At 33.2% G+C, this 57,671-nt stretch carries 46 protein-coding genes and 1 rRNA gene (1 of these 47 running past the window's edge); 32 read left to right on the top strand and 15 right to left on the bottom strand.

Going from position 1 to position 57,671, the window contains the following annotated elements:
• Positions 1-34 carry the start of a catalase gene (locus ACYSNX_RS00980; protein ID WP_461752823.1) on the bottom strand. It extends 1,490 nt beyond the left edge of the window, so only the first 34 of its 1,524 coding nucleotides appear in the window; the start codon lies at positions 32-34; its stop codon lies beyond the left edge, outside the window.
• 743 nt (positions 35-777) lie between these two features.
• Between ACYSNX_RS00980 and ACYSNX_RS00975 the strand changes: the two genes are divergently transcribed.
• Positions 778-1,062, top strand: a complete 285-nt coding sequence (locus ACYSNX_RS00975) for a DUF6922 domain-containing protein (RefSeq protein WP_461752822.1) — start codon at positions 778-780, stop codon at positions 1,060-1,062.
• Positions 1,063-1,071: 9 nt separating this feature from the next.
• Entirely contained in the window at positions 1,072-1,791 is a 720-nt protein-coding gene (locus ACYSNX_RS00970) for a nucleotidyl transferase AbiEii/AbiGii toxin family protein (protein ID WP_461752821.1), read from the top strand.
• A 632-nt stretch (positions 1,792-2,423) separates the two neighbouring features.
• Here the strand turns inward: ACYSNX_RS00970 and ACYSNX_RS00965 are convergent.
• Complete coding sequence (locus ACYSNX_RS00965) at positions 2,424-3,821, bottom strand: SLC13 family permease (protein WP_461752820.1); 1,398 nt, start codon at positions 3,819-3,821, stop codon at positions 2,424-2,426.
• A 412-nt stretch (positions 3,822-4,233) separates the two neighbouring features.
• Entirely contained in the window at positions 4,234-4,356 is a 123-nt protein-coding gene (locus tag ACYSNX_RS00960; RefSeq protein WP_461752819.1) for a hypothetical protein, read from the bottom strand.
• A 951-nt stretch (positions 4,357-5,307) separates the two neighbouring features.
• Here ACYSNX_RS00960 and ACYSNX_RS00955 point away from each other — a divergent pair.
• On the top strand, positions 5,308-5,754 hold the full coding sequence (locus tag ACYSNX_RS00955; protein WP_461752818.1) for a GNAT family N-acetyltransferase: 447 nt from the start codon (positions 5,308-5,310) through the stop codon (positions 5,752-5,754).
• A gap of 2 nt (positions 5,755-5,756) precedes the next feature.
• The gene (locus tag ACYSNX_RS00950) at positions 5,757-6,827 is read left to right on the top strand and encodes an alanine racemase (protein WP_461752817.1); all 1,071 of its coding nucleotides are present in this window, start codon (positions 5,757-5,759) and stop codon (positions 6,825-6,827) included.
• A 100-nt stretch (positions 6,828-6,927) separates the two neighbouring features.
• On the opposite strand, the gene ACYSNX_RS00945 is transcribed toward ACYSNX_RS00950, so the two are convergent.
• The gene (locus ACYSNX_RS00945; RefSeq protein WP_461752816.1) at positions 6,928-8,112 is read right to left on the bottom strand and encodes a LuxR C-terminal-related transcriptional regulator; all 1,185 of its coding nucleotides are present in this window, start codon (positions 8,110-8,112) and stop codon (positions 6,928-6,930) included.
• 520 nt (positions 8,113-8,632) lie between these two features.
• Here ACYSNX_RS00945 and ACYSNX_RS00940 point away from each other — a divergent pair.
• Positions 8,633-10,030, top strand: a complete 1,398-nt coding sequence (locus ACYSNX_RS00940; protein ID WP_461752815.1) for a DUF1254 domain-containing protein — start codon at positions 8,633-8,635, stop codon at positions 10,028-10,030.
• Between the two features lie 196 nt (positions 10,031-10,226).
• Here ACYSNX_RS00940 and ACYSNX_RS00935 read toward each other — a convergent pair whose 3' ends face one another.
• The gene (locus tag ACYSNX_RS00935; RefSeq protein WP_461752814.1) at positions 10,227-10,865 is read right to left on the bottom strand and encodes a VTT domain-containing protein; all 639 of its coding nucleotides are present in this window, start codon (positions 10,863-10,865) and stop codon (positions 10,227-10,229) included.
• Between the two features lie 266 nt (positions 10,866-11,131).
• Positions 11,132-12,748, bottom strand: coding sequence for an ABC-F family ATP-binding cassette domain-containing protein (locus ACYSNX_RS00930; RefSeq protein ID WP_461752813.1), 1,617 nt, complete (start codon positions 12,746-12,748; stop codon positions 11,132-11,134).
• A gap of 184 nt (positions 12,749-12,932) precedes the next feature.
• On the opposite strand from ACYSNX_RS00930, the gene ACYSNX_RS00925 reads away from it, so the two are divergent.
• Positions 12,933-14,348, top strand: a complete 1,416-nt coding sequence (locus ACYSNX_RS00925) for a TlpA family protein disulfide reductase (RefSeq protein ID WP_461752812.1) — start codon at positions 12,933-12,935, stop codon at positions 14,346-14,348.
• A gap of 83 nt (positions 14,349-14,431) precedes the next feature.
• Here the strand turns inward: ACYSNX_RS00925 and ACYSNX_RS00920 are convergent, their stop codons facing one another.
• Positions 14,432-14,821, bottom strand: a complete 390-nt coding sequence (locus ACYSNX_RS00920; RefSeq protein ID WP_461752811.1) for a group III truncated hemoglobin — start codon at positions 14,819-14,821, stop codon at positions 14,432-14,434.
• Positions 14,822-14,880: 59 nt separating this feature from the next.
• Between ACYSNX_RS00920 and ACYSNX_RS00915 the strand changes: the two genes are divergently transcribed.
• The 7 genes from ACYSNX_RS00915 to ACYSNX_RS00885 all read left to right on the top strand — a co-directional run bounded on the left by ACYSNX_RS00915 (position 14,881) and on the right by ACYSNX_RS00885 (position 21,809).
• On the top strand, positions 14,881-15,630 hold the full coding sequence (locus ACYSNX_RS00915) for a Rossmann-like and DUF2520 domain-containing protein (RefSeq protein WP_461752810.1): 750 nt from the start codon (positions 14,881-14,883) through the stop codon (positions 15,628-15,630).
• Positions 15,630-16,157, top strand: coding sequence for a KdsC family phosphatase (locus ACYSNX_RS00910; protein WP_461752809.1), 528 nt, complete (start codon positions 15,630-15,632; stop codon positions 16,155-16,157). Before ACYSNX_RS00915 ends, ACYSNX_RS00910 begins: the two co-directional genes overlap by 1 nt.
• A 4-nt stretch (positions 16,158-16,161) precedes the next feature.
• Positions 16,162-16,746 carry a Maf family nucleotide pyrophosphatase gene (locus ACYSNX_RS00905; protein WP_461752808.1) on the top strand — a complete coding sequence of 195 codons (585 nt, stop codon included), beginning with the start codon at positions 16,162-16,164 and terminating at the stop codon, positions 16,744-16,746.
• A 10-nt stretch (positions 16,747-16,756) separates the two neighbouring features.
• The gene (locus ACYSNX_RS00900; RefSeq protein ID WP_461752807.1) at positions 16,757-17,293 is read left to right on the top strand and encodes a mechanosensitive ion channel family protein; all 537 of its coding nucleotides are present in this window, start codon (positions 16,757-16,759) and stop codon (positions 17,291-17,293) included.
• Positions 17,294-17,516: 223 nt separating this feature from the next.
• A complete protein-coding gene (locus tag ACYSNX_RS00895) occupies positions 17,517-18,278 on the top strand; it encodes a glycosyltransferase family 2 protein (RefSeq protein ID WP_461752806.1) in 762 nt (253 codons plus the stop codon).
• A 203-nt stretch (positions 18,279-18,481) separates the two neighbouring features.
• Positions 18,482-19,162 (top strand): glycosyltransferase family 32 protein, encoded by a 681-nt coding sequence (locus tag ACYSNX_RS00890; RefSeq protein WP_461752805.1) that lies wholly within the window; start codon positions 18,482-18,484, stop codon positions 19,160-19,162.
• Positions 19,163-19,949: 787 nt separating this feature from the next.
• Complete coding sequence (locus ACYSNX_RS00885; RefSeq protein WP_461752804.1) at positions 19,950-21,809, top strand: LTA synthase family protein; 1,860 nt, start codon at positions 19,950-19,952, stop codon at positions 21,807-21,809.
• A gap of 83 nt (positions 21,810-21,892) precedes the next feature.
• Here ACYSNX_RS00885 and ACYSNX_RS00880 read toward each other — a convergent pair whose 3' ends face one another.
• Positions 21,893-22,498, bottom strand: a complete 606-nt coding sequence (locus ACYSNX_RS00880) for a trimeric intracellular cation channel family protein (protein ID WP_461752803.1) — start codon at positions 22,496-22,498, stop codon at positions 21,893-21,895.
• A gap of 24 nt (positions 22,499-22,522) precedes the next feature.
• A complete protein-coding gene (locus ACYSNX_RS00875; RefSeq protein WP_461752802.1) occupies positions 22,523-23,260 on the bottom strand; it encodes an RDD family protein in 738 nt (245 codons plus the stop codon).
• Between the two features lie 23 nt (positions 23,261-23,283).
• Between ACYSNX_RS00875 and ACYSNX_RS00870 the strand changes: the two genes are divergently transcribed.
• From ACYSNX_RS00870 to ACYSNX_RS00800, 15 genes are all read left to right on the top strand, one after another.
• A complete protein-coding gene (locus ACYSNX_RS00870) occupies positions 23,284-24,261 on the top strand; it encodes a stage II sporulation protein M (RefSeq protein WP_461752801.1) in 978 nt (325 codons plus the stop codon).
• Positions 24,262-24,276: 15 nt separating this feature from the next.
• A complete protein-coding gene (locus ACYSNX_RS00865; protein WP_461752800.1) occupies positions 24,277-25,200 on the top strand; it encodes a hypothetical protein in 924 nt (307 codons plus the stop codon).
• Positions 25,175-26,026 carry a DUF4129 domain-containing protein gene (locus ACYSNX_RS00860; RefSeq protein WP_461752799.1) on the top strand — a complete coding sequence of 284 codons (852 nt, stop codon included), beginning with the start codon at positions 25,175-25,177 and terminating at the stop codon, positions 26,024-26,026. Before ACYSNX_RS00865 ends, ACYSNX_RS00860 begins: the two co-directional genes overlap by 26 nt.
• Entirely contained in the window at positions 26,019-27,224 is a 1,206-nt protein-coding gene (locus ACYSNX_RS00855; protein WP_461752798.1) for a DUF4350 domain-containing protein, read from the top strand. The genes ACYSNX_RS00860 and ACYSNX_RS00855 overlap by 8 nt, the downstream gene beginning before the upstream one ends.
• Before the next feature lie 13 nt (positions 27,225-27,237).
• Positions 27,238-28,236: an AAA family ATPase gene (locus ACYSNX_RS00850; RefSeq protein WP_461752797.1), complete on the top strand. Its 999-nt coding sequence runs from the start codon at positions 27,238-27,240 to the stop codon at positions 28,234-28,236.
• 121 nt (positions 28,237-28,357) lie between these two features.
• Positions 28,358-29,584, top strand: a complete 1,227-nt coding sequence (locus tag ACYSNX_RS00845) for a DUF58 domain-containing protein (protein ID WP_461752796.1) — start codon at positions 28,358-28,360, stop codon at positions 29,582-29,584.
• 1 nt (position 29,585) lies between these two features.
• The gene (locus tag ACYSNX_RS00840) at positions 29,586-30,383 is read left to right on the top strand and encodes a TrmH family RNA methyltransferase (RefSeq protein ID WP_461752795.1); all 798 of its coding nucleotides are present in this window, start codon (positions 29,586-29,588) and stop codon (positions 30,381-30,383) included.
• Positions 30,384-30,591: 208 nt separating this feature from the next.
• Entirely contained in the window at positions 30,592-32,796 is a 2,205-nt protein-coding gene (locus tag ACYSNX_RS00835) for a RelA/SpoT family protein (protein ID WP_461752794.1), read from the top strand.
• A 168-nt stretch (positions 32,797-32,964) separates the two neighbouring features.
• A complete protein-coding gene (locus ACYSNX_RS00830) occupies positions 32,965-33,423 on the top strand; it encodes a Fur family transcriptional regulator (RefSeq protein WP_461752793.1) in 459 nt (152 codons plus the stop codon).
• Between the two features lie 49 nt (positions 33,424-33,472).
• Positions 33,473-34,744 (top strand): adenylosuccinate synthase, encoded by a 1,272-nt coding sequence (locus tag ACYSNX_RS00825; RefSeq protein WP_461752792.1) that lies wholly within the window; start codon positions 33,473-33,475, stop codon positions 34,742-34,744.
• Between the two features lie 119 nt (positions 34,745-34,863).
• Positions 34,864-36,666 carry an OstA-like protein gene (locus tag ACYSNX_RS00820; RefSeq protein ID WP_461752791.1) on the top strand — a complete coding sequence of 601 codons (1,803 nt, stop codon included), beginning with the start codon at positions 34,864-34,866 and terminating at the stop codon, positions 36,664-36,666.
• 161 nt (positions 36,667-36,827) lie between these two features.
• On the top strand, positions 36,828-38,021 hold the full coding sequence (locus ACYSNX_RS00815) for an aspartate aminotransferase family protein (protein ID WP_461752790.1): 1,194 nt from the start codon (positions 36,828-36,830) through the stop codon (positions 38,019-38,021).
• Between the two features lie 24 nt (positions 38,022-38,045).
• Complete coding sequence (locus ACYSNX_RS00810) at positions 38,046-39,446, top strand: tetratricopeptide repeat protein (RefSeq protein ID WP_461752789.1); 1,401 nt, start codon at positions 38,046-38,048, stop codon at positions 39,444-39,446.
• Between the two features lie 46 nt (positions 39,447-39,492).
• Positions 39,493-40,230, top strand: coding sequence for a shikimate dehydrogenase family protein (locus ACYSNX_RS00805; protein WP_461752788.1), 738 nt, complete (start codon positions 39,493-39,495; stop codon positions 40,228-40,230).
• Positions 40,231-40,487: 257 nt separating this feature from the next.
• Positions 40,488-42,368 carry a DUF349 domain-containing protein gene (locus ACYSNX_RS00800; RefSeq protein ID WP_461752787.1) on the top strand — a complete coding sequence of 627 codons (1,881 nt, stop codon included), beginning with the start codon at positions 40,488-40,490 and terminating at the stop codon, positions 42,366-42,368.
• A gap of 105 nt (positions 42,369-42,473) precedes the next feature.
• On the opposite strand, the gene ACYSNX_RS00795 is transcribed toward ACYSNX_RS00800, so the two are convergent.
• Together ACYSNX_RS00795 and gyrA are read right to left on the bottom strand one after the other, a co-directional pair.
• Positions 42,474-43,742 (bottom strand): tetratricopeptide repeat protein, encoded by a 1,269-nt coding sequence (locus tag ACYSNX_RS00795; RefSeq protein WP_461752786.1) that lies wholly within the window; start codon positions 43,740-43,742, stop codon positions 42,474-42,476.
• 51 nt (positions 43,743-43,793) lie between these two features.
• Entirely contained in the window at positions 43,794-46,346 is a 2,553-nt protein-coding gene (gene gyrA, locus ACYSNX_RS00790; protein ID WP_461752785.1) for a DNA gyrase subunit A, read from the bottom strand.
• A gap of 246 nt (positions 46,347-46,592) precedes the next feature.
• Here gyrA and ACYSNX_RS00785 point away from each other — a divergent pair, with 246 nt between their 5' ends.
• The 3 genes from ACYSNX_RS00785 to ACYSNX_RS00775 all read left to right on the top strand — a co-directional run bounded on the left by ACYSNX_RS00785 (position 46,593) and on the right by ACYSNX_RS00775 (position 51,950).
• Positions 46,593-49,145 carry an ATP-dependent Clp protease ATP-binding subunit gene (locus tag ACYSNX_RS00785; RefSeq protein WP_461752784.1) on the top strand — a complete coding sequence of 851 codons (2,553 nt, stop codon included), beginning with the start codon at positions 46,593-46,595 and terminating at the stop codon, positions 49,143-49,145.
• Between the two features lie 222 nt (positions 49,146-49,367).
• On the top strand, positions 49,368-50,732 hold the full coding sequence (gene rimK / locus ACYSNX_RS00780) for a 30S ribosomal protein S6--L-glutamate ligase (RefSeq protein ID WP_461752783.1): 1,365 nt from the start codon (positions 49,368-49,370) through the stop codon (positions 50,730-50,732).
• 54 nt (positions 50,733-50,786) lie between these two features.
• Complete coding sequence (locus ACYSNX_RS00775; RefSeq protein ID WP_461752782.1) at positions 50,787-51,950, top strand: LETM1-related biofilm-associated protein; 1,164 nt, start codon at positions 50,787-50,789, stop codon at positions 51,948-51,950.
• On the opposite strand, the gene can is transcribed toward ACYSNX_RS00775, so the two are convergent.
• Positions 51,947-52,597 (bottom strand): carbonate dehydratase, encoded by a 651-nt coding sequence (gene can / locus ACYSNX_RS00770; protein WP_461752781.1) that lies wholly within the window; start codon positions 52,595-52,597, stop codon positions 51,947-51,949. The two genes, ACYSNX_RS00775 and can, sit on opposite strands and share 4 nt — an antisense overlap.
• 9 nt (positions 52,598-52,606) lie before the next feature.
• Positions 52,607-53,251: a carbonic anhydrase family protein gene (locus ACYSNX_RS00765; RefSeq protein ID WP_461752780.1), complete on the bottom strand. Its 645-nt coding sequence runs from the start codon at positions 53,249-53,251 to the stop codon at positions 52,607-52,609.
• 390 nt (positions 53,252-53,641) lie between these two features.
• On the opposite strand from ACYSNX_RS00765, the gene metK reads away from it, so the two are divergent.
• The gene (gene metK / locus ACYSNX_RS00760) at positions 53,642-54,937 is read left to right on the top strand and encodes a methionine adenosyltransferase (protein ID WP_461752779.1); all 1,296 of its coding nucleotides are present in this window, start codon (positions 53,642-53,644) and stop codon (positions 54,935-54,937) included.
• Positions 54,938-55,087: 150 nt separating this feature from the next.
• On the opposite strand, the gene ACYSNX_RS00755 is transcribed toward metK, so the two are convergent.
• The gene (locus tag ACYSNX_RS00755) at positions 55,088-57,013 is read right to left on the bottom strand and encodes a polysaccharide biosynthesis protein (RefSeq protein ID WP_461752778.1); all 1,926 of its coding nucleotides are present in this window, start codon (positions 57,011-57,013) and stop codon (positions 55,088-55,090) included.
• Between the two features lie 521 nt (positions 57,014-57,534).
• Positions 57,535-57,644, bottom strand: a 5S ribosomal RNA gene (rrf, locus tag ACYSNX_RS00750).
• Positions 57,645-57,671: the final 27 nt, after the last annotated feature.

Genomic DNA, 57,671 nt, shown 5'->3' with positions numbered 1-57,671 from the left:
ATATAAGTCCTAAGGCTATCGTTTTTTTAAACATATGATATATAGTTTTGTTGTTTTTACTTGTTTTAACTGGGGCAAACTTACCACCACTTCCCAGCAAAAACCAGCCTTTATCAATGTTATAAATGATAGCACTATAAGAAAAACATATAAAAATTGCTTTTTAGTATTGAATATCTTTATAATAAAAAATCACTATATAATCAAGTAAAACCCTATCTATTATCCTAATAATTCCTCCCTAACCTACCTATTTGAGCAAAGGAAACAAGCCATAAAAAAACCTGGTGTAGGAATTAAACGTGTTTTATGGACTTACTTGTGCAAAAATAAGCTCCTGCTAATTCAGGGACTTACTAAGAAAATATAAACTACAGATAATTTAGTGTTTGTAATTTTTGTATGTTACTAACACAAATAACATTTATATGGTCTTCTTAGCCAAAAGTATATTAAGAATGGTTCATAAATACCATCTCTCTCTCTATTTTCTCTTCTTTCTCTACTTGATATAATCCTGCTGTAACTCCTTTCTAGAAAGCATCAAAATAAAACTTTGTCCTTTTTTTTCTTTGCTAAACAATACTAATTTATAACTTTATTTTCAAAATTAAGTCATTGACACTTATTGGTTTATATTTTTAAAATTATACATCCAGCGGTCATATTTGTTTGTTATATCGAATTATAATTATTAATTTTGTAACTCTAATGAGGGAATATACTTTTATAAAAATTATAGATTTATTGCCTAAACACTTTTTAAATTTATCTATTATGAACATTGTTTCTCTTAATCTAAATGAAATACCAAAAGTGTTTTTTTGGGATGTAGATATTGATTTTTTAGATTTAAAACGGGATTATTTTTTTATCATTTCTCGTATTCTATCATTCACTACTGCTGAAGTCCTGTCTAATAATATCGAAATTATTAAGACACAGTTTGATATGCAAATTATTCAAGAAGTTTTAAAAAATACACATGAGTTAATCAGTAATGAGATTTATAAATTAATGGCAGAATTGTATGATATACCTAATTATAGTAAAATAAATTAACATCTTAATATGGTTGATAAACGAATAGTAAAAACTATAAAAGAGTTGCAAAGCCTTAGTTCTTTGCAACTCTTTTTTCTTGCAGGAGGCACAAACTTAGCACTAAGGTTTAACCATAGGGAAAGTGAAGATATTGATCTTTTTTGTCAAGAAAAGATAGGTATTAAAGGGTTTAAATTAATTGAAACGGAAATTAAGAACTACTTTAAAGATAGAGTGGTTTTCACTCAAATCTCTTCTGAAGATAATGATGATATTGTTTTTTTACGAACAGTAATTAAAACAGAAGGCCTTGATATTAAGATAGACGTTATTCAATCACATTCACTTCTAAATGAAATTGAAAATATAAATACTATTAGAATGGCTTCTATTGAAGATATTGCTGTTTTTAAAATTACTACAATTTGTAATAGAAAAGCTATAAAAGATTTATTCGATTTGGATTTCATTACGGATAAAGTCCTGAATCTTGAAAAAATTATCAACCTGTATTCAGAAAAAAAAATAAAAGATAATAGAGTCACTATTTTTAATTACAAGAAAACTAATTGTCCTTTAGAAAACCCTGAATTTCTACTAGGTATAACTAGTAATATCGGAGTAAAAACACCATATCACGGAAATCCTAATACAATTAAAGGAGTTGAAAAAAGTTCAGTTTTATTTTCTAGATCAAGTTGGAAAATAAAGGTAAACTCTTATATCAAATCTATTAAAAATTATTAAATTTTAGGATGATTTTTTCTAATTAAAAATCAAGTTCTTATCCTTTTTCCTTTTATCCATTTGGATGATTTTCCAAAACATCTAATTCTCAAAGTTTTAAATTATAATGGAGATTGTATTAAAACCATTACTAAGCAACTATTCTTATTTAATGATTACCAATCAAATATTATTATAAATATTAAGTAAGTTGGCTTTACTGTGTTTATAAAATCTTCTTACATGAGTTGATCTCTAAGCCTATTTATATACATTTATTTTGATAAGCTAAAACAATAACTTTCTTTTTGTTAGAGTTATTATTTACATGGAAGTTCTTCTAATTAAAGCTCAATCGACTGTTTTATTCACAAATGTAAAAAGATCACTGATGGTTCTTAAAGAATAAAAGCGTAGAAAACAACTAGCTATCAGAGTTATTTGTCATCCTGATATCCGAGAACTAATAGATAATTTGAATCTTCTGGTCCATATGGGGAAGTTTAGAAGCTATTTCCCCCTAACCTACCTATGTAGGCAAAGGAAACAAGCCATAAAAAAACCTGGTGTAGAAATTTTTTTAAAAAAATTTCTACACCAGGTTTATCCTAAGCTCTTTTTTATGTAGTAACTATAGTATAACTTCTAATCACCTAAAGCCAAAAATAATATGCTACTATAGCAATTACAAAGGCGCAGATAATATTAAGTACAAAACCAGCTTTCATCATATCTCTTTGCTTTATATCTCCAGTTCCAAATACAATAGCATTTGGTGGAGTTGCTACAGGAAGCATAAAAGCACAAGATGCACCAAGACCAATAATCATCGACAGCCCTAATGGAGGCATGCCAAGTTCTTGAGAGATAGAAATAAATATAGGCACCAGTAAAGCGGCACTAGCTGTGTTGGAGGTAAACTCGGTTAAAAATATAATGAAAAAAGAAATTACTAAAGCTATAAAAAAGATATGGCTCCCCTTGATAAAGGAAACTAATAAATCGGCCATTACTTTACTAGCACCAGAATCACGTAATATCATACTTAGAGTTAGTCCTCCACCAAACAATAATAGTACACCCCAGTCCACATTGTGTTGTAAATCCTTCCATCTAGATACCTGAGAGGTACAAATTAGAATAAAAGCTGACAGAGCAATAAAGGTATCAAAGCTTTTAAATTTGCCTTCAAAGCCAACTAAATTAGCAAATAAGGGATTAAGCTCATTACTAAAAATCCAAGCAAAAGCAGTAAGTAAAAAGATTCCTAAAGTAATCCATCTTTGTCTATTCATAGGGACTACCTCCATGGAATGCTCAAAGGTTACATTTAACTTTGGCCTAAAAATAAGGTAAATCACCCCAATCATTAAAGGCAATAGCAAAGCAACCATTGGAAGTCCCATTTTCATCCACTGTGCAAAAGATAAGTCTAATTGAGAGGCTACAATAGCATTAGGCGGACTTCCCACCACAGTTCCCATCCCTCCAATACTAGCACTATAAGCAATTCCTAATAAAACAAAAACATAGGTATTTCTATTTTGTTTTTTATCTAATTGACTTAAAATACCTGTGACCAAAGGTAGCATCATAGCCACTGTAGCAGTATTGCTTATCCACATGGATAAAAGGGCGGTTACTAAAAACAAATACATAACCGCATAGAGTAGTCTTCCCTTGGCTAAATACATAATTTTACTGGCAATTACAATGTCCAACTTTTGTACATGTAAAGCCCCTGCTAGAACAAAACCTCCTAAAAACAAATAAATAGTGGGATCAGCAAAAGAAGCTAAAGCAGGTTGCACATCGGTAAGACCTAATGCAATGGCTAAAACTGGTACAAACACCGCGGTGGTAGTTACATGTATAGCTTCGGTAAGCCATAACACTGCAACGAAAACCAGTAATGCTAATCCCTTATTGACTATTGGCTCATAAGGCAAAGTATATAATAATGTAAATAATAAAATAACATCTAAAATGATAATCAATAAATTTCTTTTGGATTTATGATTGACTTTACTTTCTTTAATATCTAACTGCATATCCTTCTTTATTTTTCTATAATCAGTTTGAAAATTACGAAAAAAGAAAATAAACAATAAATTTAAATACGGTGTTTTTACTATTTTATGGTAATAATAAGTGAAAAAGGTGAAAAATATTAACTTTTAAAAAGAACGTACTCTAAATAATTGCATAATTTTCACAATTAAAGCAAATTACACATAGTCTAAATAATTAAGTAAACGATAATTACTATTCATTTTAACGCACAATAGTTCAATGCTTTAATAAAAAATGTATTTAAGATAAAACTCCCCCTGTAAGTGTATACAAAACAAAATCCACTAATTTGAAAAAGCTCAGAAACTAAGAACAATAAGATCATACAAAATAATACATGTCAATTGAAAAACACACTAAAATATTTGTATAACTCTGAATCTATTATAATTACAAATAATAGTCCAAAGCAGAAGCAATATTTACAATATTATTCTCTACTTGATAAACTAATGGATGTTCTAGAGTAATTCTTCTAGATCTTAAGAAGGACTTTATTTTATTTTTATTCATTAGCCAAAGCCTTTAAAGCTTCAGTTTGCTTATATATATCGGCTTGGAAAATAAAAATTTCTTGGGTTGTCATAATTGCAATATTTTAGAAAGCAGTAATATTTTTGAGTATCATTACCCCTTTGCTCATCTTTTCCATCTTTTACCAGGTAATCCGGCGTGAGTCCAAAAGCATCAGAAATTTTAGCAGACACTTCAATAAAAGCTACACCTTCACCCTCATGCATACTTTCCAATGCTATACCCAGAATCACCTATTTTTTCCCAAGGTAGCTGTGTTTTATTTTTTTGTTTCCTTACAAACGCTACTCTATCTAAAAAACACAAATACATCATTTTATGAGTTATAAACGAATTCTATACAAATAGAAATACCTTATAGGTTATATGGATATAAATTAATGCTTAATACACTATCTTTACAAATAAGACTCTTTATATAGCCACAGGCCTTAGGTATAATAGTAGATTCTTTGCCCATATTTAGGTCTAATAAATAATCCGTTAAAAAAACAAATTGCTTAAAGAAAGACAAACTTTTTATCAACGACCTTTTTATTAACGACCTTTTATCCTATCGAAATAAAAAAAGACTATAAGTCATTGATAACTAAATACTCTAAACTCTATAAAAACAAACCAACTAACACCATATTAAGCGCTTTATATTATAAGAAAATTAGTTAGTAAAGCTACTTTTTACTTAATATGGTAACCAATTCTAAGGTTCATTTTTTTAATAAAGCAGCTCACTTTAGGTGATATTTCGATTCTTTTTTTTATCTTTGCCTCTCACATATATCAATAAGCTGCTTCGCGTAAAGCATTACTTATTTCCTTTTTTTCTTTGTTGGACTCTTTTTTAAAAAGATAATAGTCCTAAAAAAACAAAATCATTCGAAGCTTTTTTAAAAGGTCTTTTTTTTGCGTTAGCGGCATTAATTTTTTATCATGAATATTAGTATAGAAAAAAAATCGCCAGAACATCTCCCCAGTACTAAGGAAATCGACTCTTATGTTGGGTTCCTTTATAAAAACTTACAACAATATGGTGACTCTCAAGAGGCCATACTAAAAGCTATTGAGTTTGCATTAGGCCGAAACAATTCACCAGGAGGATTTATTCTAATTGCAAAAAGCTCTGAGCAACAAATCGTTGGAATAACCGTAGTCTTACACACTCTTATGCATGACTTTATTCCAGAGAATATTCTAGTCTATATCGCTACTTGCTCTAACTTTAGAGGACAAGGCATTGGTAAACAACTTATGAAAGAGGCTATTTCTTTAGCTAAGGGATCTATTGCCTTACATGTAGATCCAGATAATCCTGCAAAAGCCCTTTATGAAAAACTTGGTTTTGAAAATAAGTATCTAGAAATGCGTTTAACCAGATAATCATGGCTTATATCACTTTAAATACCGCTAAGTTAAAGCATAACTTTAATTATCTAGACCATTTATTTCAAACACATCATATACAATGGTCTGTAGTAAGTAAGTTACTTTGTGGAAATGAATTATTTTTAAAAGAGCTTCTAAAACTAAATCCTAAACAACTCTGTGATTCAAGGGTTTCTAATTTAAAAATGATCAAAGAGCTTAATCCTAAAGTAGAAACCATCTACATTAAGCCAGTTCCTAAATCAAGCATAGAAGAGATAGTCACTTATGCAGATATAAGTTTCAATACAGAATTACACACCATAGCCTTATTATCCCAAGAAGCCAAACGTCAAAACAAAATCCATAAAATTGTAATTATGGTGGAGTTAGGTGAGTTAAGAGAAGGAGTATTAACTGAAGAACTACTTGATTTTTATCAAGAGGTATTTTTACTTCCAAATATAAAAATAGTAGGACTTGGAACCAACCTTACCTGTATGTATGGGGTATTACCCAATAAAGACAAACTAATTCAATTGTCTTTATACAAGCAATTAATTGAATTAAAATTCAATAAGAAAATTGACTACTTATCCGGAGGAGCCTCGGTAACTATTCCACTGATTCACGGCCAGACCCTACCTAAGAGTATAAATCATTTTAGAATTGGCGAATCTCTATTTATGGGAACCAATGCTTATGACAATTCAGATTTTGAAAAGATGCAACAACACGTCTTTACGTTACATGCACAAGTTATTGAGCTCACAGAAAAACCCATGATGCCGCAAGGAGAGATGGGACTTAATATGAATGGAGAGAAACCAGAGCTGGATCCCAAATGGCAAAGTAGTATTAACTATCGGGCAATAATCGATATGGGACTATTAGATATAGAACCAGATCATATTACAACTATAGACCCTTCCATTGAAGTTGTAGGAGCAAGTAGTGACATGATTGTCATTGATTTAAAGGATAACCCTAATTCTATTAAAGTTGGGGACTTCATCGCTTTTAAAATGGACTATATGGGAATATTACGTAGTATGAGTTCCGATTATATTGAAAAAAAACTAGTATAAAGCACTTATACCATAAGTGAATTAATATAAAAGATTCTCTAAGAAGTATTTGTAATTACTTCTTAGAGAATCGTTTTTTCAAGACCGCTTCCACATACAACTAAGGCTTTAAAGACCTGACTTGCATTCGATTTTTCACCTCTAATTTGGTGTAAAGATTACCTACGTGATACTTAATAGTATGCACTGATAAAAATAGTTTATCTGCAATTTCCTTATTGGAATCTCCTTGCCATATTAAAGACAACACTTCTATTTCTCTTTGGCTTAAATCAAAACTATTTTGTAATTCAGTAATTACTTGTCTTTCTATATTATCCTGTAGTATCTCAAAGGAATCTAATTCTTGATTTTGATCCTTTACATTTTGCAATATATACTTTTTATCTAATTGAATCAACGATAAATAATGTCTGATTTCTGCTTTAAAAAGTGCGTTTTGTTTGTGTATACCGCGAACTTTGATAAGAAGAACAAAAGTAATATTTAGAATTTCTATTATACTTACAATACGCAGAGTTTGTATATTAAAGATTTTTAAAAAACTATATGGTGCTACTAGTGATAAACTATATCCTGCTCCTACTAAGATAAACAAGACAAAATTGGCACCTAAAAATCGGGCATATGCATTGTCTTTGAAATTTTTAAAACACTGAGCTAAACACCAAAAAGCCAATATAAACCAAACCAACTTTATTGCCAATAAAACTAAAGTCCACTTTGTACTAATAAATAAAGCAACTAAAATTACATAGACTATAAAGCTGATCACTAAGGCCTTTTTAAAACTAGCCAATAAAGGGCGCAGATTTAAAAAATAATAGGTAAATATACAAGCTAAAAAACAAGTCATCCCTGTATTAAATAAGGTAAAGTAAGGTAAGGTATACTCCCCGTTGGAAAAATAATACACCATTCCGTCTTTGTAAAAAAAAGCTAATAATATACCTATTTGAAGTAGTACATAACTGGCGAATTTGACATCTCTAAACAATAAATAATAGCTTAAATTAAAGATGATACACATTATGGCAAACCCATAATACATACTAAGAACTAAAATATCTATAAGGGTCTTTTGTCCAAACTGAGAAATCTCGTGTATAACTAAATGCAAACTAGTGGGCGAGTTTTGTTTAATATTTAAAAAAAATTCTGTGGATTGTGGAATAAAGTTGAAAATTGGGTACCTACTTTTAATTGGATTAAAAGCCAAATCTACATTTGGTAAAATCTGCACTAAAGAGTCCTGTTTGAAAGTATAAAGGCTGTAGCTTATCATGTCTACGGACCTGTTTTGGACCAATATATTCTTTCCAATTAGGTCCTGCGAGATAATGCCCTTTATCCATATATTTCCCAATGAGTCCTTTGCTTGATATAATTCTTGTTCTGTGGTTAACTGTTTATAAAAGTCTAAGCCCAAAGGCTGCCCATAAGAAGCAGAAAAGAAAATAATAAAGAGAATACAGTTTAGTAAAAGCCTACTAACAAAAAGCCTTTTACAAAAATTATATAGTGAAAAAACGATGCGACTTAAAAGTAAAATACAATACATAGGCTATTATTGCTAAATAAAACAGTGGTAAAAACAACCCAATATACTACTATTTCATTATAGCTAACTGAAAAATAAGTTTCTCTTTGGCAAAAACACCTCACACTACACTCTTATAATCAACAACTTAGCAACAACTATACTTTTAGTATAGCCCCTAAAGGCTATATATTATCTAGTTTTACTCAATAATTTACTTTTATACAAACACGAAATTTTGTATTAACCCTTAACACTTAAAACCATGATAAAAAGCTTTAAAGATTTACGAGCACTAGTACTGGGATTATCCTTTATTACCTTACTTTTTAGTTGCTCTAGTGATGACAATACCCCAGAGATAGATATCAACGATACTTTGTTACTAGCGCAAGAGGCTTATATTTATGGGATTCCTTTAGTTACCATGGATATAACAAGGCGCCAAGCCACCAATACTTTATCACCAGTGGTAGGTCAAATGGAAGCCCCGCTAAATGAGTTCTCTCATTTACCAATTTTTCCAGGATCTGATTTCACCTCAGTGGTACGTCCCAATGCAGATACTTTTTATTCCAATGCATGGCTGGATTTATCCCAAGGTCCAGTGCAACTATCCCTTCCTGTTAACAATGAGCGTTACCACCTTATTCCTATGTTAGATGCCTATAGTAATGTTATTGCATCTCCAGGAACTAGAACCTATGGTTCCAAGGGAGGAGATTTTTTAATTACTGGTCCCTCTTGGAATGAATCTGTACCCTCAAATATGACCCAAATAAAATCACCAACCAACACAGTTTGGATAATTGGAAGAACGGAGGTGAAAAGCAAACAAGATGGTCAAGATGTGGTGTATCCATTAATGAAACAATACCTATTAACACCTCCTGTGGGGTATAAATGGCCTGCCTTAGAGCCCGATGTTCCTATTGGAGATCCAAATAGTATTGTAGAGCAAATGGATATAGAAGAATTCTTCCAATATATGAATACTTTATTTTTGATAAACCCACCTTTAGAACAAGATGCACCACTTATGAAAAGACTTAGTAAAATAGGCATAGGAATAGATAAAACTTTCCGCCTAGATAATTTTACTCTACAAGAACAACAAGCTCTAAAAGCTATCCCAAAGGAGGTTATCAATGCTCTTAATCAAAGACAAACAGAGTTACCAATCCACAATGGCTGGGCTACATTAGAAAATACAGGAGACTATAAAACAGATTACTTTCATAGAGCCCATGTTACTAGATTTGGCTTAGGTGCCAATTTACCCCAAGATGCAATTTATCCTACAAGTTTTTTAGACGCAAATAATACTTCTTATGATGGACAAAATAATTATGTTTTGCGCTTTGAAAAGGATATGCTTCCTCCTACCAATGCTTTTTGGTCGATTACCATGTATAATAGCAATGGCTTTTTTGTTGCAAATCCATTAGATCGCTTTACTCTTGGGGATAGAAGTGATCTAAACTTCAATAGCGATGGATCACTAGAAATCTTTATTCAAAAGGATATGCCAGAGCAAAAAAACATAAAAAACTGGTTACCTTCCCCACAGGGAAAGTTTAGTTTAACCTTAAGAGTATACTTTCCAAAGCAAACCATGATTGATGGACAGTGGAAAGCCCCGGCAATTGTAAAAACAAACTAAGCTGGTATAAGTCTATTATAGCCCAGATGTGTAGATTATTTGTTCCATATCCAAAATATTATAATCTATAAAATATTTACACATAAAAATATTCCTTGCTTAAAAATAAAATCCCCAAGCCTATGGTTTGGGGATTTTATTTTTATAGTGCAAATCGATTATTTTTTAATGTATCCTTTTTTTACTCTTTAAAGCATTACGCCTTTTTAAATTTTGCTTTTAAAAATTCAAAAACAATAGGTAAAACAGAAATCACAATAATTAACATGGCAATCTTAGAGAAATTATCTTTTACAAACTGTAAGTTACCTAAGAAATACCCAGCTAAACTAAGACTGGTAATCCACACTACCCCACCAATTACATTATAGGTCATAAACACCGAATACCTCATTTTACCTACTCCAGCTACAAAAGGTGCTAAAGTCCTTACAATTGGGATAAAACGAGCTATAACAATGGTACGAGAACCGTATTTATCATAAAAAGAATGGGTTTTATCAATAGCTGCTTGAGTAACTACTTGTTTATTAAAGATGCGAACATTGGTTAATCGCATACCTACCTTCTGCCCTATGTAATAGTTTAAGGAATCCCCCGAGACGGCTGCTATAATTAAAAGACCTATAGCTAAACTTATACTTAACTGATCACTTTGAGCAATAAGCATCCCCATAGCAAATAATAGAGAATCTCCTGGTAAAAAAGGCATTACAACAAAGCCAGTTTCAACAAAAATAATAGCAAATAAAATGGCATAAATCCAAGGGCCGTAATTGGCGATAAACACATGTAGGTATTTATCAATGTGAAAAATAAAATCTAGTAACTCCATGGACTCAAAGATAATAATTCCTTGTAATTAAATATATTTTTCACAAAAAGATAACACCTTTTTATTGTGTGTAGGAGTAAAATAGTAGTCTACTATTCTTGACTTTATTCAAAGTGGTATTTCTACTATAAAGACTAAGTCTTACTAAATTTTAATACCTAAGATAGATATTACTTATACCAAAGGCATTTTTGAGGCTACATTAATCACAAAAAAAAGCCGCATACAAATGTAAACGGCTTTTAAAGTATGTTTAAAACTAGGAATTAAGAATACATCTTCTCTCTTAGTTCTTTGATTTTAGGATCACTTAAGTAATCGTCAAATGTCATGTATCTATCAATAACGCCATTTGGTGTTAATTCTAATATACGTGTTCCTACTGTTTGAGCGAACTCGTGGTCATGGGTAGTGAATAAAATAGTCCCTTTGAAGTTTTTCAAAGAGTTATTAAATGCAGTAATCGACTCTAAGTCCAAGTGGTTAGTAGGCTCGTCTAACATTAAAACGTTAGCTCTAAGCATCATCATACGAGATAACATACAACGTACTTTCTCTCCTCCTGATAATACTCTTCCTGTTTTTAAAGCTTCCTCTCCAGAGAAAATCATTTTCCCTAAGAATCCACGTACATAAACCTCATCTCTTTCTTCTTCGGTTTTAGCCCATTGGCGTAACCAATCTACAAGAGTTAAGTCATTTTGGAAGAAATCACTATTGTCAGCTGGTAAATAAGATTGTAGTGTTGTTACACCCCAGTCAAATTTTCCTGCATCAGCTGGTCTGTTTCCATTAAGAATCTCATAAAATGCAGTAGTTGCACGAGAGTCTTTAGAAATAACTACAATTTTATCTCCTTTAGCTACGTTTAAATCTACGTTCTTAAATAAAAGCTCTCCATCGATAGATGCTGCTAATCCTTCGATATTTAAGATTTGATCTCCTGCTTCACGCTCTTGATCAAAGATAATCGCTGGATAACGTCTAGAAGATGGTTTAATATCCCCTAAATTTAATTTATCGATCATTTTCTTACGAGAAGTCGCTTGCTTACTCTTAGCAACGTTAGCACTGAATCGACGAATAAATTCTTCCAACTCTGCTTTTTTCTCTTCTGCTTTCTTATTTTGTTGCGCTTTTTGTTTAGCTGCTAATTGACTTGATTCATACCAGAAAGTATAGTTACCAGAGTAGTGGTTAATTTTACCAAAATCGATATCCGATACATGCGTACAAACTGCATCTAAGAAGTGACGGTCGTGAGATACCACAAGTACCGTGTTTTCATAATGTGCAAGGAAGTTCTCTAACCAACCAATTGTCTCAAAGTCCAAGTCGTTGGTAGGCTCATCCATAATCAGTACATCTGGATTACCGAATAAAGCTTGAGCTAAAAGTACACGTACTTTTAATTTAGCATCCATCTCTGCCATTGGCGTATAATGAAATTCTTCATTAATACCTAAGTTAGATAAAAGAGTAGCTGCCGCGCTCTCTGCGTTCCATCCGTCCATTTCGTCAAAACGAATTTGAAGCTCACCAATTCTATCGGCATTCTCATCCGTATAGTCTAAGTAAAGAGCATCCATTTCTGTTTTAACGGCATATAAATCCTTGTTTCCCATCATTACAGTTTCAAGCACTGTAAATTCGTCGAACATATTGTGATTTTGGTTTAAAACAGACATACGTTTGCCTGGCTCTAAAGATACATGGCCAGAAGTAGGATCAATTTCTCCTGAAAGTATTTTTAAAAAAGTAGACTTACCAGCACCGTTGGCCCCGATAATACCATAGCAGTTCCCTTGGGTAAAGGTTACATTAACTTCATCAAATAAAATTCGTTTACCGAATTGAACTGACAGATTTGAAACTGTTAACATTTTCTATATATTGATTTATATTGACTGCAAAATTAATCATTTTTAAATTAATAACCCTATTAAAGTATCAACATAGTAGGTCAAATTGTATTTTAACAGCTTATTAACGACAAAAACAACTACTTAAACTTACATTTGCTTAAGGGAGTACAAACCTCTTGTACAATTCTTAGGCTTTTATAAAATGAATATTAAAAATACAGGAAAATTTTTCTTGCTGGCTTTATTGCCATTTATCTTACTTGTTTGCTCTTGTCAAAAGAAATTCGAGCCCGATGATTATACGGCATATCTTCAAGGAGAAGTAATCAATCCTAATGCTGAGTATATCCTTTTTTGCAAAGATAATGATATCTTAGACACCATATACTTGGACAAGAACAACCAATTTTTTAAAAAATTTGATTCGCTTCCTCCTGGTATGTATATCTATAGACATACCCCAGAATACCAATACGTGTTTTTCGATAAAAATGATAGTTTGACTTTGCGTTTAAATTCACGTGATTTTGACCATTCCATTATTTTCACAGGAAGAGGTTCAGAGAAAAACAACTTTTTGATGAATCTTACCGTTCGAAATTTAGTGGATGAGACAACTCGTTATGAGAATTACGATCTACCTGTAGATGCTTTTATCAAAAAAGTAGACTCCACTCACGCCGCTAGAACTACCTACTACTTAAAGAGTAAAGCTATTATTGGATGGAATCCAAATTTTGATTTGTACGCTAAAACAAAATTAGACCTACACTTTTACTCCCAAAAGGAAATTTATCCTATGGCCCATTTTATTCGTACAGGCCATAATATCAAAGGGGAACTTCCCTTAGATTACTATAGCTTTAGAAAAAAGGTGGATTATAACAATGAAAACTTAATCCAATACTCTTCCTATACGCGTTATTTATCTATTATGTTAAGTTCGATTTTAGATGAATCAGAAATTGATTTCAACCCACAAGCAAAGCTAGATAACAATATTGAAAAACTAAATATTGTAGATACCTTAATTGGCAATGAGAAAGTTCGAAATACCATTTTAGATAATATCACCTATATCTATTTATTAGAAGACCAGAATCTAAATAATAACGATAAGTTCTTAGAGAGATATTTTGAATTATCCACCGATAGTAGTCAGCACAAAGAAATTATTCAAATTCAAAAGGCTGTTCAAAATCTTAAGTACGAAAACAAATTACCTGATGTTGCACTTGTGAATCCACAAGGAGAAACGGTAAATATCCATAAAGTAATCACAAGGCCTACTCTACTTTTTGTTTGGAGTAAAAACAGTCTTGCTCACGCAGAGGCTGCCCATAGAAAAGCTTTAGATATGCTAAAGCGCAATGATAACTTACAGGTTATCTCTGTATGTATAGATGGGGAGGATAAAGAATGGCAAAATTTCATAAAATCCTACAACCATCCTGATTTGTTAGAACTTAGAAGTACAGACTTCAAAGAAATGAAGGATAAATGGATTATTACTAAAATCCAACGTACCATGATATTAAACCAAGATGGTACCATTAAAGAAGCCTTTGTCAACATATTTGACAAAAACCTAGAACATAAATTACACCATAACCACTAAGTGGTACAAAATATAACGCATAAAAAAACCAAGAATCTCTATATAAAAATTCTTGGTTTTTTTTATGCTAAATTCAAATCACTTTATTGTTTTGGCTTTTGATTTGCCTCTTTAAAGTAATTGATTTTACTGACAAACATTTTTGCCATTTGCTCGGATCTCCATTTTGCTTCTTGGGCTATCTCTCCTTGGAATAACTCATCCAAAGTTTGTCTAAAAAGAAACAGCCACTGATCAAAATGACTTTGGTCTACATCCAAAGAAGCATGTGGGGGAAAAGGTCTTCCACTATAGGTATAGTCCTCTAGTAAAACTGTTTGCCAAAAGCTATACATCTTCTGTAAATGCTCTGGCCAATGTCCCTGTAATCTACTTTCGAAAACAGGTCCAATCAAAGGATCCTTTTGAACCTTCCCATAGAAAGTGTCCACTAAGGCTTTGATGTCTTGTAGATCTTTTATATCGTTTTTCATTGTAATTTTTATTAATTTTATAGTCCAATAATCTATACCCAAATTAGTATCTTAGCCTTATGATAACACTAAGTATATTAGGAGCTGGAAAAGTAGCTCACCACTTGATTTCTACCATCTTAGAAAAAGACAATGTTTGTATTAAACAAATATACGCAAGAAATCCCGAAAAAGTGAGTGATCTTATATCAAAGGACAAAATTGTCTGCAATGTAGCAGATTTGCAAATGGCCGATGTTTTTATCGTAGCTGTTAGTGATGATGCCATAGCAAAAGTAACAAGTGAATTTGCCTTAGACAATCCTTTTATAGTACATACAAGTGGTAGTGCTGCCATGGATTTAATACAAAACACCAATAGAAAAGGAGTGTTTTATATGCTGCAATCTTTCTCTCTAGACAAACAAGTAGACTTTGGTGCAATTCCTTTTTGCCTAGAGGCTAGTGATCAAAAGGATTTTCAATTAATCGAAGAACTAGCTTTAACCTTTAGTCAAAGGGTATATGCAATTTCTTCTGAGCAACGAAAAAGCATACACCTTGGAGCTGTATTTGCAAATAACTTCACCAATCACCTTTATAGTATTGCTAAGACAATCTTAGATAAAAAGGATATTCCCTTTGAGATACTTAAACCTCTTATATTAGAGACAGCCCAAAAAGTACAGGACTTAGATCCTAAATTGGCCCAAACCGGACCAGCCATAAGAGGCGATAAACAAACCCTTGCTACACAGGAATCTTTATTAGAAGACCCTTTGCAAAAACAAATCTATCAATTAATAACAAAATCAATAATAGAACAATAATGTCTAAACACTTTAAAGAACTAATGAACGACATCACTACTTTCATCTTTGATGTAGATGGTGTTTTAACCGACGGGGGTGTACATGTTACCCAAGATGGTCAACTTCTAAGACAAATGAATATACGCGATGGTTACGCTATTAAAGCGGCTATTGACAATGGATACACCGTTTGTGTTATCTCTGGAGGAAGTAACGATGGAGTAAAACAAAGACTTAGAAACTTAGGAGTGACTGATATTTATATGGGAGTAGCCAATAAAGTAGACACCTTTAAGGAGTTTATCGACATTTACAACATTGCTCCAGAGAACATCTTATATATGGGAGATGATATTCCAGATTATCACGTAATGAAAGAGGTAGCTCTTCCAGTATGTCCTGTGGATGCAGCTCCGGAAATCAAATCTGTAGCTAAATATATTTCTCATGTTCCTGGTGGAAAAGGAGCAGCAAGAGATGTAATCGAACAAGTGATGAAAACACAAAAAAAGTGGTTCCAACATTTTAATGCACAAGTAGACTAAATATATGCTAAATCAACTATTCAAAGATTATAAAATAGTACTTGGATCTAATTCACCTAGAAGAAAGGCTTATCTAGGTGAATTAGGTCTTGATTTTACTGTAAGAGCATCAGATACTGATGAGAGTTATCCTCTTGATTTACAAGGAGCACAAATCACCGATTATATTGCACTTGCAAAAAGCAATGCCATTGAAATCTTAGATCCAAAAGAGATCCTAATTACCAGTGATACTACGGTTTGGCTAGAGGGTAAATCCCTGGGAAAACCAAAGGATAAGCAAGAGGCTTTTGATATTATCCAAAGCATGTGTAATAAAGAGCACCAGGTAATTACTTCGGTTGTTTTAAGAAGTTTAGAGAAAGTACGTGTTTTTAATTGTGTTACCTTGGTTGTTTTTGCAGATCTAACCCCAGAGCAAATCCATTATTATATCGATCAGTATAAACCATATGACAAAGCAGGTGCTTATGGAATACAAGAATGGATAGGTCTTGTGGGAATCAAAGAAATCAAAGGTTCTTACCCCAATATAGTTGGCTTACCTACCTATGAATTAGTTCAAGAATTAATCAATTTTATTAAATAGATTTTCTTTTATGTTTAGCTTATATACCACCGAAATCATAGTTACCCTTGTTGCTATTGTACTTTATTATCCTATTAAAAAGTTCATTGCTGTATTGATAAAGAAATTTTCTACCAAAGAGCAACGAAGAGATAGAAGGATAAAGACAGTAGTTCGTTTATTTAACCTACTACTTGCCATTATATTAGTAGTTGTTATCCTTACCATTTGGGGAGTACAGCCCGATAAAGCCCTTGTGGCATTAACCTCTGTATTTACCGTCATTGGTGTGGCAATGTTTGCACAGTGGTCCCTACTGAGTAATATTACTGCGGGTATCTTGCTTTTCTTTAGTTTCCCCTTTAGGATTGGAGATGACATTAAGATACAAGATAAAGATTTCCCTGTGGAAGGTACCATAATAGATATTCAAGCCTTTTGTACCATTTTACTCTCATCTGAGAAAGAAAGAATATCCTATCCCAATAGTTTATTGCTGCAAAAGGGTATTGTAATACTAGACAAAAAGATAAACCGAAAAAGACAAGAAAACAACCCGGTAATTTAAAGCATGAGATAAACTAAAAACAGTATTTTCTTTAGTGCCCTACTTTTAAAATATAGCCAATTAAAGCTTTATTATTTCTAAGTAAAACACCAAAATTGTTAAGCCTGTTTCCTATTTTATTGTATTTTTGCAAAGATTTCATATAAAAAACAATTCCTTTAGAGTTGTTTTTTTATAAAATACAAATAAGAAAAAAATAAATATAGAGTAATCTCTCTTTCATATGAAAATAAGCGGACTAATTATAACCTATAATGAACAAAAGAACATAGGTAGATGCGTAGAAGAACTTTTACTTGTATGTGATGAAGTAATTGTTATAGATTCCAACAGTTCAGATAAGACCGTGGAAATAGCCCAAGAAAAAGGAGCTAAAGTATATAAACAAGCTTATTTAGGAGATGGTCCTCAACGTACATATGGCTTACAGTTCTGTAAATGGGACTGGATTCTAAACTTAGATGCAGATGAGTACTTAGATAAAGATGCACTAGAATTTATTCAAAAAGGTTCCTTTTTTGAAACGGACCTTTATGATGCTTACAGCTTTAGAGTGAAAAACTTTATGGGAGAAAAATTAATTGACTTCTCCGGATGGTATCCAGATTCAAAGGTTCGCTTCTTTAATAAAAAGACAGCTAAACCTTCCAATGATATGGCCCATCAGTACATTGTAACTTCTAAAAAGAAGAAAGTAAATGTACATATTTTACACTATGGTTGGAGCGGTTATGAGCAAATCATTGCTAAGAAAAACCAATACTCTAGCCATAATGCTCAAGAATTATTCGATGCAGGTAAAAGAGTGAGTAGCTTTAAACCAGTGTTAAATGGAACAGTTGCCTTTGTAAGATGTTACTTCTTTAAAGGTGGAGTATTTAATGGAATTGACGGTTTAGCCATCGCAGGTATACAAGCCTTTTTCTCTTTTATGAAATACACCAAACTCATTGCCTTACAAAGACAAGCTAAAAACAAAAAATAATTGATATTTAGGGCCAAAGTAAAAAAATCCGCCCACTGTCTATGGTGGATTTTTTATTTACACCCCCTAATTAGTACAATTAGCTAACCATAGCTATAGGCTTATACTTTATATAACTTAATTTTAAATTTGCTCAACGCCTTTTTTTAAAAATATAGGCAAGCTTAATTCACCACCTTTAATAGGGTAAAACACTTTTATTTATGATTCCTAAAATAATTCATATATGTTGGTTTGGTAAAGGACAATATACACCTTTAGTAAAAGAATGTTTAGCCTCTTTTACAGCCAATTTACCCGATTATCAGTTAATGGTATGGAATGAAGATAATTTTGATATAGATGCTTACCCTTTTGCTAAACAAGCCTATGGTGAAAGAAAATTTGCCTTTGTTTCTGATGTATGTAGATTACATGCCTTACAAGAGTATGGTGGAGTATACATGGATACAGATGTAGAGGTACTTAAAAGTTTAGATGGCTTTTTGAAACATGACTTTTTTATAGGTTTTGAATCCGATAAATTAGTGTGTACTGCTTTAATTGGTGCTGTTAAAAACCACCCATTAACCCAAGAACTTCTAGACTTTTATAAAGGTAAATCTTTCTACAGAAAGTTTCATCCATATAAAAAGTATTACACTACACCTAATACAATTACAACTACTAAAACCTTACTACAAAAAGGCTTAAAATTAGAAAACAAAATACAACACCTAAGCGGTGGTATCACTGTTTACCCTACTTATTACTTTAGCCCTATAAATGTATATACCCAAGAATGTAAAGTAGAAGCAGATACTTATGCTATTCACCGCTTTTCAGGTTCTTGGAAAGATGGAAACAATAGGAAAGAATGGATCAAAAAATTATTTAAAAAATAATTTCAACTATAGTTACTAAAGACTTTAAAGCTTTTTAATTAAAAGATAAAAATACAATGCAAGGTTTAGCGCTTTATACGCTCTACATCTTGCATTTTTTATTTTAGCCCTGTCCGTAAAAAACAGCAAGACACTAAATACAATTTTATAAAATCTCCACCAAGCTCTCTTTAGTCTTGCTTTTCTTTGCTTAAAGGCCAATACAATAAACAAGTACAACAACCCTAAAGCCATATACATCACAAAAGTAAAACCAACAACCTTTTTAAGTACTCCAAAAAGTCCATCCTACCTTGTTGTTATTTAGGCTATATACAAGAACCCTTGTGGGCAATAAACAAATGTTATACCCTTACTTGCGCATCTGCCCTTCTATTAATAGAAGGGTATTTTTTTTGTAATCCTAGTATAACGATGCATTATAGAGCTAAATACTACTTGACTCATTACCTATCACAATACTTCAAAACAACCAAAATAATAGAATTTCCTTAGCTACAGCAAAAGATAAAAGACTAGGAAGGATCTGTGTACATACCCTCTTTAGAATACAAAAACAGCATTAACACTACTATAAAAATGTCTTTTTATTAAACTTTACAAATTAATTATGATAAAAAATTAAGAAAAAAAAACCAAACATGAAGTTCACACAAACCTACACTCAAATACTATATAATTACAAACAATATTAATTAATTGTTATTTTATCATTATATTTAATAATTACTAAAACATAACTCTATACTATAACATTAATCATCTTCGATTAATTTTACTTTTTATTATGACTAAATTTAATCCGGAACCATTCCTTATTTTCTTTAAGAGATTTTTTCTTTTCTTTCTATTTTATCAAGTGAATAGATTTGGTTTTTACTTGTCTAATAGCTCTTTATTAGCACCGTTAGAATGGAAAAATATCTTAGGAGGAATCCGTTTTGATTTAGCGACTTTAGGTTATATCAATATCATCTTTGCATTTTTGAGCTTAATACCTGGTGCCTTCCAACTTAGAAAAGGATACCAGAGGTTTCTATTCTATAGTTTTTACCTAGTAAATACATTATTCCTTTGCCTGAACTTTGTAGACTATGAGTATTTTAAATTTATTGGAAGAAGAAGTTCCTATTCCTTTATAACTGCAAAAGGAATGGAGAATGAGCTACCTGGTTTATTAAAGAACTTCATCTTAGAGTTTTGGTGGATCCCCTTATTTACCTTTATAACTATTGGGATTACCTTTATGTTATACCGCAGTATTGCATTTCAAGTAAACAAGAGGAATTATAATTTGCTAAATTATGTATTCTGCCTACTTACAGTTGGCCTTTTAATTATCTTCGGAAGAGGAGGCTTGCAAGAAAAACCCCTTCGATTAGTAGATGCTGCTAGTTACGGAAATATTAAAAATACAGCATTAGTGGCCAATACCCCTTTTGCTGTTTTAAAAACAATTGGTAAAAGTGAAAATCTTAAAGAAATTAATTTCTACACCCAAGAGCAGTTACAAGAAGTTTTTTGGCCTGTAGTGGATTTTAAATATGATTCTATCAACAAGAAGAATGTCGTTCTTTTAATTGTAGAAAGCTTTGGACAAGAGGTAATGTTTAGAGGGTTAACTCCCTTTATGGATAGTTTAACCACACAAAGTTATTACTTTGAGAATGGCTTTGCCAATGGTAAAGTATCTATAGATGCGGTACCATCTACCATATCAAGTATCCCAAGTTTGATGAACAACACCTATATTTCATCTAGTTATTCTCTAAATACAGTAAACACTATTCCTAAGATATTAAATGATATAGGTTATCATACGTCTTTTTTTCATGGGTCCTTTAATGGGAGTCAGAATTTTGATCAGTACTCTAATGTAGCAGAGTTCAAAGAATACTACGGCAAAGATCAGTACGTTGGTCCAGAGGCATTTGACGGAACCTGGGGGATTTTTGACGAAGAATTTTTGAATTTCTTCTCTGATCAATTAGACACCTTTCCAATTCCTTTTTTTAGTACACTATTTACTATTTCTTCTCATAATCCTTATACTATTCCAAAGAAATATAAAGGAAAATTTCCTAAGGGAACAGCCAGTATTCACGAGTCCATTGCATATACAGATTATGCTTTAAAGCAATTCTTTATAAAGGCTAAAACAAAAAGTTGGTTCAAAGACACTCTATTTATTATTACAGCAGACCATACTTCCTCCGAGCCTCAAGAAGATGAATTTAAAACTAATGTGGGAAAATTTAGAATTCCTATTATGTTCTATGCCCCTTTTGATTCTACAATTCCAATTAAAAAAGAGTCTAAAAACTTTCAACAAATAGATATCTTTCCAAGTATAATGGATTATTTACAGATCAATACCAAAGTACTAACTTTTGGAAAAAGCTTCCGTTCTGAGCAAGATTTTGTGGTTAATTATCTAGATAACATCTATAACTGTATCCATAAAGATTACTACTTGGCCTCTGATGGAGAAAACATCCTAGGCTTATATGACTTTAAGAAAGACCCAATACTTAAAAACGATCTTCAAAAGGAGCTGCCTTTAGTGGTAAAACAAATGGAAGAATTTTTAAAAGCTTATATACAAACATTCAATAATCGGATGAGAGATAATAATATGCTTCCTTAATAAAGGGCTTTCAATAGATATACTTTTTAAGTTCCATCTTGTCTTAAAAAGTATATCTTTTTTTTACTTTTATCCCACTAGGATTAATCGTGTGCAAAAGGTAGGCTCCATTTGTAACGAACCGATAGCACTCTAATTAGTATAATAAAACAAGCTGTTCCTATGTACAATAAATCCCTTCCAATATTAAAGTGAAGAAGACCAAAATACATTGCCCCACCCATAATACAAGCAGTAGCATAAATTTCTTTTTTGAAAATAATAGGTATTTGATTTGCTAAAGTATCCCTTATTACTCCACCAAAACAAGCAGTGATAGTTCCTAAAGAAACACATATTACAGGGTGTAGTCCCACTTCTAAACCTCTTTCAATACCAATTAAAGTAAATACAGCAATACCAATGGTATCAAATAAAAATAAGGAATAACGCAGTACATTAAAACGCTGGTAAAACACAATTGCCATGGCAACACCTAATAAAACTACACTAAAGTAACTCATGTCCCTTAACCACATCACTGGGGTGATTCCTATCATCATATCTCGTATAGTTCCCCCACCAATAGCTGTGGCAAAAGCCAAAATACTCATCCCAAATAAATCTAATTTTCTTTCTCTTCCAGCTAGTGCTCCGGAGATGGCAAAAGCCAAAGTCCCTAATAAATCAAAAATGTGAAAAAAAGTCATCTAAAAATATATACCGTAAAATAATTAAATCCTAGCCGTTAAAAAGTTGTAATCTTTGATAATAGTGGCTAAAAAATCTTGATTACTTTTCTCTTTTGGCTCAATGCCCAAAGTTGTTGTAACCTTTTTAGTCAATCTATCTAATAGGCTAACATCCTTAGTTCTAAGATAATTGTGATAAGCCCTTACAATGATAGCCATATCTTTGTCGCTAAGGCTAACAACCTGTAAATATACAGGTTTATATGTATCTTCCACTTCCTGGTAGATAGATTGTTGCAATCCTCTTTTAAATGCAAGTTGGTTGATTACCCCACAATGCGATAAGATATCCCCTAAACGCTGGTTTTTAGAACTAAATACAATACTTAGTATGCCTATAATACCACTAAAGGACCAAATATCTATTAAACGCATGACCCATCGGATAAAATAATCAGAAGCACTTGCTTGGCTACCATCTATTTTAATAACCCTTAATCCCAATACCTTCTTACCAGGTGTGCATCCTTGTAATAGAAGTTCAAAAATAAAACTATACATTATAATAGGTAAGAAAATAATTACCCCAATGGCCATGGTCATAAAATTATCAGAAATAGTGTAGTTTTTGAATAAATTATTCCAAAGAATAAAAATAAGAAGAAAATAAAGCACCATAAACAATAAATCCAGAAAGAATGCAAAAATACGTTTACTTAAGGAAGCATTATTAAAAGAAATAATGATGTTTTGTGTTGTATTAATTCTTAAATTAGCCATGAATCAAGTGTTAAATTATCCCAATGAGAGAGGTTTCTTTTATAAAAAAAAATAGAGAGCAGTGGCAAAAGTATGAAGATATGCTTAAGTCTTATAGCCCTTTATCCGCGGATGATTTATCTAGTATGTATATTTCATTACTCAATGATCTAGGATATGCCCAAACTTTTTACCCACACAGTAAAGTTACGCAATATTTAAATGCCCTGTGCGCACAAACTTACCAAAAAATCTATAAAAGGAAACGAGCAAAACACAATGTAATAGAACATTTCTTTTTACAAGAAGTACCCCTTTTATTATACCAATATCGCTCCTATTTGTTTTTTAGTTTGGCTTTGTTTTTAGCCACAGTATTCATTGGGGTAATTTCCAGTTATTATGACCCTAGTTTTGTACGCCTAGTTTTAGGAGACGAATATGTAAATAGAACCCTGGAAAATATAGCTAGTGACGATCCTATGGCTATTTATAAATCAGGAGGAACTTGGTCGAGTTTTACTATTATAGCCGCAAATAATCTCTATGTAGGAGTGCGTTTTTTCCTCTATGGTATATTTGCCGGGGGTGGTACACTACTCTTCTTATTACACAATGGCATAATGATTGGGTCATTTCAATATTTTTTTATTGCACAAAATTCTTTTTGGGAGAGTTTTAAAGGAATTTGGTTACATGGTTTCTTAGAGGTAATAAGTATGGTCATAGAGGCTTGTGCAGGATTTATTGTAGGAGGAAGTATATTATTTCCCAAGACCTATTCTAGGGTACAAAGCTTTCAAATAGGTTTTAAAAATGCCTTAAAAATCTTTCTTGCCACAGTTCCATTTACCATCGTGGCAGCTTTTATTGAAGGTTTTATAACCAGGTATTCCAAAGAAATGCCCAATATACTTAACTACAGTATTCTTCTACTGACTTTCACTAGTATCGTATATTATTTCTTTATCTTTCCTTATAAGGCAAAGAAAAGACAACAACAACCTTTAAAAGTATACTAACCAACACAATTCAAAATGATTAACTTACGCCAACCCAAAGATTTTGGTACTTATTTACAAGACACTATCGACCTTTTCAAAACACAGGGAAAGTCGTTTTTAATGGACTATTTAAAACTTTGTGGTTTATTACTTATTATAACTATTGGTTTAAATCAAATACTTTCCTCCTCTTCCTATGAGTTTATTAACCAGCTTAATACAGGAGAATTTGATTCCGAAGAATTTTTCTCTCCAATAAATACATTGACGCTTTTTATCATCTTTATCCTATCAACCATTATTAGTATTATTACTTTTATTTACCCCATGTACTTTTTAAATCTATATGGTCAAAACAAGAGAGATAAAGCATCAGAATATAAAACTTTAGTAAGAAAAAACGGATTTAGAGCCTTTGGTTTTCTTTTCTTTAGTACCCTTTTACTTATTCCAATAAGTATGATTGCTGTTGGTATTTTTGGAGCCTTAAGTATTATTCTTATCGGTATTCCTTTATTGATACTATTTTTCCCTACTATGGCCAGTTTCTTCACTTTGGCTTTCTATGACTATATGCTAAATAGAAATGACTTTTTCGCCTCCTATGGGGTGAGCTTTAGAATGCTAAAGGCCAATTTTGGGGCTATTTTAGGTAATGGATGTATTATCTTATTGCTTTCTACAATTCTCATCTCTATTCCAGCTAGTATCTTGCAGTTTATAACCTTTGGATCTATCTTACAAGGATTAGAAAACCCACAACCATATGATCCTAGTCTACCGACACAAATAATCACTGTTATTCTAGCAATCATTACCTCATTATTCTCCTATTTAGTCTACCTCGTTTTTATGATCAACCAAGGAATTGTGTTCTTTAGTGAACAAGAAAGAAGAGATAACACAAATATTGATAATCTAATTGAATCCATTGGAGAACAAGACAAACCATTTTAGCTGCTATTTATATGTGCTTTTAATTGGATTTTCCCTCCACTGTAAAGCCTTTGTATTACCACCTACAACTGTATTAAAAGATACTTTGAAGGTGGCAGTACCCGATACATTAGAGCCTAATCAAAGCTCCATTATAGCTTTGCCTATAAAAAAAGTCAATATATTACCTTTAAAAAAGGAAGTGGATTCTGCCTTAGTGTCTAAAAAATTTCAAGCAAATTTTAAACCAAAATACCAAAGAGACCCTTTGTTTAATTATGCAGAGCAAACCCCATCTACATGGAGTAAAATAAAAAAGTCTATTGATCGTTTTTTATCCTCTTTTTTTAAGCCACCTGAAGTTAACTCTTCTACTTTTTATTGGTTGATTGATGTATTAAAAGTCTTAGGTGTTGTAGCCCTTGTTTTATTGGGTTACTATGTCTATAAAGCAATTCGACAAAAAGACATTTATTGGTTGTTTACAAAATCTTCTAAAAACTTTCAGGTAGATTTACAAAAAATACAAGATAATCTAGAAGCTACTGATTTTCAAGAGTTGGTTCAAAAGAGTGTGCAAGGGCAAAACTACACCCTGGCAATCCGCCTATATTACCTATGGCTTTTACAGCATTTAGAGAAAAACAACCATGTTGTGTGGGATAAGCAAAAGACAAATAAAGATTATCAAAAAGAAATTAAAAACCCAAAATTACAACAAGAATTTACCTATGCATGTTATCTATATGACAACATTTGGTATGGACAACATTCTATCGATAAAGCCCAATTTGACAAGGCAGAGCATTGCTTTTTAACCCTATTAAAAACCAATGACTATGCGTAAATTAATCCAACAACTTGTTTTTGGGGTTTTTATAATAACTATCTTTATAGTTCTAACAAAACAAAGTCAAAGGCCTCCAGTGGATTGGACCCCCACTTATAGCTCATCGGATAAAATCCCTTATGGGCTTTATATCCTTAATCAAGAATTACCCAATTTATTAGAGCAAGATTCCGTTGTAAAAGTCAATGAATCCCTTAGCCTTTTTTTAGAGCAACAGAGCCTTGATTCTACCTCTATTTCTAACTTACTGTATATTGGCTATAGTATGGATTGGAACAACTCGGTAAATAAAAACCTTGTTGACTATGTGGAAAAAGGTAATACTGCTCTACTTATAAATGCGTATTTCCCTCCGGGTTTTTTAGACACCTTACAAATAAAATTAGTTGATCAATTCACATTTGACAATCCAGGCAATAAAAGATTACAACTGACCAATAAACATTTACATAGCCAGCAGTTCTCTTATCAAGAGCTTACCCAATATGCCTTTGACATTCCAGATACTGCAAGGGGAAAAACATGGGTATTAGGTTATAAAACAAATTATGGAAACACGGACATTAACTTTGTCAGAATAAACATTGGCAAGGGAACCCTATTGTTATCTACCGATCCTGTAGCTTTTACCAACTACGCTCTTTTACATAGTAATAATCACCTTTACGCCCAAAGTGTCTTATCTTATTTACCTTCAGGTAAAACCTACTTCTTGGATGATACTCCTATTACAGCTAAAGAACAAAAGCCGGTATCCACCTCATTAATGCGTTTTATCTTTTTCCATCCCTCTTTAAAATGGGCATGGCAAACCCTTCTTTTTACCTTGATTGTCTTTATGGTATTTAATGCCAAAAGAAAACAGCGCGTTATTGCGCGTATACCCATGGTAGAGAACCAAAGTGTAGCTTTTTTACAAACTCTCTCTGGGCTTTACCTGCAAAATAAAGACTATGGGTCCTTAATGGATAAAAGCCTCTTTTTTACATTAGAGAAAATAAAACAGCGCTATAGTATCCCCACTCATACCTTAAACCAAGACTTTATAAATCAATTGCATATAAAGTCCAATAAGAGTAAAGAAGATATTAGCAATTTTGTACACTTTGCCCTAGAAATAAGGCATAACAATATTACACCTAACAAACAAAACTTGATTAAACTATATAAATTAAGTCAAAAAATAATGCCTTAAAATCAACTAGAATATGGACCAAGAACCTTTGAATAACCAACAAATAGAATTTCAAACACGCTTAGATTTACAGCCATTAAAACAAAGCATGGATTTAATTAGACAAGAATTACAAAAAGTAATTATTGGACAAGAACATGTTATGGATCAAATCTTAGTTTGTCTATTAGCCTCAGGTCACCTGCTTTTAGAAGGAGCCCCTGGAGTTGCCAAAACACTTATGGCTAAACTTTTGGCTCAAAGTACCGAAATTGAATTTAAAAGAATACAGTTTACTCCTGATTTAATGCCATCGGATATTTTAGGAGTCTCCATCTATAACCTAGAACGCAATAGCTTTGAGTTTAAAAAAGGACCTCTTTTTTCCAATATGGTCTTAATTGACGAGATTAATAGAGCCCCAGCAAAAACCCAGTCTGCTTTATTTGAAGCCATGGAGGAAAAGCAAATCACTATCGATTCGCACTCCTATCCTTTAAAGGGCCCTTTTATTGTAATTGCTACTCAAAACCCTATTGAACAAGAGGGAACCTACCCCCTACCTGAGGCCCAATTAGATCGTTTCCTATTTAAGATAAACATAAATTATCCTTCTTTAGAAAATGAAATAGAACTTTTACAAAGAGAACATTCCTTTACCAATACAAATAAGTTAACCCTGGTTAAACCTGTTTTAAGTTCTGAAGAACTTTTGCATTATCAAGACCTAATTAAAAAGGTACATATTGATGAGCATCTTATAGAGTACATAGCTAAAATAGTGAGTAGTACTAGAGATAATCCTTTACTTTATCTAGGAGCTTCTCCAAGGGCATCCATCGCTATATTACAAACAAGTAAGGCTTATGCTGCCATTCAAGGAAGAGATTTTGTAACTCCAGAGGACATCAAAATGGTTATCTACCCTGTCTTAACCCATAGAGTGGTACTTAACCCAGATAAGGAAATGGAAGGTTTAACTTCGAAAGAGGTAATTACAATGATTATGGATTCGGTGGAAATCCCCCGTTAATCACTAAGTATATATGTGGGAAAACATTAAAAACATTTATCTACTAAAAAGAGTATACCTGGTACTAATAAGTGTTCTCTTCTTATTTATAGTCTCTTTTTTCATACCTATACTCTACTTTTTGCCATGGAGTATTCTCTTGGGATTAAGTATAGCATTTCTATGGGATTATAGGAAGCTATTTTCCAATAAAAAAGGACTTCAAATAAAAAGAGAATTGCCGTTACAGCTTTCCAATTCCGATAAGAATTACATCCACCTAAAGATAGAAAACCATTATAACTTCCATATTAAAGTGGAGATCATCGATGAAATTCCCATTGTCTTTCAAATTAGGGACTTTCTAATTGAAATCGAACTGGAAAAACAACAACACAAAGAACACTCCTATTTTTTAGTACCTAAAAAAAGAGGAGTATATTACTTTGGACACCTTCGCGGTTTTGTCACTAGTCCACTAGGGTTATTACAAAGAAGATTCACCTTTGAAAGTCCTTGTGTTTTGTCTTGCTATCCTTCCTTTATACAAATGAAGAAATACCAAATGATTAATGTGTCCAAATCTCCTACTCTATCGGGGCAAAATGCCTTAAGAAAACTAGGGAACTCCTTAGAATTTGAACAAATCAAACCCTATGCTCCTTTCGATGATTTACGTTATGTGAACTGGAAAGCTACCGCAAAAACCCGAAGTTTGATGGTTAACCAATACCAAGATCAAACTACTCTAAATGTATATTGTATCGTAGATAAAGCAAGAGCTATGCAAATGCCTTTTGAAGGTTTAAGTTTATTAGACTACGCTATTAATTCTACCTTAGCTTTGAGTAATATCGTTTTAAGAAAAAAGGACAAAGTTGGTTTTATATCCCTTGCCAAACAAGTAGAAGACCATGTTGTTTCCAGTAATAAAACAGGGCAATTAACCAAGATTAACCAAAAGTTATACGATGTACAAACTAGCTTTGAGGAAAGTGATTTCTCGGCGCTATACCGCTTTACTAAGACCAATATACCTCAGCGAAGTTTACTTGTTTTATTCACGAATTTTGAGGCGATTCCCAATTTAAAAAACCAGATTCCCTATTTGAGAAATATTGCAAAAAAACACGCCTTAGTGGTGGTGTTTTTTGAAAATACTCTAATAGAAGAAATCAGTGAAAAGACTCCAAAAAATATTGATGAAATAGTTGACAAAGTGTTGGCAGAAAAATTTATCTTTGAAAAGCAATTAATTCGACAAGAATTACTGCGTTATGGTATCTCTTGTATACTAACAAAACCAGAGAGTTTGAGTATACAAGTGATCGATAAATATCTAAAATTAAAAGCAAAAGCATCCCTTTAAAATGACCTATAAAAAGATAGAAAGCATTCAAAATCCCTTGATAAAGTCCATTATACAACTGCAAGAGAAATCTAGAGCAAGACGTAGTTCTAATTCTTTTGTAATAGAAGGGATAAGAGAAATACAACTTGCCAAAGCTGGTGGTTATTTAATCAATACGATTCTTTTTCAAAGTGATTTATTACCTAAAGATATCTTACATGAGTTAGAAAGTAACACTAAGGAATGTATTGAAATTAGTAAAGAAGTCTACCATAAGTTAGCCTATAGAGAATCCACCGAAGGTGTTCTTGCTATTGCTAGTACAAAATCCCTATCTCTAGAGGATTTAACCCTTACAGATAATCCACTTATCTTGGTGGCAGAGGCAACGGAAAAACCTGGAAATATTGGAGCTATATTACGTTCAGCAGATGCCGCTAATATAGATGCGGTTATTATTGCCAATCCCAAGACAGACCTATATAATCCAAATGTGATACGCTCTTCGGTTGGATGTGTTTTCACCAATCAAATTGCCATGGCAACTACACAAGATACCATTGCCTTTTTACAAGAGAATAACATTCCTTTTTACAGTGCTACTCTACAAGATTCTACCGGTTACCATACCATAGATTACACTGGTCCTAGTGCATTTGTGGTAGGAACAGAGGCAACAGGGTTAAGTCAAGATTTTAGAGACCATAGTAAGCAAAATATCATCATTCCTATGAGTGGACAAATTGACTCTATGAATGTATCGGTTGCAGCTTCTATTTTGCTTTTCGAGGCAAAAAGACAACGTAACTTCCAATAACAACAAGCTTTTTGACACTTACTTAAAAAGCAATATGTGTAGTTTTTTACCCTTGTATGGTGAAAAACTACACTAAAACTTCCCTTTAAGGAGAATACTATACTTTTTCTCTATAGTGCTATAATAATTTAACATAAGGCATTAAAATCCATTGCGGTTTATTTTGTATCTTTCCTTTAAGAATTCACTCAAATTAAGGATTGCGTATATGACAGAGGCAGAAATTGAATTAGAAAATAAAGCTATTGCGCAGCAATACAAAGAATTATTAAAAATAAGCTACCAAACCTTAAGCGAGGAGGATAAAAAACTCATACGCAAGGCTTTTGACGTAGCAGTTAAAGCACATAAAGACCAAAGACGTAAATCGGGAGAAGCCTATATATTCCATCCTATTGCTGTAGCTAAAATTGTAGCCTCAGAGATTGGATTGGGAGCAACTTCCATTGCCTCAGCTCTACTACACGATGTGGTGGAGGATACCGATATTACCGTACAGCAAATAAAGGAGTGGTTCAATCCAAAAGTAGCCCAGATTGTCGAAGGACTAACTAAAATGGCCCTTTTAGAGCCAGATCCACATATCTCTATGCAGGCGGAAAATTACCGCAAAATGCTCCTTACTTTAAACGATGATGTAAGGGTGATTTTAATTAAAATTGCCGATAGGTTGCACAATATGCAAACCATGGAGAGCATGGCCGATTATAAACAGGCTAAAATCGCTTCGGAAACCCTATATATCTACGCTCCACTGGCTCACCGCTTAGGTTTGTTTAACATTAAAACCAAATTAGAAGACCTTGGTTTAAAATATACCGAACCTGCTGTTTACAAAGACATTGTAAATAGAATGAAGGAAACAACCGAAGAGCAGCAAGCCTACATTAAAGGAGTAGCGGATATCTTAAAGCATTCCTTAGACGAAGAGCATATCGAATACTCCATGAAAGGAAGACCAAAGAGTATCTATTCGATTCGCAAGAAAATGAAAGCCCAAAACGTCACCTTTGACGAGGTGTACGACAAATTTGCTCTGCGCATCATTTATAAAAGCACCCCTCATGATGAGAAATTCATAGCATGGAAAATATATTCTATTGTAACGGATCACTTCCGTCCTAGCCCTAACCGGTTAAGAGACTGGATATCGGCTCCTAAATCAACCGGATATGAAGCTCTGCACATTACAGTTATGGGGCCAAAGGGTAGATGGGTAGAAATCCAAATACGAAGTGAGAGAATGGATGAAATAGCCGAGAAAGGTTATGCAGCCCATTATAAATACAAACAAGGAGTAACAGAAGAAAATACCTTAGATATTTGGCTAAATCAATTAAAAGAAGCCCTTGAAAATGCAGAAACCGACGCAGTGGATTTTGTTGAGGACTTTAAATTGAGCCTGTACTCTAAGGAAATCTATGTATTTACCCCAAAGGGGCAAATCAAATCTTTGCCAAAAGGAGCAACTGCCTTAGACTTTGCCTTTTCTATTCACTCAGAAGTAGGTCTTCATACTAGGGGCACTAGAGTAAATGGTAGATTAGTACCACTTAACCACGTTTTAACTAGTGGAGATCAAGTAGAGGTAATTACCTCTGATAGCAAAAAACCAAGCCCTAGCTGGTTAGAGTATGCTACCACTTCTAGGGCTAGAAATAAAATTAAAAGTGCTTTAAACGAAGACATTAAAAAGATTGCTGACGAAGGTAAAGAGCAATTACAACGTAAGTTAAAGCATTTGAAGATTACCATGGATGAAAAGGTAGTCAATGAAATGGGTATTCACTTTAAATTAAAAACAAGCCAAGAGTTATTCTATAGAGTTGGAGCAGGAGTAATTGACAACAGTCAATTGAAAGAATTTGCCTCTAATCGCAATAACACTTTGTTTAATTTCTTTAAAAAGACTATCAAAAGAGCTCCTTCCTTACCTAACTTAATGGACTCTGGGGAAAAGACACCTGATCTATTGGTATTTGGAAAGGACAAAGAAAAGCTAGATTATAAGTTAGCAACTTGTTGTAACCCTATTGCTGGAGACAGCGTTTTTGGATTTGTAACAATTAACGATGGAATCAAGGTTCATAAAACCGATTGTCCTAATGCAATTAGTCTAAGGTCTAATTATGCTTACCGAATTTTACAAGCTCAGTGGATTGACAAATCTACAGCAATGAACTTTGAGGCTACCATTAATATCTTAGGATTAGACTCCTCTGGATTAACCTCCGAGATAACCAAAATTATCATGGAGAGCAATGTGGTGAATATTCGCAGTATTTCCCTAAGTGAAGATGCGGGAATTTTTAGAGGATCTATCACTGTTATTGTACAAAACAATGAGATTCTAAAGAAGATGATTAATAATATTAAAAAAATAGAAGGAATAGAAAAAGTAACAAGAGGATAACTCTTGTTACTTTTTTAAGTCTACTAGGCTAATTAATAGGGCAATAACATTGTTTTTGGCCCCCAAGCCTTTAAACAAGTAAAAAATATAGTTAATAATAATTCAATGTGGAGTTTTATGCCCTTGAAAACAAAAATAGCTATATATTTGCAGTTAAGATATTTTGACATGGGAAGTGAAAAAAATCAGGAAATAGTTAAAAACGTATTTACCAAATTCTTAGAAGAGAGAGGGCATAGAAAAACCCCAGAGCGTTACGCTATTTTACAGGAAATTTATGATAGCGAAGACCATTTTGATATCGAGAGTCTTTATATCAAAATGAAAAATAAGAATTACCGAGTTAGTAGAGCTACTTTATATAATACCATAGAAATTCTTTTAGAATGTGGTTTAGTAAGACGCCACCAATTTGGTCAAAATCAAGCGCATTACGAAAAATCGTATTTTGACAAGCAACATGATCATCTTATTTTAACCGATACAGGAGAGGTAATTGAATTTTGCGATCCTAGAATTCAGACAATCAAAAAAACTATTGAAGAAATTTTTGATGTAGAAATTAGCACGCATTCTTTGTACTTTTATGGAGTGAAGAAAAACACGCCAACCAAAGAACAAGAATAATATCTAAAGAATTAAAAATCGAAATAAACAACATTTAACAACACAAATAATGACAGTAGATTTACTACTTGGCCTACAATGGGGCGATGAAGGAAAAGGTAAAATTGTTGACGTATTAACAAAAGAATACGACATTATTGCACGTTTTCAAGGAGGCCCAAACGCAGGACATACTTTAGAGTTTGATGGAATTAAGCACGTTTTAAGAACAATCCCTTCTGGAATTTTTCATAAAAATGCCATTAACATCATTGGAAACGGAGTTGTAATTGACCCTGTAGTCTTTATCAAAGAAATTGAAGGGTTAGAGAAATTCAATATCGATATTTACACTCGTTTATTAATCTCTAGAAAAGCACACCTTATCTTACCAACACACCGCTTATTGGATGCTGCTTCAGAAACAGCAAAAGGTAAAGCTAAGATTGGTTCTACATTAAAAGGTATTGGTCCAACATATATGGACAAAACTGGTAGAAACGGTTTAAGAGTTGGAGATATTGAGCTTGCTGACTTCCAAGAGCGTTACCGTTCTTTAGCAGACAAACATGAGGCTATGATTAAGTTTCATGATGTGGAGTTACAGTATAACTTACAAGAAATGGAAGAAGAGTTCTTTAATGCTGTTGAGCAATTAAAGAAATTAACTTTCATCGATAGTGAACACTACTTACACACTGCTTTAAAAGAAGGAAAATCTATTTTAGCTGAAGGAGCTCAAGGATCTCTTTTAGATATTGATTTTGGGACATATCCATTTGTTACTTCTTCTAACACTACTGCTGCTGGTGCTTGTACAGGTTTAGGAATTTCTCCAAACAAAGTAAAAAATGTTTTTGGAATTTTCAAAGCTTACACTACTCGCGTTGGAAGTGGACCTTTCCCAACAGAATTATTTGATAAAACTGGTCAAACTATGGCTGAAGTTGGACGTGAGTTCGGGTCAGTAACAGGAAGAGCTAGACGTTGTGGATGGTTAGACTTAGTTGCTTTAAAATATGCTGTAGAAGTAAATGGAGTAACGGAACTTTATATGATGAAAGCAGATGTTTTATCTGGTTTTGATACATTAGAAGTTTGTACTAAATACTTATATAAAGGAGAGGAAATCGATCACCTTCCTTATAATATAGAACCGCAAAATATTCAGCCGATCTATCAACAAATCAAAGGATGGAATCAAGATTTGACTAAAATGACGTCTTTTGAACAATTACCACAAGAATTAAAACAATACATTAGCTTTATTGAAAAAGAAGTTGGTGTACCTGTAAAAATTGTTTCTGTAGGTCCAGATAGAACGCAAACAATATTAAAATAAGCTAATACCTTAGCGATAAAGCACCTTTTTTAAGGTGCTTTTTTTTTGCTTTTAAATAACGCCTTATAAGTGATAATTTATTGCCAACAAAAATCTTTATACGCAAATTTTACTTAAATTTGAAAAAAATTATTGACTTGAGAGCATTGCATTATATTATATTTTTTCTACTGTTTTGTTTTACTTGTTTTGCACAAACGCAAAATCAAAATAAAATCATTATTCATCATGCAGATTTTTCCGATATCAACCAAAATATCCTACCTGATGCGGTAATATTAACGGGTAACGTATCTGCGGAGCACGACGGTATGACCATGACTTGTGATAGAGCATTTTATTTTGAGAAGGAGAACTATTTAAAACTATTTGGCCAGGTACATGTGGTTCAAAAAGACACTTTAACCCTAGATAGTTCGTATGCAGAATACAATGGTAATAATGGTTTTGCTTACGCTCAAGGTGATGTAATTCTGACCTCACCGGACTCTACCCTTTTAACAGATACTTTAAAATACGATAGAAATAGAAGTTTGCTATTTTATGACTCATTTGGAACCATAAAAAACAAAGGAACTACCTTAACTAGTACCGATGGCAGGTATTATTCGGATCAAAAGAAATTCCAGTTTTTAAATGGAGTAACCATCCTAACAGAAGATCAAACTAAGGTAAATTCAGATCATTTAGATTATTATGAAGTAGGTCAACATGCCTATCTAATAGGCCCCTCTACTATTGTTAACCAAGAAAACTCTATATATACCGAGAATGGTTTTTACGATGTAGAAAAAGAAATAGCCAAACTTCTAAAAAACTCCTATATCTGGCATGAGAAAAGAAAAATAGAGGCAGATTCTATCTATTACGATAGAAATAAAGAGTTCGCTTCTGCATCTTTTAATGTCAAAATAACCGATACAATCAATAAAGCTACAGTAACAAGTCACTACGCAGAGGTATACCAAAGTATTGACTCTGTTTTTGTAACTAAAAAACCGTTAGTTAGTAAAGAGGAACAAGATGGCACGATCATGTACCTTTATGCCCCGCATATTAGCCTTTCTGGTCCAGAGAAACACCGTATTATTAGAGCCTATAATGGAGCCCGTATCTTAAGAGATAGTATGAGCGCAAAGGCAGACTCCATTGTGTCTATGGAACAAACCGGAGTTACTCAACTCTTAGGCTCCCCTGTAGTATGGAGTAAAGAAAACCAATTAAGTGGTAATATTATTGAACTATTAAACAATCCTCAGACCCAAGTATTGGACTCTTTAAAGGTATTACAAGATGCTTTTGTAATTGAAAAAGACACCATAGGCTCAGGTTATAACCAATTAAAAGGAGTGAATTTATACGGTAGCTTCCAAGATGGTAAACTCAAAGAGATAGATCTTATCAAAAACACAGAAATGATCTATTATCTATATAACGACAACAAAGAATTAGTTGGTATTGACAAAGGTATTTGTTCCCATATCAACCTATTGTTTGAAGATGGCCAAATTGCCTCTGCAACTAAATTTGTAGATCCAAGCAGTGAGATGTATCCCGAGAAAGATCTACCTTCAAATGCTAGAACTCTACGCGGTTTTTTATGGAGAGGAAGTGAGAGAATAGATTCTTTAGAGCAAATTTTTCCACAAGAAGAATTAGATATGGAAAAAGCTCTTTTACAAGAATTAGATAAAACTCAACAACGTTTTACAACCCCTATTCCATTACAAGAGCAAACCATCGAGCTAAATCCAGACTTGCTACAATTGCAACAAGAGCAAGACATAGAGGAATCCTCTTGGGTAGAACCCTCTATGGGTAACCAAGATACTATAGGTACATCTACACAAGAACTACCTCAAGAAGCTGTTTTAGAACAAAGTCAGCCTACCCCTGAAAATCAAACTATACAGGAAAAATAATACTATAAAACAGGTTTTCACTTTACGTGAAAAGTTCTTTATCTTTGCAAACAAATAAACTTACCTATTATTTAATTAATAGACAAGGGGTTACCTTATTAAAACACATAAAAAATATTTTTTGGAGCTATAGAATAACTCCTTAAAAACATGGAATTATAATGCAAAAAGATTTTTTTAAATACCAAGCGCAGACATCTCCCAACCCACTTGCAATGAGTGTATCTCATGCCAAGGGGTCCTATATATACGATACAGATAATAAAGCTCATTTGGACTTTGTTGCAGGTGTTTCCGCCTGTACTCTAGGTCATCAACACCCAGAGGTTAGTAAAGCCATTAAAGAGCAAGTAGATAAATATGCTCACGTAATGGTTTATGGAGAATACATCCAGGATCCAGCTGTGGAGTTTTGTAAGTTACTTTCTGAGCATTCGCCAAAGCCACTGAACAAAACCTATATGGTGAACTCTGGAACAGAGGCTACCGAGGGAGCATTAAAATTAGCTAAAAGAGTAACAGGTAGAAGCCAGCTTATCTCTTGCTTTAATGCCTACCATGGTAATACTATGGGCTCCATGAGTGTAATGGGATTTGAAGAAAGAAAAAGAGCTTATAGACCACTACTTCCAGATGTAGATTTTATCACCTTTAATAACGAAGAAGATCTTTTAAAAATTACCGAGAAAACCGCTGGTATTATTTTGGAAACTATTCAAGGTGGAGCTGGTTTTATACAGCCTTTTGACGGTTTTTTAACCAAAGTAAAAAAGCGTTGTCAAGAGGTAGGTGCCTTAATGATTTTGGATGAGATTCAACCAGGATTCGGAAGAACTGGAAAGTTGTTTGGATTCCAAAACTATGAAGTAGTACCCGATATTGTAGTAATGGGTAAAGGAATGGGAGGCGGTATGCCATGTGGTGCCTTTATGGCAAGTGATGAGCATATGGACACTCTGTATAGCAACCCAGGATTTGGGCATATTACCACCTTTGGAGGTCATCCTGTTATTGCTGCGGCAAGTTTAGCAGTTTTAAAAGAATTGGTGCATACTGATATTATGGCCCAAACCCTAGAAAAAGAAAAGCTATTTAGAGAATTATTAGTTCACCCATTAATTGAAGAGATTAGAGGAATTGGACTAATGCTTGCTCCAATGACTGTAAGTAGCGAAGTTACCAATAGAGTGATTCTTAAATGTAAGGAAAAAGGATTGATATTATTTTGGCTACTTTTTGAAGGTAAAGCCATCCGTATTACCCCTCCCCTTACTATTTCTGAACAAGAAATTAGACAAGGCTGTGAAATGATTATACAAGCCTTAAATGAAGTACAACAAGAGTTAGGTTTATAATTTTTTGTACAAAAAAACAAAACTATGCATTTAGATAACGAAGAAGACGAAGAATACAGATTAACCCTTTCGCGTTTTGAATCAATGCTCAAGACCAATAAAGTATTGTTCTTTGATTCCGAGGAATTTGAGAATATTATCTTACATTATTTAGATTCAGGAAAACTTAATCTAGCTAAAAAAGCACTTAAATTAGGTTGTGCTCAACATCCTAATTCAGTTGGTTTAAAGCTAGTGGAAGTAGAAATTTTAATTTTCGAACACAAATACGATCAAGTAGATCGCCTTTTAAATGAGATCCAAGAAATTGATCCCACTAATGAGGAAATATACATACAAAGAGCAACGATACTTTCTAAGAAAGGACAACACCAACAGGCTATTGCTTCCTTAGAAACTGCCCTTACTCTTACCCAAGATTTAGCAGATGTTTACTCTTTAATTGCCATGGAATACCTTCTTTTAGATGAAATTCAAAAAGCAAAAGAGAACTTTATTCTATGTCTTGAAAAAGACCAAGAGGATCAATCGGCGCTTTATAATGTTATTTATTGTTTTGACTTTTTAAGCGAAACCCAAGAAGCTATTGACTTCTTGACCCAATACATTGATAAAAAGCCTTATAGTGAAATTGCCTGGCATCAATTAGGTAGAGAGTACTTTACTTTAAAGGACTATGATAAGGCAGTTTGGGCTTTTGAATACGCTACTTTAATCGATGAATACTTCTTAGGGGCTTATTTAGAAAAAGGAAAGGCTTTAGAGAAGTTAGAAAAATACACAGAGGCCATTGAAAGTTATAATACCACTTTAGAGCTGGATGATGCTACCTCCTTTGTACTACTGCGCATTGGTAGTTGTTTTGAACAATTAAACGATTTTCCAAAAGCCTACCAATACTATAAAAGAGCGGTTCACGAGGATCCATTACTAGATAAAGGATGGATTGCCCTTACCGATATATCTATTAAGGAATGTAAATACGATAAAGCACTTTTCTATTTACAAAAGGCTATACAAATCGATGAGCTGAACCAAAAATATTGGATCAGATATGCGGTGTTAAACAAAAACACTTTGAATTTCAAAGAAGCAGAAGTAGGTTATAAAAAAGCAGCCGAATTAGGCAATTACCTAATGGAACACTGGATTGAATGGGCAGACACACTTTATATCTTAGAGCAATATCCCTTAGCTATCCAAAAGCTTTTACAAATAGCGGATTTTCACGCCAATACTGCCGAGGTGAATTACCGCTTAGCAGCGCTATATTTTATCCTACTGGAAAATGAGCAAGGGGAGTTTTATTTAAATAAAGCACTAGTTCAAGATTCTGAGGGCAGAGAAATCATACAAAGAATTTTTCCAAACATGTGGAATAATCCCTTTGTACAAAACATTTTAAGTAAATTCGACAACCAATAATACAAAAGCTATTTCACCTTTGAAATAGCTTTTTAAGCTATAAAACATGACAAAAAACTACGGATTAATAGGTAAGAACATTTCTTACTCTTTTTCAAAAAAGCACTTCACAGAAAAATTTGAAAAAGAGAATTTAAAAGATCACTCCTATCAAAACTTTGATTTGCAAAGTATTGAGGACTTCGAAGATATCTTCAAAGATCACAAAAATATAGAAGGACTAAATGTTACCATCCCTTATAAAGTGGAAGTTATCCCCTATTTAGATTCTCTAGGGAAAACAGCCAAAAAAATAGGTGCTGTAAATACTATTAAAGTAACTAAAAAAGGTAAATTAAAAGGGTATAATACAGATTGGTATGGATTTTATCATTCGTTAAAACCACTTTTAAAGTTACGTCATAAAAGAGCTTTAATCTTAGGAAATGGCGGAGCTAGTAAAGCCATTGAGTACGCCCTTGACAAATTAAAAATAGACTATACCATAGTAAGTAGAAGTCCAAAAAAGGGACAACTATCCTATGAGCAAGTAACACCGGAATTACTTCAAAAATATAAAATTGTAATCAACACTACTCCATTGGGTACTTTTCCTAATGTAGAAGATAAGCCCCTTATTGACTACGGTGGTTTTACCCCTGATCACATTGCTTATGATTTAATTTACAATCCAGAACAAACTGCCTTTTTAAAACAAGCAAGCCAAAATGGAGCAGTAACTATTAATGGTTACCCTATGCTTGTTTTACAAGCCCGAAAAGCCTGGAAAATATGGAATAAATAAGTTCTACCAACTTATTTCTATAAAGACAACGCCCAAAGACAATTACTGTTCTTAGGGCGTTTTTCTTTACCCTTATCTCTAGTAAGTATCCCTAGGGTACAGAACATGAAGAAATAACGAGCTTTTTTCAGTTAAAGTAGCCCTAAAGAGAGGGTTAGCTATAAATAATGCAAGTATTCTGTTTTTTTTTCAGCAGAATTGACTATATTGTAGTAAAATACAAACAAATAATTGTTCAACGTAATAGTTTTTTAATTATGCACAACCAATCGAATGATAACCTGCAAGAGCTAGCAGATGGACAAAATAACCAATCCAATACTACGAAGGATACTACTCTGGCTTCTATCACGGCAGTTAATGCTGAAATAGGAGAAGAACAAGAACTAAGTAGTGCACAAATCATAGTAGATAACCTGGACTATGAACAAATGGATTTAGCTTCTTTAAGTAATGTATTAAAAGACCTAACCGAAAACCATCCTATTAAAAACATTAGGGACAATATTGAGCAAATCAAAAAAAGTTTTATTCAAAAGTACGATGACCTATTGGAACAAAAAAGGGATGCTTTTCTACAAAATAATCCAGATGCTTTAGAAAGTGACTTTGAATTTAAATGCGCCCCTAAAGAGCAATTTGATCATTACTATAAACTATACAAACACAAAAGAAATACCTACCGCCAAGAACTTGAAGCTCGCCTGCAAGCAAACTTAGAGAATCGTCTACAGATTATTGAAAAGATCAAAGATATAGTAGAAGATAAAACCTCTACCAAGGTTTCTATAAAGCAATTAAATGAGTTAAGAGACCAGTGGAGTAAAGCAGGATCTATTCCAAAGGATAAATATGAAGATATATGGAGTAATTACCATTTTCAAGTAGAAAGGTTTTATGACTTATTACAACTAGATAATGAAACAAGGCAACTGGACTTTAAACATAACTTAGAACAGAAACAACGCCTTGTTCAACGCGCAAAAGATCTATTGGAAAAAAGTGATGTAATTGCTGCCTTCAATGAATTGCAAATCTTACATCGTACTTGGAAGGAAGACATAGGACCTGTATCTAGAGAAGTGAGAGACCAAGTTTGGAAAGAGTTCTTTGAAGCAACTAAAGCCTTATATGCTAAAAGAGAACTTATCCTTGATCAACTAAGACAAGTAGAAAGAGAAAATCTACATGCAAAAGTTGCTATCATTAGCCAGATTGATCAATTGTCTAAACAAGACTTTGACAGCCATGGCGCTTGGCAAAGAGAAATAAAAAAAGTAGAGCAATTACGTGCTAAATACTATACTATTGGCAAAGTTCCTAATGAGAACAGCGATGAAGTTTGGGATTTATTTAAACTTGCTACTAGAAACTTTAATACGCAAAAAAATAATTTTTATAAGCATTTAAAGAAAGAGCAACAGGCTAACTATATCAAAAAAACTGCTCTTCTAGAAAAAGCGATGGAATTAAAGGATAGTACAGACTTTGCGATGGCTACTCCTATTATGAAAAAGATCCAGCTGCAATGGAGAGAAATAGGTCATGTACCAAAAAAACATTCTGATAAACTATGGAAGTTGTTTAAATCTACCTGTAATCACTACTTTGAAAATCTACACCAACATGCTGCAAAAACCTTAAAGGAAGAGGAATCTAGTTTTACTCGTAAAAAGGAATACTTACAGCTACTAAAAAGTTTTGAGCTATCTGGAGACCATAAAGCGGACTTAGCAGAGATAAAAAACCATATCAAAAATTGGAAGTCTATAGGGAAGGTTCCCGATAATAAACGTTTTATAGAAGGTAAATTCAATAGATTACTCGATACTTTCTTTGCCAAGTTAAATCTTAGCAGAAGAGAGACTGAACAGGTTAAGTTCAAAAATAGATTGGAGTCAATTTTGGATTCTAACGATACTAGAAAGTTACAAAATGAAGCTGTTTTTATTCAACGTAAAATTGAAGAATTACACAATAATACCTTACAGTTAGAGAACAACCTTGCTTATATTCAAAACCCAGCTCCTAATAACCCACTTGTAATGGAAGTACATAAAAACATTTATAAGTTGAAAGAGGAAACCAAAATATGGGAAGATAAATTAAACAAAATAAGAAACTTAGAAAACGATTAAGTTCTAGAAATCACACCTCTTTTTAGAAAGTAAAGAGCAAAGAGGGAAGAAATAAAAAAAGCGATCAAATTAATTTGATCGCTTTTTTGTATTATAAGTAAAGGATTATCCTTTTGCATTTAATGCGTTTAACTTATCTGTCATCTCTAAAGCATTGTAAATACCTTTAAGAGTTTGAACAGCTTCTTGGTTATCTGGATTAATAGATATTACCTTTTCTAAGTCATTCATTGCATCTCTATACATTTCTTTCTTTTTAGCTAAAAGAACTTCGTACTTTTTATTATCTGCAGCACTCATACCAAGACTATTCATCTCATTGGTAATCTCTTCATCCTTTTGTAATTTTAAGAATGCTAAGTTTAAATAAGCATTTTCACTCTTAGGATTAACGCGGATTGCCTCTAGGTAATACTTTCTAGCTTCTTCTAAGTTACCTGCTTGGAAACTAGTTACTCCTAAGTTATATAATAAAACATCATCATTAGGATTTTTAGCTAAAGCCTCACGTGCAAGCTCTGTATATTTACCCATATTGTTAGATTTTAAATATAAATCCATATGTGTAAGTAAAAGGTTGATATCGTCAGGGTTAGATTTTCTAGCCTCTACAATTGCTTGTTCTGCTAAATCAAACTTTCCTTCTTGGTAGTAGATTAAAGCTAAGTTTTTGATGATTTCTGGTCGTTTAGACTCCTCAACTACTTTCTCTGGAGAAGAGTGAGTTCCTTGTTTTACCATTAAATCACGCATCTTAGAATCACTTCCGAAGTTTTGTACTTCACCTGACTCATTCTCTACTGCTGTGTAGTAAGAAGAGCTTCCATCATATCCTAAGTCTAATAATTGTTTGTAGTATGTAGCAGCTTGGTCAAAATCTTGAGCATTAATAGCTGTAGAAGCAGCATAATACAAATAAATGGTGTCTTTTGGATTTAATTGAAACGCTTGGTTAAATCTACGAGAAGCTCCCTTAAAATTTGAAGAACTATTATCTTCAATAGCAATATTTACTACTTTATTAGCAACAGATAAAAGTTCTTGATCTGCTACTTGAATTAACTTACTGCTTTTGTTAGGTTCTACCTCCGTAAGCTTCTTGTAAGAAGCCAGTACCTTATCCACATTACTATCTACATCTACACCCTTCTCTACTTGTTGGTAAGCAAGATTAGTTTGTAATGCATAGTATTGTGCTTGTTGCTCTTTAGTAGCGTTACCTAAAAGTGCTTCTACTGTTTTCAAAGCAGCAGTAGCCTCTGTTACATCCCCTTTTTTTACTGCTTTTTCAGCATCTTTTAGCTCTTTTTTCTGAGCCATAGACAATCCTGAAATCATTAAAGCAGTAAATAAATAAGCATACTTTTTATTCATCTTTTATAGTTTTTTAATTTGACAAAATAGGTCTCTATTGATTAGCAATAATTATTCCTGATCTTCTTGATCTTCTTGCTCCTCTTCTAGATTTTGGTGCTTAAATAAATCTCCTGTTTCTCCTTCTTCTAAAGGCAATTGATGTAAAGTAGACTCATCTTCATCTTCGTCTTTCATTACCTTACAAACCGCTGCAATAGAGTCAGTATCTTTAATATTAATTAATTTCACCCCTTGGGTTGCACGTCCCATAACACGAAGTTCAGAAACACGCATACGGATAGTTAATCCCGATTTATTAATAATCATTAAATCATCTTGATCGGTAACCGAACTAATAGATACTAATTCCCCTGTTTTATCGGTGATGTTCATAGTTTTTACCCCTTTTCCACCACGGTTGGTCTCACGGTACTCATCTAATGCAGAACGTTTTCCGTATCCGTTTTCCGATACTACAAGGATTTCACTTGTCATATCACTTACAGAAAGCATGCCAATTACTTCATCCTTATCATTGGCTAGAGTAATTCCGCGAACTCCTGAGGCAGTTCTACCCATTGGGCGAGTTTTTTCCTCATCAAAACGAACTAATTTACCAGAGCGAACTGCAAGTAGTACTTTACTCTTACCATCGGTTAATTTAGCTTCTAATAGCTCATCATCCTCCTTAATAGTAATGGCCATAATACCATTTTGACGTGGACGAGAATATTGCTCTAAAGGTGTTTTCTTCACTTGACCTTGCTTAGTAGCCATAATCACATAATGATTATTGATGTACTCTTCGTCTTTTAAGTCCTGTGTACAAATAAATGCTTTCACCTTATCGTCATTCTCAATATTGATTAGGTTTTGAATAGCTCTACCTTTACTTGTTTTAGTCCCTTCTGGAATCTCGTAAACTCTCATCCAGAAACATTTTCCTTTCTGAGTAAAGAATAACATATATTGGTGATTGGTAGCAACATACATATGCTCTAAGAAATCTTGGTCTCTTGTTCCAGCAGATTTTTGTCCTACTCCTCCTCTATTTTGTGTCTTATACTCTGAAAGTGGGGTTCTTTTAATATATCCTGCATGAGAAATAGTAATAACTACTTGTTCATCTGCAATTAAGTCGGTGATGCTAACATCTCCACCAGCATATTCAATTACTGATCGGCGCTCATCCCCGTATTTATTTTTGATTTCGATTAATTCTTCTTTGATAAGATTCATTAAAAGATCTTTGTTTGCTAATAATTCACGTAAGTGAGTAATTAACTTCATGATTTCTTCGTACTCACCACGTAGTTTATCTTGCTCTAGTCCAGTTAATTGACGTAGACGCATCTCTACAATAGCACGAGCTTGAACATCACTTAAGCTAAAACGTTCGATTAATCTAGTTCTTGCCTCTTCTGGATTAGAAGAAGAGCGAATAATAGCAATTACTTCATCAATATTATCAGAAGCAATAATTAACCCCTCTAATATGTGTGCTCTTTCTTCCGCTTTTCTTAATTCGAATTGCGTACGACGAGTCACTACATCTAAACGGTGCTCTACGAAGTAGAAAATTAACTCCTTTAAATCTAAAGTATGAGGTCTTCCATTTACAAGAGCAATATTATTAACACTGAAAGAAGACTGTAATTGAGTGTATTTATATAAGGTGTTTAAAACGATGTTTGGAACAGCGTCTCTTTTTAATACGTATACAATACGCATTCCTTTACGGTCGGACTCATCTCTGATTGTCGAGATACCTTCGATTTTCTTATCATTGATGCTTTCAGCAGTTTTTTTAATCATTTCTGCTTTGTTCACCTGATAAGGGATTTCCGTTACCACGATACACTCTCTTCCATCCACTTCTTCGAAATTTGCCTTTGCACGCATTACAACACGTCCACGGCCCGTCTTGAAAGCTTCTCTTACACCTTCATAACCATAAATTACACCACCTGTTGGGAAGTCTGGAGCTTTAATGTACTCCATCAACTCGTCGATAGTGATATCGTGGTTATCAATATAAGCTAAAGTTCCATCGATTACTTCTGCTAAGTTGTGGGGTGCCATATTAGTTGCCATTCCCACTGCAATTCCAGAAGCACCATTCACAAGTAAGTTTGGTACTCTAGTAGGCATAACCGTAGGCTCGTGCAATGTATCATCAAAGTTCAGTTGAAAATCAACTGTCTCTTTGTCGATATCGGCAAGAATTTCCTCCGAATACTTTTTCATTCTCGCTTCTGTATAACGCATAGCTGCAGGGCTATCACCATCCACAGAACCAAAGTTACCTTGACCATCTACTAGCAAGTATCGCATACTCCATTCTTGAGCCATACGAACCATCGCATCATATACCGAAGTATCTCCATGTGGGTGATACTTTCCTAGAACCTCTCCTACAATTCTAGCAGACTTTTTATGTGCTCTATTAGATAAAGTACCTAATTCGTACATTCCAAATAATACTCTTCGATGAACAGGTTTTAAGCCATCTCTAACATCCGGAAGAGCCCTAGAAACAATTACAGACATTGAATAATCAATGTAAGCCGACTTCATTTGCTCTTCTATGTTAATAGGAATCAACTTTTCTCCTTCAGACATAAGTATATAAAATTAAATTTCTCAAAATATTAAACGTGCTAATATATGGATTTCGTAGCTTTATTCCATATCTTTTAACAAGTATTTACCCCAGAAAAAATGCTTTTCGATTTTTTTTTAAAAAACTTAAGCACATATTTTTTTAATAGCTGTTTTTTTGTCATATTAGCTTATGACAGGTATAGAGCAAGGAACACTTTTTGCAATATAGTCATATATCAATATTCACCTAAATATTAATAAACAATGGAAGACAATTTTTCACAAGAGGTTAAAGATGTAATTTCCTACAGTAAGGACGAAGCCTTAAGATTGGGTCACGACTTTATTGGAACAGAACATCTTTTATTAGGCCTACTAAGAGTGGAGCAAGGTGAAGCATCTACTATCCTACGCAATTTAGATATAGACGTAGATTTTCTACGCCACAAAATAGAAACCTTAAACCCAACTACAGCTAATCATACCGTTATGAATGATAAGGCTCACTTGAGTTTAACCAAACAAGCTGAAAGAGCATTGCGTTTAACCTATTTAGAGGTTAAACTTTTCAAGAATAGAGAAATTAACACCGCTCATTTATTGTTGTGTATTTTAAAAAACAACGACGATCCAACAGCTCAGGTTTTAACTAAATTAAAAGTCGATTATGATGCTGTTAAACATCAATACCTTGGAAATGTTAGTGATGTAAATTCTGACAACCAAGATATTGTGGATCAACCTTCTGCTCAAACTTATGACCCTAGCAGTCAAAATGACAGAGACAATGATGACAATAATGACAATTTTACTAGTAAATCCGCTAAAAGAACTAAAACTCCAGTTTTAGATAATTTTGGTAGAGATTTAACAGAAATGGCCGAGAATGGCAAACTTGATCCTGTAATTGGGAGAGAGAAAGAAATTGAGAGAGTATCTCAAATTCTAAGCCGTCGTAAAAAAAATAATCCTTTATTAATTGGAGAGCCTGGAGTGGGTAAATCTGCTATTGCCGAAGGTTTGGCTTTACGCATTATCCAAAAGAAGGTTTCTCGAGTTTTATTCGATAAAAGAGTAGTTACCTTAGACTTAGCTTCTTTGGTAGCAGGTACTAAATACAGAGGCCAATTTGAAGAAAGAATGAAAGCAGTAATGAATGAACTGGAGAAAAACCCAGATATCATTTTATTTATTGATGAAATTCACACCATCGTTGGAGCTGGTGGAGCCACTGGTTCTTTAGATGCCTCTAATATGTTTAAGCCTGCTTTAGCTAGAGGTGAACTACAATGTATTGGAGCAACTACTTTAGATGAGTTTAGACAACACATTGAAAAAGATGGAGCTTTAGAAAGAAGATTTCAAAAAGTCATTGTGGAACCTACCTCTGTGGAGGAAACCATCGTTATTTTAAACAATATTAAAGATAAATACGAAACACACCACAATGTAACTTATACACCTGAGGCACTAGTGGCTTGTGTGAAATTAACCGACCGCTATATGAGCGATCGCTTCCTTCCGGACAAAGCTATAGATGCTATGGATGAAGTTGGTTCTCGTGTTCACTTAACTAATATCAATGTTCCACAAAACATAGTGGAGCTTGAAACCCAATTAGAAGAAGTGCGTCAGGATAAAAATGACATGGTTAAAAAGCAAAAATACGAGGAAGCTGCTGAGTTAAGAGATAAGGAGAAAAAACTAGAAAAGGATCTATCCCTGGCTCAAAAAGACTGGGAAAACGACGTAAAATCTAATCGCATTGTTGTATCTGAGCAAGATGTTGCAGATGTTGTTTCTATGATGACTGGAATTCCTGTTAATAGAATTGCGGAAAAAGAAATTACAAAACTAGCTAATCTACCAAACCAAATCCAACAAAAAGTAATTGGACAAGACCAAGCAGTAGAAAAAATTGCCAAGGCAATTCAACGTAATAGAGCTGGATTAAAAGACCCTAATCGCCCAATTGGATCATTTATCTTCCTTGGACAAACCGGAGTAGGTAAAACACAACTTGCCAAGGTAATAGCCAAAGAGATGTTCGATTCAGAAGATGCCTTATTGCGCATTGATATGAGTGAATTTATGGAGAAATTTGCCGTTTCAAGATTAGTTGGAGCACCTCCGGGATATGTTGGTTATGAAGAAGGTGGTCAGTTAACGGAAAAAGTAAGAAGAAAGCCATATAGCGTTATTCTATTTGATGAAGTAGAGAAAGCCCACCCCGATGTATTCAATATGCTTTTACAAGTGTTAGACGATGGGCACTTAACCGATAGCTTAGGTAGAAAGGTAGATTTTAGAAACACCATTATAATTATGACTTCTAATATCGGTGCACGTCAATTAAAAGATTTTGGACAAGGCGTTGGTTTTGGAACAACTGCTCGTAAAGAACAAGTTGATCAACATTCTAAATCAGTGATTGAAAATGCACTTAAGAAAGCATTTGCACCAGAGTTCTTAAATAGAATCGACGATATAATTGTCTTTAATCCTTTAGAAAAGCAGCACATTCAATTAATTATCGATATTGAATTAGAGAAGTTATTCAAAAGAGTTCAAGAAATTGGATATGAAATCCACCTTGAGCAGGATGCTAAGGAATTCATCGCTGAGAAAGGCTTTGATAAACAATATGGAGCTCGTCCTTTAAAAAGGGCAATCCAAAAATATATTGAAGATCCTTTAGCACAAGAAATTGTAAACTCTAAAATTTCGATCGGAGATAAAGTGGAACTTTCTGTTTCTAAAGACAAAGAAGAATTAGAAATTACCGTGATACAAAACCAAAATAAGCCTACTAATTAGTGGGCTTATTTTTTTGCACTTACTAGCTTTAAAATACTTCCCCTATACTTTTAAGTTCTAAAGGCTAAAAGCCCAGCTGGTTTAAAACTAAATTAAGATCAAAAAAAGGATAACTCTCCTATTATCAGATAAATAAAATCAAAATAAACTAGGCTTATTTTTTTTTATTTCATAGCGAAGGATTATATTTAATATACTACATTCGCAAAATAATTTTCATATATGGTAAACAAAGTAATTGTTGGTAGTGAAGAATGGTGTTCTTTTTCTACTTTAAAAATTCCTGCTATTAAGGCAAGAGTAGATTCAGGGGCTAAAACCTCTGCTTTGCATGCGCTTAACATAACTCCTTTTGAAAAAAATGGAGAACCTTGGGTAAAATTTAATGTAAATCCCCTTCAAAATAATGGAAAAACACTTATCCATTGCGAAGCTAAAGTAATCGATAAAAGAATAATAAAAAGTTCTAGTGGAAGTAAAGAATCCCGCTTTGTGATTGCTACTAACATCGAGCTTGCCGATATGAGCTGGGAAATTGAATTAACCCTAACCAATAGAGACTCTATGGGCTATAGAATGCTATTGGGTAGAGAAGCTATGATTGGTAAATTATTAGTAGATCCTGAACAACATTTTCTACTTGGACAACCAACTATAGAAAAAATACAAGAATATTATAATGCGGTTAAAACTGAACGTACGGGTCTTAGAATTGGTCTTTTAGCTAGTAACCCAGATTTATATAGCAACCGACGAATTATCGAAGCAGGAGAAGCTAGAGGTCATGAAATGCACTTTTTAAATTTAAAATACTGCTATATGAAACTTGATGCTAACCAACCAGAGATACATTACAGAGGAGGAAGAGTATTAAATGATTTTGATGCAGTAATTCCTCGTATACGTCCAAGTATGACCTATTATGGATGCGCCTTGACTAGACACTTTGAATCTCTAAAAGTTTTTAGCTTAAATAGCGCGGCAGCTATCACCCAAAGTAGAGATAAATTATTCTCTTTACAGCTCTTGTTAAACAATGGAATAGATATACCTACTACAGGTTTTGCTAACTCTCCATTAGATACCAATGATTTGATTAAAATGGTTGGAGGTAGTCCGTTAATTATTAAGCTTTTAGAAGGCACTCAAGGAAAAGGTGTAGTACTTGCTGAAACTAAAAAAGCGGCAGAGAGTGTTATCAATGCCTTTAAGAGTTTAAATGCTAATATCTTAGTACAAGAATTCATCAAAGAGGCAAATGGTAAGGATATCCGTTGTTTTGTAGTAGACGGCAAAGTAGTGGCAGCTATTCAAAGAGAAGCTTTACCAGGTGAATTTAGAGCCAATATCCACTTAGGTGGAACAGCATCGGTGATAAAAGTAACTCCTGAGGAAAAGAAAATAGCCATCAAAGCTGCAAAAGCCATGAATTTAAAAGTGGCTGGTGTAGATATTATTCGCTCCGATAAAGGTCCTTTATTATTAGAGGTTAACTCTTCACCTGGTTTAGAAGGGATCGAAGGTGCAACTAATAAAGATATCGCTGCTGAGATGATTAAAGCAATAGAAAAACAAGTTAAATGGTAAAAAAGGTAACCTTTTAAAGGTTATCTTTTTTCTTAAAAGTAGCAAACATACAATATGAACCCTTCTGCTAATGGTTGGATAAAAAAGTATTTTTCCCAACACGAGAAATTTCAATTATTCCCTAACCATTCTAAAAAAGAAATAATAGCTAAGGTAAGGCAATTAGGTTTTACCTATGGGTTATTAAATTACGAACGCTTCCCAGAGGCTTTCCATGAATTTAAATATACCAAAGTAGAGCTTTCTAAAATTTGTTATCTGCAATTATTAGAACAAGTATATTTTCATAGTAACGATAAGAGCCAGGATTTTCTTCCGACTCTAATTGACTTCTATGAAATTCTTGTGCCACATAAAAACAATTTATTTACTAAGTTATTTTCACCAAAAAAGCCAGAAGATAAAGTAGAAGAAATTTTCATTAGTAGATGGAAAGATCACTTTTTCTCCCAAAGTGCCAAAAATGATTTAGTGTTAAATATGATTTTATTGTGTTTGGACGTTTTAGCCTTTGAGAAATACCTCTTAGATAAGACTGATCCTAATGCTTATACACAAACTTTAGCCCACTTATTAGAAGAAGTTGTATTAGCCTTTAAAAAAGACATAGACCCTAAAGGGGACCAGGATAAAAAACTAATCTCCTTCTTACAAAAGTCTATAACTATCAATAGTGATGAGCATCAGAAAATTCATAAATCTGAATTAGAAATTGGCTTTATTAGCGATTTTACAGTTTGTAATGCGTGGAATAATACCACTAAAGAAATAAAATTACCGGAGTTAAATCAGCCTATTTTTGAGTTATTAGAATTAAAAAAGAATCAATTAGAGATAAGTGCAGAAGCTTTTAAAGCCATAGTGCAGTTGAATGCAAACAACTACCAATTTTATAAGTCTACTAACTTATTTGGCAATATACTTACTAACTCTACTTCTTATATAGAGCACCTTTTATCGCGAAATAAAACACGCATTGTAAAAGAAATGAAAAAAGATGCCCAATTGATGAATCTTTTAGCTAAAGCTACTACTACTCCACTTACAGAGCAGGAAAAGAAAATAGTAAAGACACAAAGCATTGAAGTTATTAAAACAGTACCTTCTTTAGCCATATTCTTACTGCCTGGTGGAACAGTAATGCTACCGATTATACTTCGTTTTATACCTACTTTATTACCAAGTGCATTTAACGAAAACATCCAACAAGACGATTAAATTTTTTTGAAACTAAGTTGATATACTTCATCTAAATCAGCATTGCTAGTAACATTTACTTCTAAGTCGGTCACGTAGCCAGAATTTAAACCATATACCCATCCGTGTATACTAAGTTCTTGTTTGCGTGCCCAGGCTTCTTGCACAATTGAAGTCTTAGCTAAATCATATACTTGTTCTTGTACATTTACTTCCACAAAACGGTTAAACCGCTCTTGATCGCACTCTATTTGATCTAGTTCATCATGATGAAGTCTATAAACTGTCTTAATATGACGAATCCAATTGTCTATAAGTCCGTAAGATTCATTTTTCATGGCAGCCAACACTCCACCACAACCATAATGACCACACACAATGATATTGGTTACCTTTAATATATCCACCGCATAAGCCAATACACTAAGCATATTCATATCCGAATGTATAACCATATTGGCTATATTTCGATGTACAAATACATCCCCTGGATCAGCTCCTATTATTTCATTTGCAGGAACACGACTATCTGAACATCCTATCCATAAAACCGGAGGAGATTGTTTTTGACTTAGCCGCTTGAAATACTCGGGATTTATGGCCAATTTTTTCTCTACCCACACCTTATTATTATCTAAGATTTTTCGGTAGAATTCATTGTGTTTCACAATTACATCTTATTTTTTGTCAATAAATAACTCTTGTACAAAGTCAACATTTCCAGTTTCTACTTTATAAAAAGCTCCAACTACTCCAATGTCTCCTTGTTCGTACATTTGTTGTAGTACTGCACTTTTATCAAAAATTTGCTCTAAAGTATGAGTTACATTTTGGTAAGCAACTAAATCCACTGCTTCTTTAGAAGTGATTTCTAATTCTGGATTATGCGTTTTTACGTAGTCTACCGAAGGTTGTACTTTATCTAATAAATTAGTCAAATGACCTAATTTAGTTCCACAACAAGCTCCAGTTATTGCACCACAGTGACTGTGTCCTAAAACAACGATCAACTTACATCCTGCCAACTTACAAGCAAACTCCATCGATCCTAGGATATCATCGTTTAAAATATTTCCAGCAATTCGAGTAGAAAATATATCTCCAAGACCTTGATCGAAAATTAATTCTGCAGAAGTACGGCTATCGATACAACTTAATACAATAGCAAAAGGAAATTGATTTGCTTTAGTACTATTGACTTGCTCTAAAAGGTTGCTATGTGCTTTTAAATTAGCAACAAATCGCTTATTACCTTCTTTTAAGAAGGTAAGTGCTACTCTAGGTGACAATGACTTTTGATCATCCACATTATGTAATCTCATATGTACTTGTTTTAAAAACGTATTGTTGAGGGACAAATGTATATAAAAATAGAATTAAAAATAGAATTTAACGAATTTATCTTGCTCTTTTTACTAATTACACAATAAATACATGTATAAAATAGCATTAATTCAAAGCTTAAGGAAATGTGTACGGAAAAAACTAGACATTTTTAGACTCTAAGTGTGACAAATATTCGTTAAGCTTAATATAAAGTACGAAAAAACTTGCCTATAATACAAAATAGTTAATACATTTGCAGCACAAATAAAGGGAGGAAAAATTTGAACTGATTGCAACCTCGGTAAAAAAATGCTAAAGCAGAAATATATCATTACTTCCCTTTAGCCACTTCCTCTTATTTTTTAATCTATAAAAAAATAGTAAATATGGCTTATTACTTCACATCGGAATCTGTAAGTGAAGGACATCCGGATAAAATCGCAGATCAAATTTCAGACGCATTAATCGACAACTTTTTAGCATTTGACAAAAACTCAAAAGTAGCTTGCGAAACTTTAGTTACCACAGGTCAGGTTATTTTAGCTGGAGAGGTTAAAAGTGAAACTTACCTAGATGTACAACAAATCGCAAGAGAGGTTATTCGTAAAATTGGTTACACAAAAAGCGAGTATATGTTTGATGCAAACTCTTGTGGAATCTTATCTGCAATTCACGAACAATCTGCGGATATCAACCAAGGAGTAGATCGTTGCAACCCAGAGGAACAAGGAGCAGGAGATCAAGGAATGATGTTTGGATATGCTTCTAAAGAAACGGAAGACTATATGCCTTTAGCTTTAGACTTGTCTCATAAATTACTGCAAGAACTTGCACAAATAAGAAGAGAGAATAAGGAAGTTACTTACCTTAGACCAGATGCTAAGAGTCAAGTTACTTTAGAGTATGATGATAATAATACACCTATTAGAATTGTAACTATTGTTTTATCTACTCAACATGATGACTTCATTCAACCTGCAGATGCAAGCCCGCAGGCTAAACAAGAAGCAGAAAAACAAATGCAAGCTCAAATTGAGAAAGATATTAAAACAGTTTTAATCCCAAGATTATTAACTAAATATCCTCAATACCAATACTTATTCGAAAACCCAGAACAAATCGAACACTTAATCAACCCTACAGGAGTTTTTGTAATTGGTGGACCTCATGGTGATACTGGATTAACAGGACGTAAGATTATTGTAGATACTTACGGTGGAAAAGGTGCTCATGGAGGAGGTGCTTTCTCAGGAAAAGACCCAAGTAAAGTAGATAGAAGTGCTGCATATGCTACTAGACACATTGCAAAAAACTTAGTTGCTGCTGGAGTTTGTGATGAGGCTTTAGTTCAAGTTTCTTACGCTATTGGTGTTGCTAAACCAACAGGTTTATATATCAATACATATAATACAAGTAAAACTGGATTATCAGATGGACAAATCGCACAGAAAGTAAGTGAGTTATTTGACTTAAGACCATACTTTATTGAAAAGAACCTTAAGTTAAGAAATCCTATCTATAGTGAAACAGCTGCTTATGGACATATGGGACGTAAACCACAAACAGTTACAAAGTCCTTTACTAAACCAGGTGGAGAAACAGTTGAATTAGAAGTAGAGTTATTTACTTGGGAAAAATTAGACCGTGTTGAAGACATTAAAAATGCCTTTCAAATAAAATAAATACTATAGTACTTTTTTCAAGTACCATTTTAAGCAAAGAAGCAGCAAGAGGTTAATCTTGCTGCTTTTTTTGATACTTATATCAAATTAATATAAACAAAAAACGCTCCTTTGAAAGGAGCGTTTTACCTATGGTATATCTTTATTATACTATTGCACAGAGCACAATTGTTTATCTATATTTTCATACTGAGAATTCTGGCTTTTAAACTCAGGAACAATAATTTTTAATTGACGTACTAAGTTTAGAGAATTATCCTGAAGTCCAGGTTCACAAACACTTTGACAAATTTGCTCTAAAAGAGCTTTAATAGAAGTCAAGTCTTGCTCAGGTACACAAGCAATCATAATCTTTTCATGATGTGTCTTAACTGTATTCTCATTATTGGCTAATAATTCCTCAAAGATTTTCTCTCCTGGGCGAAGTCCTGTTATCTTAATATCTATTTCCTCTGGATATTTATATCCACTTAAACGTATCATACGCTTGGCTAGATCCACAATCTTCATGCTTTGCCCCATATCAAAAACAAAGATTTCTCCTCCGTGTCCCATTACTGATGCTTCCAATACTAACTGACATGCCTCAGGTATAGTCATAAAGTATCTGGTAATATCGGGATGGGTAACTGTTAATGGCCCTCCTGCATCAATTTGACGCTTGAATAAAGGAATAACAGAACCATTTGAACCTAATACGTTTCCAAAACGAGTAACTATAAAATTGGTAACTCCTGTATCTTTTAGACAAGAAACATATAATTCTGCAGCTCGTTTAGTAGCTCCCATCACATTAGTAGGATTAACAGCCTTATCGGTAGATACCATTACAAATTTGCTGGTCTTATACTTTACCGATAAATCAGCAATAATCTTAGTTCCCTTTATGTTGGTATGAATAGCCTCATAAGGGTAAATTTCCATTAATGGTACGTGCTTATAAGCTGCAGCATGGTATACAATATCTGGAACATACATAGCAAAAATGTCCTCCATGGTATCAAAATCCCTAACATTACCTACAATGTAAGCAATATCTTGAGCCTTTTTAGAAACCATAGTTTGTTGCACGTCATATAATGCCGATTCGGCGTAGTCTACTAAGATCAATTTTTTAAAAGATAAGCTTGCTACTTGACGAGCAATCTCGCTTCCAATAGAACCAGCAGCCCCAGTAATTAGAACTACCTTATTATTAATCTCATTAGATACAATTGGATTATCTAAGCGTATACTTTTTCTACCCAACAAATCATCAATCTTCAATTCCTTAATCTGCCTATTAGTAATCTTACCGTCTAACCAATCGCTAGCCCCTGGTATGATTTTTATCTTAACAGGTAAAAGCTCTAACCATGCAGAAATTTCATTCAAACGCTCTCTAGAAATATTTTGAATAGAAATAACAATATCGTCAATTCGATTCTTATGAATAAAACTCTCTGTTATACATTTAGAATCTAAAACTCTATATCCCGCAATACGCTTTCCAATTTTAAATTCACTATCATCTACAAATGCAATAACTTCAGTACGTATTTTAGTATCTGCTTGCAGAGCCTTTACGGTAATAATACCAGAATCCCCGGCTCCATAAATCAATACCCTTCTTTGGTTTCTTACCTCTAATATATAAGTATGATAAAATTGACTATAGAATAAACGTGCTAAACTAAGCATCACAACAGTAAAGAAAAATTGAAGGAAAATAAAGGAGTAGGAATAGCGGAAAAATTCCTCCATACTATTACCCAATACTTCATTCCTTTGTAAAGTAGTACAAATGGTAAGAAGGACAGTAGCAAATAGACAGGTATGAAAAATATTCTCTATATCCTTAATACTAGTCTGACGGATAATACCGCGGTAAGGCTTAAATATATAAAAGGAAATGGAATAACTTAAAAGTACAACAACGTACTTACTCACCATTAGGTCTACAGAATAATTCCCAAAAAAATTCGTTAAGAATAAATTAGAAATAATATAAGTAAACGAAATAATCAGTAAATCAATAAATAAAACAATACCCCTAGGTGTATCTCGTTTAAGTTGACGCTTTAAAGCTGTTTTCATAATATAACATCTATTAACTTTTGAGTTGCCCCACTCTTTTTCCCAAAATGCAAATATACTCTAAAAAAAAGACTATATAAAATAATAAATATTCTAAAAAATATCTTTATTTTATTAGTTTTTTAATACTATTTAGAAGCTTTGGTCCTAAATAAAAAAACATCTAAGTTAAAAACAGAATAAACACTAAGAATTTATAAAAATAAATTATACTCAAGAAAAAGCGTGCTTTACCAAAAAACATTTCCAAAACCCTAGTAGATCTTTGGCTAAACCTTAATTTGCTTCCATTCGAAGAAAAAATCTTAACAGATTACCAATGCCATTTCTATTATGTAAACTTAGCCTATTTAAACCATAGTAAGAGCTACAAGCGTAGTAGAAGACTATTTTGATATACATAAGGCTTAAACAGCGCATATTCTACTAAAACCCTTAGTAGCAAGCTTGCTTACTTAAGGATGACAAGGTTTACTCCAAAAAAAAATCCCCAACATAAACATGTTGAGGATTTTATAAAAGAAGGGCGGCGTCATACTCTCCCACTGGTTAGCAGTACCATCTGCGCAAGCGGGCTTAACTTCTCTGTTCGAAATGGGAAGAGGTGAGCCCCGCTGCAATAACCACCCTAAATCGGTTGTCATCACTTTAGGATAAC

The sequence above is a fragment of the Myroides sp. LJL115 genome (genome assembly GCF_054871665.1).
This window is presented reverse-complemented; position numbering and strand designations above follow the sequence as displayed.

Excerpts from the sequence above, each read along its gene's own strand:
- ACYSNX_RS00855 (WP_461752798.1), top strand. The coding sequence starts at position 26,019 with ATGCGTAAATTAATCCAACAACTTGTTTTTGGGGTTTTTATAATAACT.
- ACYSNX_RS00925 (WP_461752812.1), top strand. The coding sequence starts at position 12,933 with ATGAATATTAAAAATACAGGAAAATTTTTCTTGCTGGCTTTATTGCCA.
- rimK (WP_461752783.1), top strand. The coding sequence starts at position 49,368 with ATGGTAAACAAAGTAATTGTTGGTAGTGAAGAATGGTGTTCTTTTTCT.
- ACYSNX_RS00885 (WP_461752804.1), top strand. The coding sequence starts at position 19,950 with ATGACTAAATTTAATCCGGAACCATTCCTTATTTTCTTTAAGAGATTT.
- ACYSNX_RS00960 (WP_461752819.1), bottom strand. The coding sequence starts at position 4,356 with ATGAATAAAAATAAAATAAAGTCCTTCTTAAGATCTAGAAGAATTACT.
- ACYSNX_RS00870 (WP_461752801.1), top strand. The coding sequence starts at position 23,284 with ATGAGAGAGGTTTCTTTTATAAAAAAAAATAGAGAGCAGTGGCAAAAG.
- ACYSNX_RS00775 (WP_461752782.1), top strand. The coding sequence starts at position 50,787 with ATGAACCCTTCTGCTAATGGTTGGATAAAAAAGTATTTTTCCCAACAC.
- ACYSNX_RS00785 (WP_461752784.1), top strand. The coding sequence starts at position 46,593 with ATGGAAGACAATTTTTCACAAGAGGTTAAAGATGTAATTTCCTACAGT.
- ACYSNX_RS00835 (WP_461752794.1), top strand. The coding sequence starts at position 30,592 with ATGACAGAGGCAGAAATTGAATTAGAAAATAAAGCTATTGCGCAGCAA.
- ACYSNX_RS00875 (WP_461752802.1), bottom strand. The coding sequence starts at position 23,260 with ATGGCTAATTTAAGAATTAATACAACACAAAACATCATTATTTCTTTT.
- ACYSNX_RS00880 (WP_461752803.1), bottom strand. The coding sequence starts at position 22,498 with ATGACTTTTTTTCACATTTTTGATTTATTAGGGACTTTGGCTTTTGCC.
- ACYSNX_RS00955 (WP_461752818.1), top strand. The coding sequence starts at position 5,308 with ATGAATATTAGTATAGAAAAAAAATCGCCAGAACATCTCCCCAGTACT.
- ACYSNX_RS00915 (WP_461752810.1), top strand. The coding sequence starts at position 14,881 with ATGATAACACTAAGTATATTAGGAGCTGGAAAAGTAGCTCACCACTTG.
- ACYSNX_RS00850 (WP_461752797.1), top strand. The coding sequence starts at position 27,238 with ATGGACCAAGAACCTTTGAATAACCAACAAATAGAATTTCAAACACGC.
- ACYSNX_RS00840 (WP_461752795.1), top strand. The coding sequence starts at position 29,586 with ATGACCTATAAAAAGATAGAAAGCATTCAAAATCCCTTGATAAAGTCC.
- ACYSNX_RS00945 (WP_461752816.1), bottom strand. The coding sequence starts at position 8,112 with ATGATAAGCTACAGCCTTTATACTTTCAAACAGGACTCTTTAGTGCAG.
- ACYSNX_RS00910 (WP_461752809.1), top strand. The coding sequence starts at position 15,630 with ATGTCTAAACACTTTAAAGAACTAATGAACGACATCACTACTTTCATC.
- ACYSNX_RS00920 (WP_461752811.1), bottom strand. The coding sequence starts at position 14,821 with ATGAAAAACGATATAAAAGATCTACAAGACATCAAAGCCTTAGTGGAC.
- ACYSNX_RS00815 (WP_461752790.1), top strand. The coding sequence starts at position 36,828 with ATGCAAAAAGATTTTTTTAAATACCAAGCGCAGACATCTCCCAACCCA.
- ACYSNX_RS00805 (WP_461752788.1), top strand. The coding sequence starts at position 39,493 with ATGACAAAAAACTACGGATTAATAGGTAAGAACATTTCTTACTCTTTT.
- ACYSNX_RS00800 (WP_461752787.1), top strand. The coding sequence starts at position 40,488 with ATGCACAACCAATCGAATGATAACCTGCAAGAGCTAGCAGATGGACAA.
- ACYSNX_RS00865 (WP_461752800.1), top strand. The coding sequence starts at position 24,277 with ATGATTAACTTACGCCAACCCAAAGATTTTGGTACTTATTTACAAGAC.
- ACYSNX_RS00950 (WP_461752817.1), top strand. The coding sequence starts at position 5,757 with ATGGCTTATATCACTTTAAATACCGCTAAGTTAAAGCATAACTTTAAT.
- ACYSNX_RS00795 (WP_461752786.1), bottom strand. The coding sequence starts at position 43,742 with ATGAATAAAAAGTATGCTTATTTATTTACTGCTTTAATGATTTCAGGA.
- ACYSNX_RS00970 (WP_461752821.1), top strand. The coding sequence starts at position 1,072 with ATGGTTGATAAACGAATAGTAAAAACTATAAAAGAGTTGCAAAGCCTT.
- ACYSNX_RS00940 (WP_461752815.1), top strand. The coding sequence starts at position 8,633 with ATGATAAAAAGCTTTAAAGATTTACGAGCACTAGTACTGGGATTATCC.
- ACYSNX_RS00810 (WP_461752789.1), top strand. The coding sequence starts at position 38,046 with ATGCATTTAGATAACGAAGAAGACGAAGAATACAGATTAACCCTTTCG.
- ACYSNX_RS00965 (WP_461752820.1), bottom strand. The coding sequence starts at position 3,821 with ATGCAGTTAGATATTAAAGAAAGTAAAGTCAATCATAAATCCAAAAGA.
- gyrA (WP_461752785.1), bottom strand. The coding sequence starts at position 46,346 with ATGTCTGAAGGAGAAAAGTTGATTCCTATTAACATAGAAGAGCAAATG.
- ACYSNX_RS00825 (WP_461752792.1), top strand. The coding sequence starts at position 33,473 with ATGACAGTAGATTTACTACTTGGCCTACAATGGGGCGATGAAGGAAAA.
- ACYSNX_RS00935 (WP_461752814.1), bottom strand. The coding sequence starts at position 10,865 with ATGGAGTTACTAGATTTTATTTTTCACATTGATAAATACCTACATGTG.
- ACYSNX_RS00930 (WP_461752813.1), bottom strand. The coding sequence starts at position 12,748 with ATGTTAACAGTTTCAAATCTGTCAGTTCAATTCGGTAAACGAATTTTA.
- ACYSNX_RS00905 (WP_461752808.1), top strand. The coding sequence starts at position 16,162 with ATGCTAAATCAACTATTCAAAGATTATAAAATAGTACTTGGATCTAAT.
- metK (WP_461752779.1), top strand. The coding sequence starts at position 53,642 with ATGGCTTATTACTTCACATCGGAATCTGTAAGTGAAGGACATCCGGAT.
- ACYSNX_RS00895 (WP_461752806.1), top strand. The coding sequence starts at position 17,517 with ATGAAAATAAGCGGACTAATTATAACCTATAATGAACAAAAGAACATA.
- ACYSNX_RS00830 (WP_461752793.1), top strand. The coding sequence starts at position 32,965 with ATGGGAAGTGAAAAAAATCAGGAAATAGTTAAAAACGTATTTACCAAA.
- ACYSNX_RS00900 (WP_461752807.1), top strand. The coding sequence starts at position 16,757 with ATGTTTAGCTTATATACCACCGAAATCATAGTTACCCTTGTTGCTATT.
- ACYSNX_RS00890 (WP_461752805.1), top strand. The coding sequence starts at position 18,482 with ATGATTCCTAAAATAATTCATATATGTTGGTTTGGTAAAGGACAATAT.
- ACYSNX_RS00765 (WP_461752780.1), bottom strand. The coding sequence starts at position 53,251 with ATGAGATTACATAATGTGGATGATCAAAAGTCATTGTCACCTAGAGTA.
- ACYSNX_RS00975 (WP_461752822.1), top strand. The coding sequence starts at position 778 with ATGAACATTGTTTCTCTTAATCTAAATGAAATACCAAAAGTGTTTTTT.
- ACYSNX_RS00755 (WP_461752778.1), bottom strand. The coding sequence starts at position 57,013 with ATGAAAACAGCTTTAAAGCGTCAACTTAAACGAGATACACCTAGGGGT.